Source organism: Colwellia sp. MB02u-9 (assembly GCF_014077085.1).
Taxonomy (GTDB): Bacteria; Pseudomonadota; Gammaproteobacteria; order Enterobacterales; family Alteromonadaceae; genus Cognaticolwellia.
The window spans coordinates 230687-288357 of sequence record NZ_JACGVF010000095.1 but is presented as its reverse complement, the minus strand read 5'-3'; the positions used below and the strand labels follow the sequence as shown (position 1 = coordinate 288357).

Here is a 57671-nt window from a genome sequence, read left to right as displayed (position 1 = left end):
TTTCAACGAAATTACTGAAAACGCCATTCAACAAGCGTTTTCTGCACCAGGCGAATTAAGCATGCCTGGGGTTAATGCCCAACAAGCACGACGTTTTCTCGATCGTGTGGTTGGCTTTATGGTCAGCCCATTATTGTGGAAAAAAGTAGCTCGAGGTTTATCAGCTGGTCGTGTGCAATCGGTTGCCGTTAAACTTGTCGTGGAAAAAGAGCGTGAAATTAAAGCTTTTGATCCAAAAGAATATTGGGAAGTTAGTGCCGATACGCAAACCTCTACAGGTAGCGACTTTGCATTAGATGTTACTCATGACCATGGCAAAGCTTTTAAGCCAACCAACGAAGCCGATACGAACAAAGCGTTAACTGTCTTAAAATCATCGGCTTATACAGTAAGTAAACGTGAAGACAAACCGTCAAAAAGTACGCCGTCAGCACCCTTTATTACTTCAACATTGCAACAGGCGGCTAGTACTAAATTAGGCTTTGGTGTTAAACGTACTATGGGGCTTGCGCAACGTTTATACGAAGCGGGTCATATTACTTATATGCGTACCGACTCGACCAATTTAAGTAAAGATGCGGTTGAAACTTGTCGAGGTTATATTACTGATAATTTTGGTGAAAATTATTTACCAGAAAATGCGAAAGTTTATACCAGTAAAGGTAATGCTCAAGAAGCGCATGAGGCTATTCGTCCATCAAACGTTAAGCTTGAAGCGGCTTTTATCACTGATGTTGATGCGGACGCGAAAAAGTTATACGAATTAATTTGGCGCCAATTTGTGGCTTGTCAAATGACGGCAGCACGTTACACGGTAAGTACCATTACCGTTGATGCTTCTGGCTTTGATTTAAAAGCGAAAGGGCGTGTAATGCAATTTGACGGTTGGACACGTGTTCACCCGCAACTATCAAAAGGTGATGACACCCATTTACCTGATTTAGCCGTAGGTGAAGTATTAACACTTCAACAGTTAAATCCATCGCAAAACTTTACTAAGCCACCAGCGCGTTTTGGTGAAGCATCGTTAGTTAAAGAGTTAGAAAAACGTTCAATTGGTCGTCCTTCGACTTATGCGTCAATTATTTCTACCATTCAAGATCGTGGTTATGTGCGCTTAGATAAAAAACGCTTTTATGCCGAAAAAATGGGTGAAATTGTTACCGATAGCTTATCGGGTAGCTTTAAAAAATTAATGAATTATGACTTCACTGCCAATATGGAGCAGGAGTTAGATGAAGTTGCTGAAGGTAAAAGTAACTGGAAAGATGTATTAAACGGCTTCTATAAAAGCTTTACCGAGCAGCTAGAACTTGCCGACACGCCTTCTGAGGAAGGTGGCATGCGTAATAACGAACCAATTGTAACCGATATTGATTGCCCAACCTGTGGTCGTAAAATGGGTATTAGAACTGGCTCAACGGGTGTGTTTTTAGGCTGTTCTGGCTATGCATTACCACCGAAAGAGCGTTGTACTACTACCATGAACTTAACGCCTGGTGAAGAAGCGGTTAGTGTCTTAGCTGAAGACCAAGAAACTGAAGCGTTACGTGCTATGCACCGTTGTGAGAAATGTGGCACGGCGATGGACAGTTACCTGATTGACGAAACACGCAAATTGCATGTTTGTGGTAATAATCCAGTTTGTGACGGCCTAGAATTAGAAACCGGTGAGTTTAAACTTAAAGGTTACGACGGACCTATTTTAGCATGTGACCGTTGTGATGCTGAAATGGAGTTAAAATCAGGCCGTTTTGGTAAGTATTTTGATTGTACTAACAGCGAGTGTAAAAACACCCGTAAGTTATTAGCCAGTGGCGAAGCTGCGCCACCCAAAGAAGACCCAGTACAATTACCTGAATTAGCATGTGAAAAGTCTGAAGCACACTTTGTGTTACGTGATGGCGCAGCCGGTATCTTTTTAGCGGCCAATACCTTCCCTAAATCACGGGAAACACGAGCACCTAAAGTTGCTGAGCTAGCGCGTTTTCGCGATAGAATTTCAGAAAAATTCTATTACCTAGCCGATGCACCAGCGCAAGATCCAGAAGGCAACTTAGCGGTTGTTCGTTATAGTCGAAAAACTAAGTCACAATATGTTATGACTGAAGTTGAAGGCAAAGCAACGGGTTGGAATGCTAAGTATGTTGATGATAAGTGGGTTGAAGAACTCGCTAAGAAAAAAGTAGTAAAAGCCAAAGCAAAACCTAAAGCTAAAGCTAAGCCTAAGGCGAAAAAAACAGCCTAAATAGATAACTGCTCTACTTCAAAATGCTGAAACGGTATCTTGAAGTAGAATAGAGCAGTAATGTTACAAAAAAAAGCGCTCTAAGAGCGCTTTTTTTATGTTCACGACAAACACTCAGTTTGAGCTTGTAAGCGTTTTTTTGTGCTAGAAAAAACTAAGTTCCAAAATCCTTGCCGGCAATGCCGTGTTCATATGGCGGTTCATCGCCATCTCAGTAATTGCTCCTGCATTACTTTAATGATTTTCATCCCGATAAAAAATAGCTGCACGGCATCCGTACATTCATGTGCGTTAATGTGAAAAAAACGGCGATGTCAAAAACAATGTCGAGTTTCAACAGCTTTTCATTATTATCAGTGATAAAATCTGTTTTATTTTATCAAAGATTTATTATGGCGATTAATTGGTTCCCGGGGCATATGCATAAAGCCCAAAGAGAAATTAAAGAAATTTTACCGCAAATTGATGTGGTGATTGAAGTTTGTGATGCGCGTTTACCTTTTAGTAGCGAAAACCCCATGATCACTGAAATTCGTGGTGATAAACCATTAATTAAAATTTTAAATAAATCAGACTTAGCTGATCCTAAAGTCACCGAGTTATGGCTGAACTATTTAGAGTCTCAGCATAACGTAAAAGCGATTGCATTAACCACAGAGTCGCCATCGGTTGCTAAGACACTTCCTAACTTAATTCGAAAATTAGCCGCTAATAAAGATGAAGCCGGTAAGCAAATTAATGCCGTTATCATGGGGATCCCTAATGTGGGAAAATCTACCTTGATTAACACCCTAGTCGGTAAAGCTAAGGCTAAAGTCGGTAATGAACCTGCGGTAACCAAAGGTCAGCAAAGAATACGTTTAGATGAGGGTTTATATTTATATGACACCCCAGGTATGCTTTGGCCGAAAATAGTCAATGAAAATAGTGGTTATCGTTTAGCGATCACCAGCGCAGTGAAAGACACCGCATTTGATCATGAAGAAATTGCTTGTTTTGCTGCTGAATATTTATTGGCTGCTTACCCTGAACGTTTAAAAGAGCGTTACGCCATTGAGGAGCTGCCAGCACAAGAAGTTGAGTTAATTGAAGCGATTGGTAAACGTCGTGGTTGTGTTAAAAGCGGCGGACACATTGACTTTCACAAAGCGTCTGAAATATTAATTAATGAAATTCGCGATAAAACCTTAGGCGGCATATCCTTTGAAACGCCAGAAATGGTGATAGCAGAGGTGGTGCATTTTGATAAGGTTGAAGCAGACAAAGTTGCTGCCAGAGAAGCCAAAAAACTCGCCAGAGGCCGAGGTCGCCGCAATAAACGTTAGTATTAACTAAGCTCATTACTAAACTTAGCATTAAAAATTTAGTGATAAGTTTAATCAGTAAGTTTAGTTATAAGATTAAGATAAGGTAGCAATATGAGTGAGCAATTTAAATTACATCCACAATTAGCCAATGACTGCTTTGTTATGGCGGATTTTCCACTTTCTCGTTTATTACTGTGTAATGACAGTGCTTACCCTTGGTTCATTTTAGTGCCAAAAGTCGATGGTATTCAGGATATATATCAACTGGATTGGCAACAACAGCAACAGCTATTAAATGAATCAAGCATGCTAAGTGAAGTGCTGATGCAGGAATTTAAAGGTGACAAAATGAATGTGGCAGCCTTAGGCAATGTAGTATCACAATTGCATTTACACCACATAGTGCGTTATGAAAAAGATGCCTGTTGGCCAAAGCCTATTTGGGGGCAGCAAGCGCTAACACCTTATACAGATATCGAACTAGACGTTATCAAAAGTCGCATAATACCTAAATTATCAGCCATATTGTTATCTGATAACTAAGTTTCAATATAGCTTAGCTTTAATATAACTAAGCTTTAATATAGCGAAGCCTTAATACTCAGTGTATTAAGGCTTCTTGTATTTACCCGCTATATTTCAAGAGACAAACCAGTATTTGAAGTGCAGCAGGTATAATCGTGCAAGCCTAAATCAGCTTAACTAAGCTATACAGGTTTTTTTTGCAACAGACGATTGCTTCATCATGGCAAGAGACTGGCTCAAATCTTCAATTAAATCATCAACATTTTCAAGACCAACCGATATTCTAATTAAACTATCGCTGATGCCGGCGGCTAAACGCTCTTCTTGCGTATAAGGTGAATGTGTCATCGAGGCAGGATGTTGAATAAGAGACTCTGCATCGCCTAAACTAACGGCAATTGAAAATAACTGCATACGGTTAATAAAATCACTACCACCGGCTAAATCACTATCAATTTCAAAAGCAATAACACCGCCAGCTGCTTTCATTTGCGAGCCGATAAATTTATGTCCTGGGTGGCTTTTTAGGCCTGGATAATAAACGTGCGTGACTTGCTGATTACTTTCTAGAAATTTCGCTATTTTTTCAGCGTTACTGCAATGGCGTTCCATACGAATAGGTAAGGTTTTAAGGCCTCGCATGATCAACCATGCATCATGTGGACTCATGGTTGCGCCAATATCTTTGAGTACCGTCATTTTTATCATCATGATCATTTCACTAGTACCACAAATAATACCAGCAACCACATCACCATGACCGTTTAAATATTTTGTTGCGCTATGCACTACTATATCTATGCCATACTTTCCCGGTTGCTGTAATACTGGCGTTAAAAAGGTGTTATCGACGATAGAAATAATATTGTGTTTTTGCGCTATTTCACCAATCATGGCTAAGTCGTATACCGCTAAGTTTGGATTTACCGGTGTTTCTAAAAAGATGACTTTTGTATTGGATTTTATAGCTGCTTCAATCTCTGCAGGGTTTGCCATATCAACAAAGCTAACTTCAATACCCCATCGGGTAAGTTGATGATTCATTAAAGCAAATGAACAACCATAAACCGCTTTTGATGAAATTAAATGATCGCCACAAGATAAATTACTCAGTAAAGCGCCAGAGACAGCGCCCATACCAGTAGCCGTGGCCGCGGCGTCTTCCATGCCTTCCATTGCGGCTACTCGCATTTCTAATTGTCGAGTTGTTGGATTACCTAAACGGCTATATATATAGCCTTCAGCTTTGCCTGCAAACCTATCAGCACCTTGTTGTGCGTTGTCGAAGATAAAAGTAGAGGTTTGATAAAGTGGCGTAGCTAATGAACCAAATTGTTCGTCATTAATACGGCCTGAATGAATCGCTTGAGTTTCAATATGTTTACTTTCTGACATGGGATACCTTTATCTTTGGGAGAATTATTATTGTTGTTAGCTGTAAGTCAGTCACTTATTAATAGTTCTGAAGCAATTATATTGCCATCTTTTTATATTCTTATTTATCAGTGGCTTATGTTTTTTTAATTAGATTTAACAAGGAGTTTGTAATATATTTATTACAAACTCCTTGTAGCTAATAAAGATAATAAGTTAAAATATACAAGAAAGCCTTGTTGGCTATAGCTTTGCTTGAGGTTTGTTTGTTGTAATAATTACATTACGATGTAATATATTTATTACAACACTAGATGTGTATGGTATTGATGAGGAGTTTAGGTGCGAATAGAAATAAAATCTGAAGACCGAATGGGTATTAGCCAAGAAATATTGGCAACTTTTACTGGTTTGGCGCTAGACATTCAAGCAATGGAAGTAAGCTCACAATTTATATTTGTGCATTTGGCCAAAAGTGCCATTAGTTTTAATAAAGTAAAAAAAGCATTAATGAGCGTTGCCGGAGTTGATCACTGTCGGGCAGTGGATTTATTACCCTCAGAAAGTCGAGAACGGCATTTAAGAGCATTAGTGAATCGTCTGCCTGATGCTATTATCGATATTGATGAAAACGCTTGTGTGATGGCATTAAATCAAGCGAGTGAAAAGCTATTGGTGAATCATCAACGCCACAAAGGGGGGTCGCCATTACTCGGTGAGCAACTCAAAGGAGCTAAAGTTAATCGCTTACTTGATATAGAAATCACCTTGCCGTTATTGGATGAAATTAGCTCGCAAAATGTTGATATTGCCGGACAAAGTTACTTAGCAGAAATTAGCCCGATCAGTGAACAAGAAAACAGCTCTGGTGCCGTTATATCCTTAAAATCAATCACCAGTTTAGGTCGACAAATTTCGATACTGCAAACGAGAGATGCTCAGGGACTTGATAATATTATTGGTCAATCTGCTAGCATCCAATTACTTAAAGAACAAACAGCTCGCTTTGCTGAATTGGAATTGCCGGTATTAATTAATGGTGAAACAGGCACGGGTAAAGAGCTTGTTGCCAGAGCTTTACATAATGCGAGCAAACGTCAACAAGCGCCATTTTTAGCGGTAAATTGTGCAACGTTACCTGAACATTTACTTGAAAGTGAGCTGTTTGGCTACGCAAATGGTGCTTTTACGGGCGCGCAAAAGGGTGGTAAACCGGGTTTACTTGAGTTGGCGGAAGGCGGCACTTTATTCTTAGATGAAATTGCTGAAATGTCACCTTATTTACAAGCTAAACTATTAAGGTTTTTACAAGACTTTAAATTTCGTCGTTTGGGTGGTACCAAAGAATTACAGGCCAACGTTAGAGTACTGAGTGCGACTCATCAAGATTTATTAGCCATGATAAGTCAGCACAAGTTTAGGGAGGATTTGTTTTATCGCTTAAATGTGCTGAATTTAAATTCGCCGCCATTACGTGAACGTGCCGAAGATATTGCCTTAATAGCGCGCCATTTTGTGCTGCTTGCGGCAACACAAATGAACTTGCAGCAACCGAAAATTGATGAAAGTGCCATACAATTACTCTCATCGTATCCTTGGCCCGGCAATATTCGAGAATTACAAAATGTGTTGTTTAGGGCGGTAGCACTGAATGAATATGGTGATATCTCTGCACAAAATATCAGCGTCGCTTTAGCGCAATTTAAACAAACTGAAGTCACTGGTGTGGTTAAATTTAAAGTAGAAAACGAGCTTGAGGATTGGGCAAGTGCGCAAGCAAAATTTGAACAGCAGCTTATTAGCGCTTTATATCCTTATTATCCGACAACGCGCAAATTGGCAGAGCGATTAAAGGTATCACATAACAAAATTGCCATGAAATTGAGGCAGTTTGGCATTAATAACTAAATAACTAAATAACTAAATAACTAATAAATAATGCCAAATACCGAATCACTAATAACTGTGGGTAACCGTTGTGAAGATGATTTAATCTTCTAGTATTTTGTAGAGGATTTGTTTAACGTTTTTAGGCTCAAATGGTTTATCGCACATAGCTGTAACGCCCTCAGTGAGTATATTCGCTAAGTGGGTTTGACTACTTTCACTCGTTACCATAAGTATGGGAATATGTGATTGTTGGCTCTCACTGCGAATATATCGGGTTAGCTCTTGTCCATTGACTTCTGGCATATTGTAGTCAGTAACGACGAGGTCATACATATTTTCTTTTAATAAGGCAATGGCTTCATTACCATCAACGGCTTCGGTTATTTTAAGTAAACCCAAGTTGTTCAATACGCGTTTAATATGATTTCTGGCTAGGCGACTATCATCAACGAGCAAAACGCGCACTTGATGAACATCAAAGTAGTCAAGTTCTAGCTCATCGGTTGATAATAAATCAATGGTCGTGTTTATTGCTGTTGCTAAGTGATCAGAAGTAAAAGGTTTTGGTAATAAAGCAATAACACCAGATTGCTTAAACTCTTCTAATTTTTTCAGGCGACTCTCACTGGTAACTAGCATAAAAGGTGTGTCAGCAATAGCAGGGTTATTTCTTATTTTATGCAGCAATTCTATCGCACTACCGTCATCAAAATACATCGCGCTGGTAATTAAATCACGTGGATATTTTTCGGCACTGTCATAAGCTTCAGCAATGTTTTTAGCTTCTGATACTTGGGTGATACCCAGCTGTTTTAACTCTTTAATTATAATTTTTCTTTGTAAGTCAGAAGGCTCAACAACCAGTAAAGATAATTCATTTGGATTCATAATATTACTCTATAGTTTTTAATTGATTACTTAGCCACCAATAAATTTGACCTTAAAGCCACTTTTTTCGAGCACTAATTTTATTTCTTCGCGCTTATCACCTTGAACTTCTATTACGTCACCCACTACGCTGCCGCCAGTGCCACAGGTTTTTTTAAGTTTTTTGGCAAGTTCTTTTAAGGCTTTATTATCTAAACCTAAACCGGTAATGGTGATAACACCTTTTCCCTTTCTGCCTTTAGTTTCTCGACGTACTTTTGCAAAACCGTCTGACGGTGTAACTGTCGTACTTTTAGCCGGTGATATTCTTCCGTCAGCCGTTGAATAGACCAAAGCTTGATCGTTACTATTTTGCTTAGGGGCTGTATCGTCGATACTTTTACCAAAGGCACTAGCTAAGTCACTTAGGCTAGAAAATTTTTTTGTCATAGTTGTACCAATCTCACTAATTTCTGATCATTTCTATTGGTTAAAACAAGCCACTACTAGCTTGTTTATTTAATCATTATCGCTTTACCAATGCCGCTTATTAAGCAATGCAGTAGCCTATTGCCCTAAACAAGTCGTTATTAAATAAATGCTTTGTATTTGGTGATGTTACCTGCATATAAAGTAGAGCAGACAATTAATGGAACTGGCCCTACTGCTAAAATTTGGATAAAATAAAACCACTGCTCGAGTGGTTTTATTATACAGAGAATAAAGTGAGCTTAAAGCTTACTTTCTAATTCAGGTAAAGCGTCAAATAAATCAGCCACTAAACCGTAATCAGCTACTTGGAATATTGGTGCTTCAGCATCTTTGTTAATCGCAACAATGACTTTAGAGTCTTTCATACCGGCTAAATGTTGAATAGCACCTGAAATACCTACGGCGATATATAAGTCAGGAGCAACAATTTTACCTGTTTGACCCACTTGCATATCGTTTGGTACAAAGCCAGCATCAACCGCGGCACGAGAAGCGCCAATGGCTGCGCCTAACTTATCAGCTATACCATCAAGTAATTTGAAGTTTTCGCCGTTTTGCATACCACGACCACCAGAGATGATCACACTTGCCGCACCGAGTTCAGGTCTTTCTGAAACCGAAAGTTGTTCACTTACGTAGCTAGAAATGCCGGCATCAGTGACCTTGTCTAGAGCAATAATTTCAGCATTACCATCAGTTGCAACGGCGTCAAAACCAGTAGAGCGAACAGTAATTACTTTTTTGCTGTCTAAACTTTGCACTGTGGCAATGGCATTACCAGCGTATATAGGACGGACAAAGGTGTCACTACTTTCTACGGCAATAATATCTGAAATTTGCGTAACATCTAATAACGCAGCAACACGTGGCATAAAGTTTTTGCCCGTTGTCAGTGCTGTCGCCATGATGTGGCTATAATCTGCGGCAAGTTCAGTCACTAATAATGAAACATTCTCAGCCAGTTGGTGTTCATAAGCGGCGTTATCAGCGACCAACACTTTTGAAACACCATTAACCTTGCTTGCTGCTTCAGCAATGGCTTGACAGTTGTGACCAGCCACTAAAAGATGAATATCTCCACCAATAGCTTGCGCTGCTGCAACAGTTTTTAGTGTATCGGCTTTTAATTCGCTATTATCGTGTTCGGCAAATACTAAAATGCTCATGAGATCACCTTCGCTTCATTTTTTAATTTTTCTACTAATTCATCAATGCTTTCAACAATAATACCGGCTTTGCGTTCAGCAGGTGGTGTAACTTTAATTAAATTAGTACGTGCGGTTAAATCAATACCAAAATCAGCGGCCGCTTTTACCACTAGTGGCTTGCGTTTGGCCTTCATTATATTCGGTAATGAGGCATAACGAGGTTCATTTAAGCGTAAGTCAGTGGTGACAATAGCTGGTAGAGTTAAGGCTATAGTTTGCAAACCGCTATCAACTTCACGAGTGACATTAACTTTATCGCCATCAATGCTTACAGCCGAGGCGAATGTACCTTGTGACATGCCAGTAAGTGCCGCTAACATTTGGCCTGTTTGGTTGTTGTCGCTGTCAATTGACTGCTTACCAAGAATAACCAGTTGTGGCTGCTCTTCTTCCACTATTTTTTGTAATAGTTTAGCAACGTTAATTGAATCTAAGCTTTCATCTGTCTCAATTTGAATAGCACGGTCAGCACCTAAGGCTAGGGCTGTACGCAACTGTTCTTGGCAAGATTTATTACCAATAGATACGGCGATAACTTCAGTGGCTATGCCCGCTTCTTTTAAACGAACGGCTTCTTCAACAGCAATTTCACAAAAAGGGTTAATTGCCATTTTTACATTAGCAAGATCGACATTTGAATTGTCTGCTTTAACACGTACTTTTACGTTATAGTCAATAACGCGTTTGATGGGTACTAATACTTTCATCGTTGCCTCTGATTATGTTGGTTGTAGGTAATCTTGGTTAAACTAAAGTTAATTCAACTTAACGCTATAATTATGGCTTGAAAGACTACTTGCAGATGACGTTTACGTCAACGTCTTCTGTCGATATGGTCAGTCAAATCGTGTTTAAATAAATATTATCGTTAATTAATGCAATACAAGATAGTATTTAACACGAATATATCTATAATGTTTGATATTATCAAACAGGTGTTTGAAAATCAAACGTGTGTTTGAATATTTCATATAATAATTAAATGATGGGAGATGTTATGGAACGCGAATCAATGGAGTTTGATGTTGTAATTGTTGGAGCGGGTCCTGCAGGCCTGTCGACTGCTTGTCAACTAATGAAACTTGCACAAGAAAAAGAACAAGAACTTATGGTCTGCGTAGTTGAGAAGGGCTCTGAAGTTGGCGCTCATATTCTTTCTGGTGCAGTTTTTGAACCACGAGCATTAAATGAATTATTTCCTGATTGGAAAGAAAAGGGTGCGCCTTTAAATACCGCTGTTACCGGCGATGATATTTATTTATTTAATGGCGAAAAGAGTGCGATAAAATTACCTAGTTTTAGTGTCCCTAAAACTATGCACAATGACGGTAACTACATTGTTAGTATGGGCAATGTTTGTCGTTGGTTAGCCGAACAGGCTGAAGAGTTGGGCGTGGAGATTTTTCCAGGCTTCCCTGCACATAGCATTATTTATAATGACGATGGCAGTGTTGGTGGTGTTACTACCGGTGATATGGGATTAGATGCAGAAGGTAAGCCTAAAGATTCGTTTATGCCGGGTATGGAGCTAAAAGCAAAATACACGGTTTTTGCTGAAGGCTGTCGTGGCCATTTAGGCAAAGAACTTATCGCTAAATTTGGCCTGGATGCTGATAAATCACCACAACATTACGGTTTAGGTTTTAAAGAAATTTGGGATATTGCCCCTGAAAAGCACCAAGAAGGTTTAGTGGTGCATTCTGCTGGCTGGCCGCTTGAGAAAGACACTAACGGTGGCGGTTATTTATATCATGCGGAAAACAACCAAGTTTTTGTTGGTTTAATTGTTGATTTAAGTTATAGCAATCCGCATTTAAGTCCGTTTGATGAGTTTCAACGTTACAAGCATCATCCTAAAATTGCCCAATATCTTGAAGGTGGCAAGCGTGTATCATATGGCGCAAGAGCAATGGCTAAAGGTGGCTTTAATTCACTACCTAAAATGACTATGCCAGGTGCGGTATTAGTAGGTTGTGACGCGGGTACCATTAATTTTGCTAAAATCAAAGGTAACCATACCGCGATGAAGTCTGGCATGTTGGCGGCTGAGTCTATTTTTGATGCCTTACTAACCGGTGATGAAGGTGGTAAGGATTTAACCAGTTTTACAGAGAAGTATCAAAATTCTTGGTTATATGACGAATTATATAAGACACGTAATTTTGGCCCAGCTATGCACAAGTTCGGCACCTTTTTAGGTGGCGCTTATAACACAGTCGACCAAAACTTCTTTGGTGGTAAGTTACCGTTCAACTTTAAAGATGACAGCTTAGATCATGAACAACTAAAACTAGCCGCAGATGTGCCGGTGATTAATTATCCCAAACCTGATAATAAATTGAGTTTTGATAAACTGTCATCAGTATTCTTATCAAATACTAATCATGCAGAAGAGCAGCCATGCCACTTGAAGTTAGCAGATAGCAGTATTCCTATTGGTGTTAACTTAGTCAAATATGGTGAGCCAGCGCGACTTTATTGTCCTGCAGGGGTATATGAAGTTGAAAGTACAACAGACGGCGATAAATTTGTTATTAACTCGCAAAACTGTGTGCACTGTAAAACTTGTGATATAAAAGATCCGAGCCAAAATATTACTTGGGTAACACCAGAAGGCACCGGTGGCCCTAATTATCCTAATATGTAGTAATATAAAACGGATGATTAGCCACTCGTTCAGATTGATGTGATTGTGTATATCGCTATTTTTGAACAAAAAAACCTGCAATTGCAGGTTTTTTTATGTTTATAAAATGGGGCTTTACAATTATAAAGTTTACTTTAGTGCTTTTTCAATGCCGTAGCGAGGAGCGCTGTCAATGCAGTTGATTAATGAGTTATTATCAAATTGAATTCTGCTAAGGCTGGTATTTCTAATTGCAGCTTGTTTTCTATCTGATCAAGTTTTAGTAAGCTTGCACAAATTATTGCCGCTTTATTTTCTAACGTATTAGCTTGGTTACTTATATCGATTTTTATATCATTACCCATTGACTCAATGCGTTGGTCAAAAGTTTCAACACGTTGTTCGGTACTTTGTTTTTCTTTATGGGTTATGGCTTCACCCACAGCGACTAAAATGTTACCGACAGAGTTAGTCACAATAGTTTCGATTTCTTTTTTAAATTCACCAGCAAAAATCTCATCAAAATCGTCGAAATCTTGTGGCGCAATATAGTAGCTTTCATCGCTATGGTTAAAGCGAGTACGTAGTCGCGATTTCATCTCATCAAACTTTTCTTGAAACTGTTGATGTGTAGCACTGTTTTCGCCAGTTAAGCTGCTGATCACTTTATTGACCGCTTTTAACCCGAGCTCAACACCTTCTATAGCGATTGAAACTATCGCAGGCACTTGTGATCTAATGCCGCGGGTATATTCGCTCAATTGACTTTTTTGTGCCTGGTTAAGCGCAACTTCACGGCCATAAACAAAAAGCTGATGTTGGCCATTTATTTGTACATAAGTTTGCCCCTGATTGACAATACGCAGGTGAGCTGGATCGATAATAACACCATAATTAAAATTAATATCGCATTGTTGGGCGTTTGCTGCGCTGATAAATAAACAGCTAACTAGTAAGCTGCGGGCGATAAATGCCATAGCAAAACTCCATATTATATCGGATTTGTAGCGGAAATTATTATATTGAAACAAGTGGTTCTATATGAACTTTTTGGTCTTTGTAAATGAAACGACTAGGGCCGTATTCACGGCGAGTTTTATCGTGATATTCACCGATGATAACTTGTACACCAGGATACACTTTTTCGCTTGCTTCAACACAACCACTGGTCATATATTCTTGCAGCTTCTCTTTATCTGACTCTTTTTCAGCGCTAAACTCAGCCATTTTTTTCATATGATAGCGGTAAGTGGAGATAACTTTCGCCAATATTTCTGGTTTTGCTTTATTTTTGGGGCGTTTTTTTAGTTTAATCACTGTATCTTTTAGCGCGAAAAGCGTATCAGACTCAGCTTTTATAGCTAGATCAATTTCTACAATTTTAGCTAAGCACTCGTGCATTCTATGGGCAAAAGTTATAATGGTCATACTGCCGGCTGTTGCACCTATTGTTCCTGCGTGCACTGACTTACCTGCACTAATATAGCCAGCAATAAGTTTACCGTTGGCTTTTTCTTCGCGACCAACCCACACCGTTTTATTAACCTTTACTATGCTATGCATTATTTGATTTTCAATTCGTAATGAGTCACAGGTGATATCGGCGTATTGGCAATATTTGGCAAAAACCTTACCATTGGCTTTAATATGAGCACTTAAGTGGATTTTAGAAATATCGACTGATTCAACTTCTTGTTTTTTACCAATAATACCTTTGCCAATAGTTATATCTCCACCAGCATCTAGCGTAGCAGATTCAACGAAACCGCCAATTGAAATGTCACCTGTAGCAACTACTTTCATGCCTTCACCAATGTCACCATCTATAATGACACTACCTTTAAATTTAACATGGCCAGTACCGACATCAACATTTTTAAGATGGTAAACACTGTCAACCTCCATACCGTTTTCAATAATACGAGGTAGGCCAACCAAGGTAGAAACTAAAATGCTGCTGTTTTTTGGGCTTAAAGCGGTTCCTTCACCAACTAATATGTCAATATCTGTACCAGGTGTAGAGTCTAATATATCGCCGGTGACGGTATAGCCTGGAATACCATTAGTCAGTGGGATTTTTTTAGCGAGAGGATCGCCTATTTTTACACAGATAATATCACCAAGATCGCGCATATCTACACTACCATCATCACGTTTTTTGGGTTTTAATATTCTATCTTGTGCACTCTCTACTAAGAGTTTTACATAGGCATTTTTACCCTCTATCGGTAATTTTCCGTGCGCTATTTCACACTTTACCATCGAACCGGCGGGCTCTTTAGCTGCCCGTTTGGCAAGTGATATTAATTGTTCTTTACTAAAACCTTTATAAACCTTAGCGGCTTGAGCCGCATCGAGTATTGCTTTTGCGCTCATGTGTTGGCCACCAAGCGCTGTTGTAACTTCTGCTGAAGCTGACATTTTGTCGTCAGCAATTTCAATTAAAAACGTAGCATCGCGCCGCTCAAGTATTTGGTATTTTATTTCACGACCAGTATGATTTTCTTTTAACGGTTTTAAAACACTTTCTAGTTCAGCGATGGCATTTTTAATATTAGCCTCAACAACATATAAATGACTGTATTGAGAGTTATTAATTAGCTCATGTATATCAGCTTCCGTTAGGGGGGTCTTCGTTTTTATCGGAGACAACACTAGGTCGATGTTATTGACTTCGTTACTTACTAAACTTACCTTGCTCACAAGCCTATAACTCCATTATTTTATAAAATTTACTATTCCCTGAATATAATTCTCTTGATGAACTTACCTTGCTCACAAGCCTGTAACTCCATTATTTTATAAAACTTATTATCCCTAAATATAATTCTCTTGATGAACTTTAATAAAATTTTCGGTGTTTATTTTTGAATAATCTAATTTATATTCTTTATTGTCTAATGCCTCGATAAACACTAAAGTTTTTTCTTGGCCAAACACGTCAGGTTTACACAAATCAATAAGTTCTTGATGGGCTCTTTTTGCATCTATGCGTTTTTCTGGTAAAACACCTTTATATAAATCAATACCTGTATGGCTTACTATTATCACTGGATGATCACCGTTAACCAAAAGTAGATCAATTTTTCTGTTTTTATGAATAATAGTGTTACGGCCACTGACTCTAAAGTTTTTATCGTTCAAAGTACTCTCCCTATGATAATGAGTGACTTGTCACTTTAACTTGTTGTCAAAGCAAATTTTGCTGCTAATGTTTAAATATATTATTTTATATTAATATCAGCTTGCAATAAGATTAAAATTTAATGGCTCTAAATATATAAAGATTTGAATCACTAAGCAATATAAAACCGCTCGCTTAGCTCAATTTGCCTTATAGATTAACTTATACGGTCCTAGTATGGTTCATCTTAACTATTTATTAACATCCTTCGGATTAAGTCTAAACTGCGAGCAGCAACCACCTGCTGAAAATGTTGTCTAGCGACAGGGATACAATAATACTTCGCCTGTAACGCTTGTTTGTTACCCCAAGCTATCCAGACCGAGCCGACAGGTTTATCTTCTGTAGCGCCATCTGGCCCTGCTATACCGGAAACAGCGATGACATAATCGGCATTCGACTTCGCTAAAGCTCCTTTGGCCATGGCTAACACGGTTGCCTTACTAACCGCGCCGTGGCTAATTAAAGTTGCCGCCGGCACATCAAGCATTTCACTTTTCATCTTATTGGAGTAAGTGACAAAGCCGGCTTCAAAAACTGCTGAAGCGCCAGCTATAGCGGTTATCTGACTGGCAATTAGTCCGCCAGTACAAGATTCTGCAAGAGTGATTTTTTGTTGTGATTTAATGAGTAAGGGGACAAGGTAATCAGCGATTGTTACATGGTTACTTTTACCTGTTGTGAGTATATGACTACCTAACAAGTTACTCAGCTTATGCTGCCATTGCGCTAATAGCTCTTTACCTTTTGGGCATTGAACGCTTAATTTCACTTCCAACAATGGCATCGCAGCGCGAAAACCAATCGCTATTTCATTAGGCCAGTCAGGCAACTTGTCATTGATCAGTGCCTGTAATGTTGACTCCCCCATACCAAAAGTCTGCAAACGGATGAGATTTTGTTTGTTTGTTATTGGAAATAATTGCTGCAAGCTAGGAATAATTTCATCTTTTAGCATGTGGCTTAATTCACTTGGCACCCCAGGGGTACAAATAATCAGACACTGGCCTAATTGAATACGAATACCGACAGCGCTGCCAGTGGCATTATCAACAATTTCACTGCCTAAGGGTAAGTAAGCTTGTTTTAAATTAGGTTGATTGAGTTGAGTGTTTCTGCCCTTGGCCCATTTTTTTAAGTGTGAATGTGCTTGTGGATCAAGGTGTAAGTCAACACAGCAAGCTTGTGCTAGTGCTTGTGATGTAAGATCATCAATCGTTGGGCCAAGGCCACCATTAATGAGCAATACATCTGCTGTTTGACTAAGTTGAACTATTTCGGCACATAAAAGTGCTAGATCATCAGCAATGGTTACTTTTTTATTGATAGTTAAGCCAATGTCATTGAGCTGTTGTGCAAACATTACTGAGTTTGTATCAATAACATCGCCGTTCATCAATTCGTTACCGGTTAACAGTATATTCACCTGAGTAGTCATATAGCGCCAAAATTCAATTGTAATATGGCTTTCATGTTAGCGAAAAAGTGGCTTGATTGCGCTGTAAATTTAGCTGATTGCTTTATTGTTTTTCACCTGATTGCCGTATTGTCATTATAGATAATAAATATAATGCAAAATGAGCGATTAATAGCAAAAAACAAAAGTAGAGGGGTTATTAAGTGTGTTTTTTTACCTTGTGGTTCTTTCATCTGTCACTATCACTCTGACTAACATAGAGGCTAAAGCCTGTATTATATGGTAATCTTGATGATAGCAATGCTTAAGTGAAAATAGTCAAGCCGTACTAAAATAAAGCAGAAATATACTATTGTTGAAATACGAACAAAAATTGTTGAAATACGAGCGAAATTTTTGAAACACTAGCCAATTTTTAGTCCAATACCCAAGCCTTTAGCTTGAAGTGGTTTGGCTACATCACTATGAATTAATAAGACTTTTTATAAAATGACCAAGAAAATACAGTCGTACCATCGCACACTTTTGTTTGGTAAATGGTATCGCAGCGAACGAGATGACGAAGGTTACATGTTTACCGAGTTTGCAGAAATCTCAGCTGATGGCCGCTATGAATTTACTTTTATGCAGCATGACGACCATGGTACGGTTTCAGAACAATCGGTAGAATCAGGTGATTGGGGTTTAGTAGGCGATATTCACTTTACCATTAGTAAGAGTGAATTTGTCAATGATGAACATTATGCGGCGGACTTAGAGCATGATGATAATTATCATGCTTATCGCGTACTGACCTTAAATAGCCAAATTTTTGAATATCAACACATCTTAAGTAATGAAGTGTTTATCCTGCGCCGAGTTATTGATAATATTGCCTTAAGTTAAACTTATTTAAACTAATACAAGGGCAAAAGTATCGTCTTCTTGTTATCAGTTTCCATTTATCATTTTTATGAGAGTTCGGATGAAGCAATTTAAAGCAGCCAGTTTAATGACGGCAATCAAAACACCATTTAATGTCAAAGGCGAGATAGATTTTAATACTTATGATCAATTGGTCGCTAAACAAATTAAAGCCGGTGTTGATGGCATTGTTGTTGGCGGTACTACAGGTGAAGGACACTTGCTTACTTGGGAAGAACATTTAATCCTTATTGCTCATAGTGTTCACAAACATGGTAAAGATTTACTTATTATCGGTAATACCGGTAGTAACAACACTCGAGAAGCTATTAAAGCGACACAATATGGTTTTGCTGCCGGTATGGATGCAACACTGCAAATTAATCCCTATTATGGTCGCAGCTCATCTGAAGGTGTCATAGCGCATTTTGAAAAATTGCTTGATATTGGCCCCACTTTTATTTACAACGTGCCAAGCCGCACAGGTCAGGATTTAACGCCCGCCTTAATTAAGCCATTATCAAAACATAAAAACTTTATCGGTGTTAAAGAATGTACCGGTAATGAGCGCATCGCCTATTATGAAGAGCGAGGCATTGCTTGCTGGTCAGGTAATGATGATGAAAGTGCCGCTGGGCGCCATCAGTATGGCTCTCATGGTGTTATTTCGGTAACTTCTAATATTGTTCCTAACTTAATGAGACAATTAATCGATGCGCCAAACGACAGTTTACAGCAAAGTATGCAACCGTTAATGCAATGGCTTTTTTGTGAACCGAACCCCATTGGTATTAATACCGCACTCATGATGACAGGTGCTGTAGCGCCTATTTTCAGAATGCCTTATAAAGCATTAACTAAAGTTCAGCGTGAACAAGGTCTAGCCCTACTTGCCAATATTGCTAAAGATGAACTTGTAGGTGATAAACTGATGTTAATGGCAGATGATGATTTTCAATATTGTTGTTAAAAAACCTAACACCTAAAGCGTTAAGTTCATAACCTAACCAGGTCTTAAAAATTAAAAAAACAGTGAGCTTATGCTCGCTGTTTTTGTTTCTAAGGCTATAACTAATCTAAAAGTAAATTAAAAGTAAGTTAAAAGTAAGTTAAATTTACTTGAACTTGCTGCTAATCGAGCAATTTTGCTAATTGCGGGTGAAGTTCAATCGGCAGAGAAAAGTGCTGCTCAGTTTTGTTTGTTGGACAGAAAAATTTGAGCTGTACGGCGCAAAGTTGTAAATCTACTTGCTCATCAGCGTTGTTGAGTTGATTTAGCTCTGCTGCCTTGCCATGCAGTCGGTCGCCAACCACGGGCAAGCCAATGCTAGCAGCGTGAATGCGTATTTGATGCTTGCGACCAGACTCAATGTTAACTTGCAGTAAAGATAAATTGCTTGCTTGGTGATGTTCAAGACAAAGAAAATGACTGCGCGCGCTTTTATCATCAATAGCCAAGTCAATAGTTTCAGGTTGCGGACGCTGCTGGTGATCGCCATGAACAATAATATGATAGGTTTTTTCTACTTGGTTTTGCTCAAAAATCATACTTAATGCCCGTGCGGCACTTTTACTGTGAGCAACTAAAATTAAGCCAGTGGCGGCACGGTCAAGACGATGTACGGGGAAAACTGGCCGTTCAGGAAGCAAGTTTTTTTGTGCCCAGCGCGTTACGGTGCAATGGTCACTCCACTTTGAGCCCTGAGACAACATGCCGTAAGGTTTATACCAAACACTGTAATCACTTAAGTCGGCGATTAATATTGCCGGTGTTGGGGTTTGAGATAAAACATTCACGTCATAATAAAAATGCAGTTTATCGTCGATATGTAATTTTTTTTTCAGGCGACGGCAGCGTTGTGTCGTTTTACCGCGGCTATGCCATAATGCGCCTTTATCAATCGCTTTTTTTATTTCACCGACGCTTAAGTCACATTGAATTTGCAGCGCTTCAACGATATTTATCGCGCGATCAATATTGATATGGCATTCAAATTTTTTCAAAATAAATCTACTCAATTAATAATTAATGCTTAGTTTAACAAATTTCTTCCAATAATTGGCATGGCTAAAAGCAACTTATTATTGCTGCAAGGGAATATTGACGATAAATATGTTTAATTAAGTGTAATTGCCCTTGGTTTTTAACTTCAGAGAAAGATAAAATACCCGCAACAGTAAAACTAATATGAGCACAAGCTATGCAACGTAACGAAAAATTATTTCCACTCGATAACGTCGGTAACGCACTATGGGAGATGTTAAATAGTGGTGATGATTTAACTATTGAACGCGAGTTTGAATTTTCCACCATTTTCTCAAGTCAAGACCAAGCCTTAAAATTTGGTCAGTTACTGTTAGAAAACAATCAGAAATTATCTTTTTGTCCTTATGAAGGCGATGACAATCTTCCTTGGGAAATTACTGCTTATCCTTTTATGTCAGCGAGTTATGAAAATATCGCCGCTTATCAAGAGCTACTAATGACTAGCGCAACACCCTTTTCTGGCCAGTATGACGGCTGGTATTGTGTTGATACGAGCAAAACCTAAAGGTTGAGAATTTTTTATGGATGAACAACAGTTTGATCGTCTAAAAAGTGTCAGCGCTAAATCATTTAATGATCAAAAAGCCTTGATAAAAAAAGTGCTAGCGGGACGAGACATGGCATGTAAGCAATGTGGAACATTTATCAGAGTTACTTTGCCTGAAGATAAAAAAACCACAGGTTTATTCTGTGCTAAAGGTTGCACGAATATCGCTTTAGATTTTGTCATATAACGAGTTAAGTGATTTTTCTTAGCTCGTACGTTTGGCCTAGCTCGTTATGTTTTATTTGCTATAAAAATGTTGCGATATCTGCAAGCGTTTTTTTTGTTGTTGCGTGATCTGGAATGGTCGCGTTTTCACTTGGATAACCAACAATAAGCAGCATATAAGGGCGGCTATTATCATCACGACCACAAATTTTACTTAAAAATGACATGGGTTTTGGGGTATGGGTTAAGGTGACTAAGCCGCTTGAGTGTAAGGCATTAATTAAAAAACCAGTGGCGATACCCACCGACTCATGCACATAATAATTGGTATTCTTATCTGCTGTAGCAACCCCGCCTTTTTTCTCACTGAAAACCGCAATTAACCAAGGCGCATGCTCTAGGTAAGGCTTTTTAGCATCTGTGCCTAAAGGCTTTAAAGCGTCTAACCATTCTTCACTTGCTCGGCCCTGATAGAAATTACTTTCGTGGATCTCAGCTTGCTGGCGTATTTGTTTTTTAACGTCAATATCGTTGATTGCAACAAAATGCCATGGCTGATGATTAGCACCACTTGGCGCTGTTCCTGCTGCTTTTATACAGTTTTCAATGATCTGTTTTGCCACCAAGCGATCACTAAAACTGCGAACACTGTGGCGACGTTTAATATTTTCATAAAATTCAGCCGAGCGCTGTAACATTTCTTCAGGGGGGTATTCAATATAATCGCTTAAAGGCGATGAGTTATGGGCCTTCATAAACTAACTTCTCTTATCAATATTTTTTATAGCTTATCGATAAAACTCATCAAAAGGCAAGTTTATGTCAGCAAACTATATTTTAAAGGAGCGAGAAGTTGCTAGATATATCAGGGGGAGGGTAGTGATTTAAAAATCGTGGTGTTTTTGATGAGATAACTTAATCAAATAGCTATTGAGCCCAGTATAGCGACGGGTAACTTCAGCGTTATACACGCCAATGAAAAGGAATAGGGTCATAATTAAGCTGATGGCGGGTAAACTCACCGTTTGAATATAGGCAGACAACAGTGTGGTGATAACCGCACCCACAACGCAATAGCTTAAGGTTATGCGCAACCATACGTATGTTGCCATTAATGCTTTCTCTAGATAGAGCGGCTTTATCGATGTGACTTTTTTCAATGGCTGATTTTCTTACTATACAAAGTTAATTATTCATTAATAAGTATAATTAACTAAATAGGAATATATAAGTTAATTTATATTCAAAAATAATATATGAAAGAAGTGAAGTTTATAATCTCATAGCTTTTTTTCAGTGCGAGGTTTAAATTTTTTATTTCAATAGCTTATGAGGTTTTATTTTTTAATGCTCGCAAGCGTAGTGAAATCAATAAAAAACCACTTGTGTTTGACAGCATAATTATCAACGCAGAAATTTAAATGGACTAAAGTTATTCATTAACTCCTTAGGGATAAATAAGGTTTTAAAATGAAAAGCTTTAAGAATATTTTAGTGGTTGCTGAAAATATTGGCCAAAATCAAACATTACTGCACAAAGCGCTAACGCTTGCGCAACGTGCCAAGGCAAGTTTAACGATTATGGCCAATAATCAAGGTAATGAAATAGCGCCGCATCTTGAGTTGATTTATCAACAAAAAATAGCAGATTTAGCCATGCTAAATGGCTATCAAGCATCAAGACTTAACATGGATATCAATATAAAATATTGTGCAGCGCCGTTTTCTCACCAAGCGATACTAGCTGAAATTACTGAACATGCTTATGATTTACTGATTAAAGACATTCATTCAGCACATTTTCAGTGGGGTTTATCTTGGTCTGATAATTATTATTTATTGCGCGAAGGTGAGACAAATCTCTTGCTCGTTGGTGAAACACAATGGCCAAACAGAGGCAAGATTCTAGCGGCGCTAGAAACAGAAGAGTTAACTGAAAAACATCAACAACTAAACCATTTTATGATAGATAAAAGTCAGTACTTGGCTACACTATTAAATAGTGAAGTGCATTTGCTCAACTGTTATCAAGAACAGCCAAGCATTTCATTGGCTGACCAGCTATTTGCCGGAGGATTTGAAGAGCCATTACAACAGCATTGGCGTCACTTACAAGACTCAGCATTACGCTATGGTTTACAACCAGAGTCTATACACGTTGAACCGGGATTACCCGAGTACGTTATTCCACATGTAGCTAAAAAATATCATGCGAATATTGTTACCCTTGGGGCTGGTGAGCATCATGGTTTAATCGATTTACTTAAAGGCCACTCTTGCGAGTATGTTGTTGATGGCTTAGCTTGTGATGCCCTCATTTTAAAAGCTAAAAGCTAAAAGGTCTAATGCACAATAGTACTTATTAGGAGGCATAAAAAAGTTAGGAGGCATAAAAAAAAGCGCCATCAAGGCGCTTTTTTAATGCTGATATTTTTTATACTGAGATTGACGACTTAAGCAATGAACCTCGACCTAAGCAATAAACCTCGACCTAAGCAATGAACCTACGCGCGTTACGGAACATACGTACCCAAGGCGAATCTTCTTGCCATTCGTCAGGGTGCCATGAGTTAGCTACGGTGCGAAAAACGCGTTCAGGGTGCGGCATCATAATCGTTACGCGACCATCAGTGGTGGTTAATGCCGTAATACCGTCTGGCGAACCGTTAGGGTTTGCCGGATAAGTTTCAGTGATCTGACCATAGTTATCGACATAACGCATAGCCACTGTGCCAGATGTATTTGCGCTATCAATCGCGTCATCAGAACTAAACTCTGCTCGACCTTCACCGTGTGATACGGCGATAGGCATACGAGAGCCAGCCATACCATCAAAGAAGATAGATGGCGTTGGTTGTATTTCAACTAAACTAAAGCGCGCTTCAAAGCGCTCCGACTGGTTTTGTACAAAGCGAGGCCATGCGGCTGCACCCGGAATAATTTCTTTCAGGTTTGACAACATTTGACAGCCGTTACACACACCTAATGAGAAAGTATTTTCACGTTCAAAGAATGTTTTGAACATGGCTTTGGCATCTTTGTTGAACAAGATTGATTTTGCCCAACCTTCACCAGCGCCTAATACATCACCGTAAGAGAAACCACCACAAGCCACTAAACCATTAAAGTCAGCTAAATCAGTACGGCCAGATAAAATGTCTGACATATGCACATCAATAGCAATAAAACCTGCACGATCAAAGGCCGCTGCCATTTCTACATGAGAGTTAACGCCTTGCTCACGTAAAATGGCAATACGCGGATTGGTACCCTGTTGTGCATCTTGTGCAATTAAATGTGCAACAATATCTTCATTGATATCAAAGCTTAAGTCAGCACTTAGGCCTGGGTCTTCGGTATCAAATTTAACAAAGTGCTCTTGTTGTGCACATTCTGGATTATCACGCAGTGACTGCATTTTATAGGTGGTTTGTGCCCACGTAGTACGGTAATAAGTACGAGAGTTTTCTAACACCACTTCGCCATCACGGCTAAAGCGGAGTGTATCTTCGTTATTGATACGACCAATATCAGTACAACAATCAGCAATACCGTACTCAGCAAAAACAGCCTGAATAGCATTAGCATCACTGGCGAGAATTTGAATGACTGCGCCAAGCTCTTCATTAAATAATACATCAACGTCGTTGCCTGATATGGATGTTAACTGAGATAAGTCGATATCAACACCGGTATGGCCAGCAAAAGCCATTTCAACCACAGTGGTGAATAAGCCGCCATCAGAAATATCATGGTAAGCGATCAGTTTCTCATCACGCACTAAGGTTTGCATGGCATTGAAGAAAGCTTTTAAGGTTTCAGGACTATCAACATCAGGCGTTTCATTGCCTAACTGTTTATAAACCTGAGCTAAACATGAACCCCCTAAACGCTGTTTACCTTTTGATAAGTCAATGGCAATAAGTTGCGTCTCGCCTAAATCTATACGTAATTCCGGCGTTACCGTTTTACGAATATCTTCAACAACACCAAAAGCGGTAATAATTAATGACATTGGCGAGGTAACAGATTTTTGCTCACCGTTTTCATCCCATTGGGTTTTCATCGACATCGAGTCTTTACCCACGGGGATAGTCAAGCCAAGCGCTGGACAAAGCTCTTCACCAATGGCTTTAACTGCTTCATATAAACCCGCATCTTCACCCGGATGGCCTGCTGGTGACATCCAGTTAGCTGAAAGCTTAATGCGATTTAAATCGCCAATATCAGTACCGGCAATATTAGTTAACGACTCAGCAACCGCTAAACGCGCTGAAGCGCCAAAGTTTAATAACGCTACTGGGGTACGCTCACCTAATGACATAGCTTCGCCGTGGTAAGAGTCAAGTGCTGAAGCGGTAACACCACAATCAGCCACAGGTACTTGCCATGGGCCAACCATTTGGTCGCGATTAACCATGCCAGTTACTGAGCGATCGCCTATGGTAATGAGGAAAGTTTTTTCTGCAACCGTGGGGAGTGATAAAATACGTTCTGCCGCATCAGCTAAAGTGATGTCAGCAACAGAGAAGTTATCGCCAGCGGCTTTTGCTGTTTCCACGTCCTTGAATATTTTAGGGGTTTTGCCTAATAACACTTCAAGCGGTAAATCAATCGGTGTATCGAGTTTATCATTACCGGCAAAGTGGGCATCAGTCACGGTTAAATGTAGCTCTTCGGTCGCACGACCAACGACAGAAAACGGTGCACGTTCACGATGGCATATTTGTTCAAAAGTCGCTAAATTTTTGTCTGATACGGCAATAACATAACGTTCTTGAGACTCGTTACACCAGATTTCATGTGGCGCCATGCTGCGTTCATCATTAGGGACGTTACGCAGTTCAAAAACACCACCACGACCGCCATCAGCGACTAACTCAGGGAAAGCATTAGATAAACCACCTGCACCCACATCATGAATAAAAGCAATAGGATTTTCCTCTCCTAGCTGCCAACACTTATCAATAACTTCTTGGCAACGACGTTCCATCTCAGGATTTTCACGTTGAACAGAAGCAAAATCTAAACTTTCAGCGGATTGACCTGATGCCATTGAAGAAGCGGCACCGCCACCTAAACCAATGTTCATTGCAGGGCCGCCAAGGGCAATTAAGTTAGCACCGACAACAATTTCACGTTTTTGTACGTGTTCATCACGAATATTGCCTAAGCCACCGGCCAGCATGATAGGTTTGTGGTAACCACGCACTTCACTGCCATTGAATGAATTAACTTGTTCTTCATAGGTACGAAAGTAGCCTAAAATAGCTGGACGACCAAATTCGTTGTTAAATGCGGCGCCACCTAATGGGCCTTCAGTCATGATATCTAAGGCTGAAACGATACGATTAGGTTTGCCAAAGTCGGTTTCCCAAGGTTGTTCAAAACCAGGTATACGTAAGTTTGAAACTGAAAATCCGACTAAACCTGCTTTGGGTTTTGAGCCGATACCGGTTGCGCCTTCGTCACGAATTTCACCACCTGAGCCAGTTGCTGCACCTGGATAAGGAGAAATAGCGGTAGGGTGGTTATGCGTTTCAACCTTCATTAATATTTGAATGTCTTCATGGTGATAACCATAAATATTAGTGTCTGGATTTGGAAAGAAACGACCACCTTTATTGCCGACCATAACCGCAGCGTTATCTTTGTAGGCACTTAAGACAAAATCAGGATTGAGTTCATGCGTGTTGCGGATCATCTTAAACAATGATTTCGGCTGTTTTACACCGTCAATAGTCCAATCGGCGTTAAATATTTTATGACGACAATGTTCTGAATTCGCTTGGGCAAACATGTACAGTTCTATATCGTGGGGATTACGGCCAAGTTTAGTAAAGTTTTCGAATAAATAATTAACTTCGTCATCGGCTAAGGCAAGGCCGAGTTCACTATTGGCTCGAACTAAAGCGTTTTTACCGCCGTGTTCAATATCAATGCTGGTAAGTTCACCTGGCTCTGCACTAGCAAAAAGTGCGGTAGCGTCATTGAGATCAGTGAAAATGGCTTCCATCATGCGATCATGAATTAAATTATTCAATGTCGATTGTTGCTCTGTCGTCAATGGCACTGAATTTTCGGTACTGACATAATAAGCTAAACCACGTTCAAGGCGAATAACCTTAGTTAAACCACAGTTGTTGGCAATGTCGGTAGATTTTGATGACCAAGGAGAAATAGTGCCAGGTCGTGGGGTTACTAAGATAAATTGCCCGACAGGCTCATGTTCTTCAATGGTCGGACCGTACTTAAGCAGTTGCTGTAAAACCTGAGACTCTTCAACGTTTAGTGCTGCTGAAATATGAGCAAAGTGGCTAAATTCAGCATAGATATCCGTGATGGGCAGTTGCAGCTCAGTACACTGATTTAATAGCTTGTTTACTCTAAAATCAGAAAGTGCTGGCGCACCGCGAAAGGTTTTCATCAACATCGACATAGACTATTTCACCGGGTTATATTAATTAAGGAAATTAAGCATAAAAAACGCGCGTATTATAGATGAAACAGGGCGATTAGAGAAATGATTTGTCTCATTTCAAACTAATTTTATGAGGGTAAAACTGGTTAAGCAGTAAAAAAATAGCTTTTTAAATAACTCAATTCACGTGACAATGGCTACTATGATAAAAAAACAAATAAAATTATTTGCTCATAAAGTGAATGTACATAAGCTGTTAACCTTATTGTTACTGCCCTGTATCTTTATTTTGTCTGCTTGTGAAACACAAAAAACCTCGGCAAATTTGCAGCGTATTATTGATCGCGGCTATGTAACCGTAGGCACACTTTATGGTAACACTAGTTACTATCTTGATGCCGAAGGGCCGGCAGGTTTTGAATACGAACTTGCGCAAGAATATGCTGAATATTTAGGTGTCGAATTAAAAATGATGCCGAGTTACAACTTAAAAGAGTTATTTCAGCAACTCGATAATGGCAGCGTCGATTTACTCGCTGCGGGGCTAGCGGTAACAGATGAACGTCTGAAAAATTATCACTTTTCGCCAAGTTATGATGAAGTCAGCCAAAAGTTGGTTTTCAAGCAAGGTAATATTCGCCCACGTACATTGGCTGATTTAACCGGCACGTTAGAAGTGCTAGAGCAATCTAGTCACGTGGAAAGTTTAGGGCAATTAAAATTATCTAACCCTGAATTGTCATGGTCGACCACTAACGAGTTAGATAGCGAAGAACTTTTGTTACGTGTACTAATGGATGAAATTGACTATACCATCGCAGACAGTAATGCTTTGGCCATTAGTCGCCGATATTATCCAGAGATCAGTATAGGATTTACTATCAATGAAGCAGAGTCTTTAGCTTGGATGATCAATAAAAATAGCGATGATTCCATTTTTGCTAGTTTAATTGAGTTTTTTGGTCAAGTGCATCATAACGGTGTTTTGTTAGCCTTGAATGATAAACATTATGGCCACATTGAAGAGTTCAATTATGTCGATACCCGTATGTATATCAAAGCAATTGAAAAAAAGCTGCCTAAATACCAGCCGCTATTTGAAAAATATGGTCAAGGAGTTGACTGGCGCTTATTGGCGGCAATAAGTTACCAAGAGTCGCATTGGGAGCCTCATGCTCGTTCTTATACCGGTGTGCGTGGCATGATGATGTTGACCTTGCCGACAGCAAAACAAATGGGTATAAAAAGTCGCTTAGATGCAGAGCAAAGTATTCGTGGTGGTGCTAAATATATTAAACAACTTATTCAACGTATGCCTGCACGAGTGCCAGAGCCGGATCGACTTTGGTTTGCGTTAGCGTCTTATAATGTTGGCTTAGGGCATTTAAACGATGCGCGTAAAATCACCCGACAACAAGGTGGAGATCATGACCGCTGGGTCGACGTAAAAGAACGTTTACCGCTCCTAAAGCAAAAGAAGTTTTATAAAAAAACCCGTTATGGTTATGCTCGTGGTGATGAACCTGTTCATTACGTAGAGAATATTCGTCGTTACTATGATACGTTAACTTGGATAGACAATCAGACTAAGCAACAGCCGGCGAAAAGTGAGTTAACGGTGAATGCGGCTGAAGAATAATGGTTAAGGCATACTAGAATATTATCTGTTATGTCACTAAGTTGTCACAAAAGTGGGTAATACTAAGTCCAGTAACCAGTAACCAGTAACCAAGGGATTAAATAAAGGATTAAAAATTCAACAAGGATAAATAGTTAAATTCAGATGTTTTTGTTCCAGACTAAACATAAGTAGCTACAGCTATGTCACAACACGGCTGTACGTTATTAGCAAAGCCTTGTAGCTTGAGGTAAGTCAGTAGAACAAGGCAAAACAAGTGTTGAGCAATAGTGAGTTTCACAATTGCGCACAGTGAAGAAATTTATTATTTAGACAATTTGAAGGTGATCCATTTGCTAATCTGTTTGGTATAACACTAGTATTAGTAGTCTATATATTATTAGTTATACTCATGCCAAAGAGGTAAATATGAGAATTAAAAAAAGTTTATTAAGCAACCAAAGAAAAAGAACATTAAATCGTAATAAAACAAGATTAGTTAATCGCCGTCATACCCAATTTGCCTTGGATCTGTGTAGTAACGACCGCCCGTGGTTAAATAGTGAAAGCGAGCTGGATTTAAATTAATTTGCTAGCCTTTTAATCGTGCTTGTAGCGGTTCCAGTCGCTTTTTCAGTCATTTCGCTCCCACATTAATTGCACCAACTTCCATTGTAGTCGTCATAAAGTCACGCCATCGTTTTAAATAATCAACTATGTATTGCCAATACAATCGGCTTTTTCATTAATTAATCAAAGTGCATATTTCAGCTGTGCAACAAAGAGCGTCTAAGTAGGTGTAAAAAAATCCCATCTAAGTTAAGCTAAACCTAACTTAAGAAAATCAATGTTTAATGAGGTCTTTTACTTATGGATGAACATGGCATTTTTTCAGTTGTACTCGAGGGCAATTTGTTAAGCATTACTTTATTAGGTACGTTTAATGATATTGCAACACTTTCTGCTTGTCAGCAAATAGAAGCTAAAGTTGAAAGCTTGAATGGTCAAGCCTTTGGCATATTGCTTAATTGTATTGGCTATGAAGGTAGTACGCCTGATGCGCATAAAATATCCAACCAGTATTTACTATGGTTAAATAAAAGTAATTATATTGCCCTAGCCACTATTTATAGCCAGAATATTTATGCTGATATTGTAAAAAATGAGCAAGCGGCATTATCTGAACTCAAAAGCCGTCGAGAGTTTACTGACGTGCAAGAAGCAAAACTTTGGCTTATAAGCCAGTTGTAGTGTGCAAGATTTCTAGCACAATATTCCCAATGTCATATTTTTACAAATGGGATTGTGTTTCCTCGTTATAATCATTTGGCCATTTTAATTGGTGTTATTCAAATGGTGTTTATTCTGGGATTCTTAGCGCTTTTTTTGCCGCTTGTTTTTCAGCTTTTTTTGCTGCTCGTCGACGTTTAAAAAAAGTCGACAGCATAGTACTGCATTCATCGGCTAAAAGACCGGCTGTGACCGCCACTTGATGATTATGTTTTTCATGCTTTACTAATGAAAAAGCACTGCCTGCAGCCCCAGTTTTTAAATCGTGACTGGCAAAGACTAATCGCTTGATACGACTGTGTACCAATAAACCAGCACACATTGGGCAAGGCTCAAGGGTAACGTATAGCGTGCAATCTAGTAGACGATAATTTTGTAAATTTTTACCCGCATCACGAATGGCCATCATTTCTGCATGTGCTGAAGGGTCATTATTCATAATCGATTGATTAAAACCTTCGCCAACAATTTCCCCTGCAGAAACAACCACAGCGCCAACTGGAATTTCATCATGACTGTCGGCAATTTTGGCTAATTCAATAGCGCGGCGCATAAACTTACGATCGTCATCAGAAAAAGCGTCATCAGAAAAACTGTCATCATAAACACTGTGGTCAGAAACCCCGTCATCATTTACTTTACTAACGACAGGATCTTTGTGTTTATCTGCTAAGGTATTTTTTATCATAAGCTATAAAAACATTTCTAATAAATCATTAAGGTAGCGGTGGCCAAGTGTGCTGACTGACCAATGTGTGCCATTAAATTCCATTAGGTTTTTATCTTGGGCTTTTAATAATATCGGTAAAACACTGTTAATGCTTAAGCCGGTATACGCTTGATATTCATCGAGTGAGAAACCTGAAAACAAACGTAAACGATTCATCATGTATTCAAAGGGCAATTCTTCATCGCTTACGGTATGCAGTTTATCCAGTGCTTTTCTACTGATATCTAAATAACCTTTTGGATGTTTTACTTTTACCGTACGATAAATAGTTTGTTCTTCAACATCAGTAATTTTGCCATGTGCGCCACAACCAATGCCAAGATAATCGCCAAACTTCCAGTAATTAAGGTTATGCTGACATTGAAATTCAGGCTTACTGTAAGCTGAAATTTCATATTGCTGATAACCGGCTTGGTTTAATAACGCAATGCCTTGGTCTTGGATATTCCAAAGTACTTCATCTTGCGGTAATTTCGGTGGCCGCGAATGAAAGGCAGTATTAGGTTCAATGGTTAATTGATACCAAGAAATATGGCTTGGATTTAAGCTAATAGCTGTTTTTAAATCATCAAGTGCATGGGCTACCGTTTGTTCTGGTAAGCCGTGCATTAAGTCAAGATTAAAACTTTTCACCCCACACTCGTGCGCTAACTTTGCCGCTACTTTAGCTTGCTCGCTATCATGAATACGCCCTAGTTTAATTAATTTATCTGAAGCAAAACTTTGTACACCCACCGATAATCTTGAAACACCGCCATTAAAAAAACCGATGAACTTATCTGCTTCAACCGTGCCTGGGTTGGCTTCTAAGGTGATTTCGATATCAACTTTATGCTCAAAGCGTTGCAGAACTTGTGTTAGCAGTTGCTCAATAGCGGGTGCAGAAAACAAACTGGGTGTTCCGCCGCCAATAAAAATGGAATGTAAGGGCCTGTTGTTGAGCTTGAAACGGGTAATATCACTGTCTAAATCAAGCAACAGCTGCGAAATATAGTCTTGCTCAGGAATAGCATGCTTTAATGCGTGCGAATTAAAATCACAATAGGGACATTTTTCTACACACCAAGGTATGTGGATATAAAGTGAAAGTGGCGGTGCAATTAACATCTAAGCGAGTTCTTCTAAAAGCAGTGGCACCAATTTCTGTAGTGCTTCGCCACGATGGCTGAGTTGGTTTTTTAGCTCTCTTGGTAATTGTGCCGATGTCATTTGATGTTCAGCTTGCCAAAATACGGGATCATAGCCAAATCCTTGCTGACCTATTTTTTCTCTGCAAATGCTACCTTGCCATACACCATGACAAATAAGCGGCGTTGGATCGTTTTCATGGCGCATATAAACCAGCACACAATGAAAACGCGCACTGCGTTGCTCATCAGCAATGTTTTCTAGGGCGCTTAGCAGCTTAGTGGTATTGTCATCATCATTGGCATTTTCGCCGGCATAACGAGCTGAATAAACACCAGGTGCGCCGTTTAAGGCGTCAACTTCTAGACCTGAATCATCAGCAATAGCAGGTAAACCGGTGATTTTCGCTGCGTGACGAGCTTTAATAATCGCGTTTTCGACAAAGGTTGTGCCGGTTTCTGCAACATCACTTACATTGAATTCGCTTTGTGGCTTAATTTCAATGTTGTGCGTTGCTAGCAAACTGGCAAGTTCGTTAACTTTACCTTTGTTACCTGTGGCTAATACGATAGTGGTCATGGAAAATACCTTTTATATTTCTAGCTAAAAGCCTAGCTAATGTCTGATTAGCGGCCTAGCTTAAACAAGCCGTGAACAACCTATGATAGTGATAAGTAAACGACTAGATAAATTAATTAAAACAATGGCGCGCATAATACCTTAATCTGCATCAAAGAGGGAGCGTCAAAGACACAATTACCCAGAACTGAGCACAAGAAGGCGATAATGTAATGAGATTGCTATCAGGGCCAAAACGCTAGTTTATGTTAACAGCAGGCAATAAAAAACGGCAAATTAATTGCCGTTTTTTTGGGGGCAGTATTATTAGTAGCTTAGCTAGTCAACATAAAGCTAGGCAAGATAAAACTAATCAACATAAAATTTTTGAGAAAACTTTAAGTTATGTTGCTTGCCTTTATCTGTGATATTAATATCAAAATAGATGGTTTCTTTATTGGTATAACTCACTTGTGCGAGATAATAAACCGCATCACCTTCTTTTACTTCGGTAAATTCTAATGATTTAATTTGCCCAACATCGTTTCGAGCTTTACCGTTAATAAATACCGCTTTTGACGGATTGCCCGTTTGGGTATTATCCAGCACTGAGATATTGACTAAACCTTTATAGCGGCTACGTTCAATACCGTATGCTTTAGCAATTTCAGGTGTTAAAAATGCCGAACCTAAGGCAATGTAATGTACATTAAGACCATCCATTTTTTTCATGTTTTCAGCGCTACTGGTGGTAATAACAGACAGTGCTAATAAAGTAATTAATACAAATTTGTTGATGATACTTTTCATGTTGATGACCTTATTATTTAAGTCGTTGATGTTTAGTATATATGACAATCTCAAATTAGATAACCGCTTACAACATCCCCCAATACGGTATCCAACCTCTAAAGAGAATATTAAGTACGTTCAATAATAAAAAGGCGATCAGCACAGATAAATCAAGTCCACCAATGCTGGGGATAATGCGTCTAATCGGTTCTAAAACCGGTGTAGTCAGTTGATGAAAAATCATTTGCGTTGGATTGTAACCTTGAACTACCCAGCTCATTAACGCCATAACCAACATAATGATAAACAGTAAAATTCCGGTTTGTTTAATAAGATATATTAAGCCCAAATACAAAGCAGAAACGATATCAATAGGGCCACTATTGATTAATGGAATAATGATAAAAGTTAACGTGGCGAAAACATAAGCTAAAACAATGGTGGCTAAATCAACACCAGCAATACTGGGGATGATACGGCGCAATGGAATAACTAATGGGTTACTCACTTTAACAATAAATTGACTAAAAGGATTATAAAAATCAGCGCGCACTAATTGTAACCACACTCGCAATACTAAAATCATGAGTACAGTGTCAAAGGCAAATTTAAGCAAGTAATTAATTGCTTCCATCTAAAACTCCAAAATTATGAGAAGGGATTTGATCATCATGTAATAGTTACTCAAGTTACTCAAGTTACTCAAGTTACTCAAGTGACTATTGGAGATGTAAAAGACTAAAATATCAGCATGTTACTAATTTTTTATACAGTTAAAATCTCAAACATCATGATAATAATACTATTAACCATTTTTCGCCATTTCTTTAGCACGATCTACAGCACAATTCATGGCATTTGATACCAGTGACTCTAATCCACCTTCAATCAAAGAACTCAGAGCCGCTTGGGTTGTGCCACCTTTAGAGGTGACGTTTTCACGTAATTTGCTGATCGGTAACTGATTTTCTATCACCATCTTAGCTGCGCCTAAGGCGGTTTGCTGAACAAGATCTCGACTATCTTGTTCGCTAAATCCATAAGCTATTGCCTGTTTTTGCATAGCTTCCATAAATAAGAAGAAGTAGGCAGGGGCAGAGCCTGACACGGCAATGATATGATCAATCTGTTGTTCTGATTCTAACCATTTAACAATACCGACTGATTCCATAAGCGATGTGGTGAATGCTCTTTCTTCGTCATTAGCGTGATCGTTGGCATATATTCCAGACACGCCAAAACCTAGTTGTGAAGGCGTATTTGGCATAGTTCTGATCACAGTACATGGTTTATTTAGCGCCTGCTCTATTTGCTTTATGGTGCATCCTGCCGCAACAGAGATAAAACATTTACCGGTAATATCCACATGCTCACTTAAGTGTTGGCAAACATCGCTAATAAGGTAAGGCTTAACGCCAAGCACGATAACGTCAGCAAATGTTGTTGCTTCAATATTATCTGGTGTTTGCTTAATGCCATGTGTTGCTTGCAATGCTAAGCGTTTTTCGGGCGATGGATTCGACACCATGATATTTTCAGGGTTGAAACCGCCATTGATAAGGCCAGAAATAATAGCGCCGTTCATGTTGCCTGCGCCGATAAAAGCTATTTTTTTCATAATTATCCTTCAAGAATTACTGATTCGATATTTAGTCGTCGCTCAAATACCGGAATATTTTGTAGTAAACCGTCACTATTGTTAGCGGCAGATACCTTTTATATTAACATTATTATATTATTTTTTTTGCACTGATTTACTTAGCTTCTAGCGCCAAATATTGCTGAGCCAATACGCACTAACGTAGAGCCGGCATTAATCGCAAGTTGTAGGTCAGCAGACATGCCCATTGATAACGTATCCATGGTGGGATATTGCTGTTTAAGTTCGATGAACAGATTCTGCATCTTAACAAAACTTGCCTGAGCCGCATTTTTTTCTGGAATGGCCATCAAACCACGCAAGCATAAATTGTCACAAGTTTCGATAACAGCCAGCAGTTCAGGAAGCGCTTCGGGTAATACGCCAGCTTTACTTAATTCGCCACTAATATTCACTTGTAAACAAATGTTTAGCGGAGTATCTTGACCAGACCTATGCTCGTTAAGACGTTTAGCCACTTTAATTCTGTCTATGCTATGTACCCACGAAAAATGGCTAGCGATTAACTTGGTTTTATTGGTTTGAATTGGACCAATAAAATGCCAAGTTATATCTGGCTTATTTTGCAAAGCGATAATTTTTTCCACCGCTTCTTGTACATAGTTCTCGCCAAAATTTCGTTGTCCTGCGTGGTAAGCTTGTTCGAGCATTTCAATAGGTTTAGTTTTACTTACCGCCAGCAAAGTGACTTCATCAGGGTTGCGGTGAGCAAGTTGACAAGCAGAAGCAATTTGCAGTTCAACCGCAGCAATATTATCTTTAATAGCAATCATATTGTTTATTTCAGTTCTCAATGACTTATTAAGTTGTTAGTTCAATTATAAATTAGACTAAGAGGTTTGTATGGATATTACCGAATTATTAGCATTTAGTGTCGAAAATAATGCTTCAGATTTACATTTATCAGCGGGAAATCCCCCGTCTATTCGCGTCGATGGTGATGTGCGAAAGTTAAATATACCAGCATTTGACGAAAAAGATGTTAACGCTTTGGTCTATGATATTATGAATGATAGACAACGCAAAGAATATGAAGAAAATTTAGAGGTCGATTTTTCTTTTGAAGTGCCAAATTTAGCGCGTTTCAGGGTCAATGCCTTTAATCAAAATCGTGGCCCTGCCGCGGTATTTCGTACTATCCCGAGCAAAATTCTCTCATTGGATGATTTAGGTTGCCCTGATATTTTCCGAGATATAGCCGATCTTCCTCGTGGCTTAGTCTTGGTTACTGGGCCGACAGGCTCAGGTAAATCAACAACGCTGGCCGCGATGGTTGATTATATAAATAAAAATAAGCACGATCATATTTTAACTATTGAAGACCCGATCGAATTTGTGCATCAAAGCCAGTCTTGCTTGATTAATCAACGCGAAGTTCATCGCGATACCTTAAGTTTTAGCGCCGCATTACGCTCGGCATTACGTGAAGACCCTGACGTTATTTTGGTGGGTGAAATGCGTGATTTAGAAACCATACGTTTAGCGATGACTGCAGCTGAAACTGGCCATTTAGTTTTTGGCACCTTACATACAACTTCAGCGCCAAAAACGATTGACCGTATTATTGATGTATTTCCGGGCGAAGAAAAAGCTATGGTGCGTTCAATGCTTTCTGAGTCATTGCGTGCGGTAATCTCGCAAACCTTGGTTAAAAAAGTGGGTGGCGGCCGTGTTGCTTCGCACGAAATTATGATGGGTGTGCCGGCAATTCGTAATCTTATTCGTGAAGATAAAATTGCACAAATGTATTCAGCTATCCAAACGGGTATGTCTCATGGCATGCAAACGATGGATCAATGTTTACAAAACTTGGTCAACCGCGGCATGATAACTAGGCAAGATGCTATGGACACAGCGTACGATAAAAACCAATTTAATGGTTACTAGTCTTGCTGGTGTGAAATAAAGCGAAAGGTAATTAAATGAATTTTCATGATTTATTACAGAAAATGGTGCAGCACGAAGCATCAGATATGTTTGTTACGGCTAAATTGCCCGTTAGTGCAAAAATTAATGGTGAACTTATCGCTATTGATGAGCAAGTTTTGTCGGCGACTGAGGCTTTAGGCTTAGTGCATGACGCTATGTCAGAAAAACAAAAAATTGAGTTTGAAGCAAGCAAAGAATGTAACTTTGCGATTTCGATAGACGGCATTGGCAGATTTCGTGTGTCGGCATTTTGGCAGCGAGATATGGCAGGTATGGTTGTTCGCCGTATTGTTACCGAAATACCCGAAGCGGATGATTTGGGTTTACCCTCAGTACTAAAAGATGTGGTGATGTCAAAGCGCGGTTTATTGTTATTTGTTGGCGGTACGGGTACCGGTAAGTCAACGTCAATGGCCGCGTTAATTGGCTATCGTAACAAAAACTCTCGTGGCCATATCCTGACGATAGAAGACCCCGTTGAGTTTGTTCATGAGCACGGTAAATGTATGGTAACGCAACGTGAAGTGGGTTTAGACACTGAGAGCTTTGATGCCGCCTTAAAAAGTTCTTTGCGCCAAGCCCCTGATGTTATACTTATCGGCGAAATTCGTAGCCAAGAAACCATGGAGCATGCGTTGAGCTTTGCAGAAACGGGTCACTTATGTATTGCGACCTTGCATGCTAACAATGCAAACCAAGCTATTGATCGTATTATGCATTTAGTACCCGCAGATCAACATGGCAAACTACTGTTTGATCTTGCATTAAATTTACGCGGTATTGTCGCGCAACAATTAATTCCAACGCGTGATGGTAATAGCCGAGTGGCAGCGATTGAAATATTACTTAACTCGCCGTATATCGCTGAGCTAATTAAAAAAGGTGATATCGGTAGTATTAAAGAAGTCATGGAAAAATCTACCGATCAAGGTATGCAAACATTTGACCAAGCATTATTTCATTTGTATCAACAAGGACTTATTAATTACGCTGACGCTTTGCATCATGCTGACTCACCTAATGACTTACGCTTAATGATCAAGTTGCGTAGCAATGATCAAGGAGGAACGGGTTCATTGTCGGGTGTAACGATTGATGGTTTAGCGCCGAAAGAGCAATGATAATTATCGGATAAGTCGCCCGTTCTAAACATAAAAGCATGCCTATATCGGCATGCTTTTATGTTTAGAAAGAGTGGTGGTTTTTTAAACGCTATAATAAAATATAATAAAGTAAAATAAAGTTTAGATGCAAAATAAAAGGATCAGCCAATGTTATTTACAATACGTGTGTTAATGCTTGTTTTAGCCTTCACTACAGTTAATTTCGCCATAGCTGGGACTGATGAATTTATGGCGGGGCCAGTGATTAAAAACTATGGCAAGCATGCCAAGGTTCAGCAGGATTTTAATTTTGATAAAAACAGTGTCTTTAAAGTCGCTTTTGACATCAGTGAGCAAGGAAAAATAGGCGAGGTTAATCGAAAGATCGAGACTCTGGCGCGTTTTATTAACATGCATGTGGCAAATGGTATGCCGGCAAAGAATATTCATTTAGCTTTGGTGGTACATGGTAAAGCGGGTTTTGATTTACTAAAAGGGCTGTTGTACCAAGAAAAGTTTCAGCAAAAAAATGCGAATAGCGCACTGTTGCAAGACTTGATGAAAAACCAAGTAAGGGTTTATTTATGTGGTCAATCGGCCGCTTATTACGAGATTAGCAATGACATGTTAGCACCAGGCGTTGAAATGGCCTTGTCTGCAATGACCGCTCATGCGGTATTACAAAGCAAAGGTTATAAGGTTAATCCATTCTAAGGCTTTCAATAAGGCTTTTATAGTCTGTCATAAAGTTTTTATAAAGGAAAGAGACTCGACAAACCCCATATCCATAAGGGGATAGAAACGATAGACATTAAGGTGGTAATCACTACTATTCCGGCTATAGTCTCTTGATGTTTTGCATGTTGCTTGGCAATTAAATAAGCATTTACGCCCGTTGGACTTGCACTTAAAATCACTAACGTCATTGTGGTGAGCGCCGAAAACTGAAATATAAAATGACTGGTTAATAGGATTAAAGTTGGTAACAATACTAGCTTTAGTAGACTGGCAGTAACAATAAATTTAACTTCATTGCGAATTTTATAAAAGGCTAGCGAAGCGCCGAGTAAAAAAAGTGCTAAGGTAATAGCAGGTTTACCTAACAATAACAGACTGTTGTTAACGATTACGGGTAACTTTATCGTCATTAAATTAACGATAAAACCACCGGTAATAGCAATGAGTAATGGGTTGTAAAATGTCTGCTTGAGAAATATCCACCCATTAAACTGTTTAATATTAACCGCCAACACACTGGTAATGCCAATTAGCAGTGCACTGTGTAAACTGATCACTAAAAATATTGTTGGCAATACTTGCTCACCTAGCACCATTAAAGCGATAGGCATGCCAACAATAACATTATTTGAATAACCCGCGCCGAAAGCGTAAACCGCGGATGCAGGAAGATCACGTTTTAAATGCTGGTGAAAATAGTAATTTATCGCCCAAGCTAGGCCATAAACTAACAATAAGGGTAAATAAAAGGCACTATAAATATTCAAATTTATTGTGCTCATATCCGCATTGGCCAACTGTTGAAATAAAAATGCCGGAATAGCGATATTAAAGGTAAATTTACTTAGGGCATCGACTTGGGCTTTGTTAAACCAGTTACTTTTAGCCAGTATAAAACCGAGCAAGCCGACCATAATTAATGGACTAATAAGGGTGAAAATAGCCATTAAACGCTTATGACTCTAACGACAAAGTAAAACTCGCTAAACAAGTACTTGTTAATACTCATCAGGCTAGATTGTAATCACGGTTAATCGGCTTAATATTGATTTTCAAAATAACTTTCTATAATTAATTTTGCTGATGCGGCGTCGATATTATCTTTTTTAAGATTACGGTAACCGCCTTCAGCAAACAGTGCTTCTTTGGCAGTGGCGGTGGTTAGGCGTTCATCTTGAAATTCAACTTTGACGCCAAATCTTCCGGATACTCGGTTACCGAACTTTTTCGCATCATGGGTCAAGGGTTGCTCGCTGCCATCCATATTGAGTGGCAAACCCACCACAACAAAGTCAGGTTGCCATTCCTGCATAAATTTGGTCATTTTGTCCCAATCAGGAATACCATCACGCGCTTTTACTGAACCCAAAGGGGAAGCTAAACCGGTTATTTCTTGACCGACAGCAACCCCAATATATTTTTTGCCAAAATCAAAGCCAAGTATTGTTCGTTCGCCAATGGCGGTTTTACTCGCCATTATGCATGTCCTACTTCACTGGATAAATGAGCCATATCAATACCCAATTTATCAGTGGCTTTTTTCCACCTTTGCTCAATAGGGGTATTAAAAATAATATCGCCATCAGCGGGGGTAAGTAGCCAAGAGTTAGCTTTAATTTCTTCCTCTAATTGGCCCGGTCCCCAGCCAGCATAGCCTAAGGTTACCATATATTTTTCAGGTGCTTGTGCTGTACCCAGGGCCAATAAAATATCTTTTGAGGTCGTGATCATTACCTCAGCAGTTAAGGCTAAAGAACTATTCCAGCCCGCTTGTGTGCTGTGTAAAACAAAGCCTCGGTCTTGTGAAACGGGGCCACCGGTTAAGACTTGTTGGTCTAACTCGGGTGCGGCAACTTTATCTTGATCTATTTGGGTTAATAATTCGTTCAAGGTGACATTGATAGGAAGGTTTATGATCAAACCCATTGCCCCTTCAGCATTATGCTCACAGATATAAGTCACTGTTTTATTAAAATAAGAGTCGTCTAAACTGGGCATAGCAATCAAAAGTTGATTTTCAAAACTATCCATAAATATACCTTAATAATCAGAGAGAAATACGCTAAAGGTCACTTTGCCTTTAGCAATCTTATTGCGATTGGTATTAACTAGCGTTTTCTGATGTTTTGCTCAATAGCATCCATGAGTTTACCGCTAATATTTATTGGGTATGCTGCTTCAATTTCGCGAATACAGGTTGGGCTTGTTACATTGATTTCAGTGACTTTGTTGCCAATAACGTCTAAACCAACAAAAAATAAGCCACGTTTTTTCAATTCTGGTGCAATAGTTTCAGCAATAAATTTGTCGCTAGCACTTAATGGACGCGCTTCACCACGACCACCAGCGGCTAAATTACCGCGGGTTTCTCCTTGTGCAGGAATGCGGGCTAAACAGTAAGGCATAGGTTCACCATTAACGATTAATATGCGTTTATCACCGTCAACGATTTCTGGTAGGTACTCTTGTACCATAGCATACTGTGTTGAATGTGCTGTTAATGTTTCAAGAATTACGCCAACATTGGGATCATTCTCACCAATACGAAATATAGATGAACCACCCATACCGTCTAAGGGTTTGATGATAATATCTTTGTTCTCTTTATGAAATTCTCTAATTTTTTGATTATTACGTGTAACTAATGTTTTTGGTGTTAACTCTGGAAACCAAGCGGTAAATAATTTTTCGTTACAATCACGTAAACTTTGTGGCTTATTAACAATCAAAGTGCCCGCAACTTCTGCGCGTTCTAACATGTAGGTGGCATAAATAAACTCAGTGTCAAACGGCGGATCTTTTCGCATTAATACCGCATCTAAGTCAGCTACATTGATGTCTTCTCGTTCATCTAATTCATACCAATGCTCAGTGTCGTCAAATACTTTCACTTTGGCTGCGGTTGCTCGACAAACGCCTTGCTCTAAATAGAGATCTTGCATTTCCATATAATAAATTTCATAACCACGGGCTTGCGCTTCAAGCATCATCGCCATTGAAGAATCTTTTTTTACCTTGACCTGGGCAATAGGGTCCATAACAACGCCAATTTTTATGCTCATGTGTTTTCCTAAAGGTTATATGTTGATAAATGCCATGGCATTATTTATATGCTGCAAGCGATTAAATTCTGTTAGCTGGTCTTTCTACTAGTTGCTCTATGGTGCACGAAACTTAACACTGAGTTAATTTAAATCACCGTAACGACATTGTAATGCCGTTATTGCGGTCAGGGCTGCGGTTTCTGTTCTTAGTACCCGCGGCCCGAGTAAAACATCGTGAAAGCCTGCTGTATTGGCACGAGCAATTTCATCATCACTTAAACCACCTTCTGGCCCAATTAACAGGCGAACCCGTTGGTTTTCGATTGGCAAACTCATAATAGAGTGCTGGGCTTTAGGATGTAAATTTAGCTTTAATGCTGAACTGTCTTGTTGTAACCACTCATCCAAATAAATGGGTAGGGCAACAATAGGGACAGTGCAACGGCCACTTTGCTCACAAGCGCTGATCACTATTTTTTGCCATTGCTGGTGTTTTTTCTCTAAACGCTCGCCGCTAAGTTTTACATTGCAACGTTCACTAAAAATAGGCGTAATGGTATTAACACCTAACTCTACCGATTTTTGCAGCGTAAAGTCCATGCGTTCACCGCGTGAAACACCTTGTGCTAAATGAATATTGAGTGGCGACTCGTTTTCAACAATTTTTTTAGTAATAATCTCTACATCAGCAGACTTTTTATTTACATTACAAAGTCTTGCTTGATACTCAAAATAACCTTCTTGCTCTGCGATGCCATTAAATAGTGTAATGTCATCGCCGTCTTTAAGTCGTAATACGCGCACAATATGGCCAAAAGCGTCAGCATTTAATACTTGTGTTTGACCTATTTCAAATGCTTGTGCTTGGTAAATACGAGGGTTACGCATATAAGGTTATCCATGGTTATTGTCGCAGCTATAGATGAGTGATATTACAGTAGCCGTTCAGGTTAAAGTTAATAGCGATTAAAGACCAAAGCTTTGTTGCTAGAAATTATGAGTAATAATTATTTCTAATATAGCCTGTTAATAAGGGCAACTCATCGTAAATTCAATTGTTTATATTAAAAAAATGATATTATTTTTTTGTTAGCACTTGTTCAAAATAAAGCAGAAAAACTCGCAGGCTATTAAAACACTTGAAATTGAGATACTGCTGTTCTTGATTGAATTTTTATTAAGATAAGTCACTTGCCAGACGATTTATTATTTGTATCTATCTTATTATATAACTCGTGTTATTTTTCTCTCTTTGTCTGAGTATATCACTGTAATCATTGAGGTTGGTGAAGTACCGTCTAAATAAGTGGCAGCGGATGATGATATTTCGCTAATAGTGACAAGCAATAGCATATTAGGAGTATTTTTATACGTTATGACTGATAAGCCTATTGCAAATAAAAGCATGAAAATTCAAGCATGAAAATAAAAAAACCGCTCAATGAGCGGTTTTTTTTAAACAGAAGCTTTAATCAAAGTACGAATTAAATACCGGCTGACAAGCGCAGTGCTTCAGCTTTATCTGTTTTTTCCCAGCTAAATGCGGTGAAGGTATCATCGCCAACAGTCATTTCAAATGGTTCGCGACCAAAGTGACCATAAGCCGCCGTTTGCTTATACATAGGGTGTAGCAAGTCTAACATTTTAGTTATACCGTAAGGGCGTAAGTCAAAGTGTTCACGTACTATTTCAACCAAACGCTCTTCAGACACTTTACCGGTACCAAAAGTATCAATCGAGATTGAGGTCGGCTCAGCAACACCAATAGCGTACGATATTTGAATTTCACAACGCTCAGCTAAACCTGCTGCGACAATGTTTTTGGCAACATAGCGACCAGCATAAGCCGCACTGCGATCGACTTTTGATGGATCTTTACCCGAAAAAGCACCACCGCCATGACGAGCCATACCGCCATAAGTATCAACAATAATTTTACGACCAGTTAAACCACAATCGCCGACAGGACCACCAATAACAAAGCGACCTGTTGGGTTGATATGATATTTAGTGTCTTTGGTTAATAACTCGGCAGGTAAAACATGTTTAATAATGTTTTCCATTACGGCACTGTGCAAGTCTTCTTGTTTAATATCTGGGTTATGCTGAGTTGACAACACAACGGTATCAATAGCTACAGGCTTGTTATCTTTATAAATAAAGGTTACTTGGCTTTTTGCATCAGGACGTAACCAAGGTAAAATTCCTGATTTACGTGCTTCAGCCTGACGCTCAACTAAACGGTGTGAATAATATAATGGCGCAGGCATCAGGGTTTCGGTTTCATTGGTCGCATAACCAAACATTAAACCTTGATCACCAGCACCTTGGTCTTCTGGATTTTCTCGGTCAACACCTTGGGCAATTTCGGGTGATTGTTGGCCAATTAAGTTCATAATGCCGCAAGTTGCGCCATCAAAACCAACATCTGAAGAGGTGTAGCCAATCTCAGAAATAACGTCACGGGTAATTTGTTCTAAATCTACCCAAGCAGAGGTTGAAACCTCACCTGAAATAATAGCAACACCCGTTTTTACCATAGTTTCACAAGCAACGCGTGCATTTTTATCTTTGGCAATAATAGCATCTAAAACCGCATCAGAAATTTGATCGGCAATTTTATCTGGATGTCCTTCTGACACTGACTCAGAAGTAAAAAGGTGTGTAGACATAAAACCTCGGTAAAAATTAACTGAAAAACAATAATCGTCTTTAATAACGATATTCTAACTGTTTAGTTAAGCTTTTTCTAGATTTATTTACGCCTAGATGGCTAAACGTCTTTAAGACGGGAAATTTTCAATATAAATTATGTAGCCATTTATTGACAAAATTAAGTTTGAGCGAGATGTAACCTGAAGTTACGCTATTAAGGATACATATTTAAGCGCAGTGGCCGTTGTAAAATGTGACTAAAAAGCGCTTGTTGTTTTAGGCAATACTTCGAACTGTAAAAGGTCGTTGTGCCTATATTATTCAGAGGATTAATGAGCTGATGTAAGGATAATTGCCGTTTTAATTGCTCAGTTACCGGCTGTGCTGTTTCCATAATGACTACGCTGTCGCCACATATTTCGTTAATCAAGTTTTTGATTAACGGGTAATGTGTACAACCTAATACGATAGTATCTACCCCTTTTTCGAGTAAAGGTTGTAAATAGCTCAACAGCATTAATTTGCACTCAGGCGAGTTTTTCTTGTCTTGTTCAATAAGTTCTACCAAGCCGGGACAAGGCTGAATAGTCACATCACTGTTATGACTATATTGCGCCACTAAGGCTAAAAAACGCTGATTTTCAGCCGTAGCTTTAGTGACTAATATGGCTATTTTTTTGTTTTTACTAATGCGGGTTGCCGGCTTTATGGCGGGTTCAACACCAATAACTGGAATTGAAATATTTTTCCGTAGCTGATCTATAGCATTAACCGTGGCGGTATTGCAGGCAACAACAATAGCTTTGGCGTTACGGGCAATAAACCACTGGGCAATCTCATTAACCCGTTGTTGAATAAATTCAGTAGATTTTTCACCGTAGGGTGCATACAGGGTATCGGCGACATAGAGCAAATTTTCATGGGGTAATTGTTGTTCAATGCACTGCGTGATAGACAAACCACCAACGCCGGAGTCAAATATACCAATAGGATCGGCATTAGCCGTTTGGCGTTTACTTTTTAGGATTGAAGTAGCTGCTTTTATATCAGCTTGGTTTTGCATGGGCATTAATTAAGCACAGCTTAAGTTTGGTGTAGTTAGTTGGGCCAAGTATATTATCAACAAGCAAATGAGATCTATACATATTTTGAGATAGGTATTGATTGCCAAGCTGCCGCCGTTGAGATGAGTCCTGAAGACAGGGGATTTAGGAGCGTTTAAAGACCAGTTTTTAGCTGTCAGTAAGTTAAAGTTTGAAGCTCTGTTTGCCATGCTTTTACTCATGTAGTTCTCCTGCTTTTCTCTTTGTGAATTACTTTGTTATTTTATTCTTTTTTTACAGGGAGGAAACAATGAGAAGGGAAGGAGGGCTAATTAGCACAGCGATCTTAAGACAAATTGAACGTTACGATAAGATTTAGCTAAATAAAACTATTGAAAGTTTAGGGATTAACTATGAATGTGCGGGTTAATTTTTTAATGCGATTATTTTTGCTTTTCTAGGAGTGCGCAAAAATATTGTTGATATTTTAGGATGAGTTACAGAATTAGAAAGTAGAGGAAAGTGACTTCCAAGGTGCCGCAGTTTACATTTGTCCTGAACACCGGGTGTTCAGGGCGGACGTATCATGCTAACCGTAGGCTTCCCGATACGAGCCGGGCTTGCACAATAGTTAATAATCAACATCCTTAGGTAAAACTTATCGGCTCAGGGACATAGTTCACAACAAACACCCCAGAAGTCAAAAACATTATAGCGAATAATCTCAGCCAAATTAAGTCTTTTATTACTTGTAAGACCTGTTAGCTTAATGCTTGAACAAATTGAAGTTTCTTTAAACGAAAAGAGTATATTTAAAAATAGGTTAAACGATGAATAAGTGTATTAGGCAGATTTAGTGCGGTTTACTGCTTGTGCAATAGTGGTTTGTAGCAGTTCAATTTTGCTTTGCATTTTTTCGCGTTCTTGCTCTTGCTCATTTCGTGCTTGGATTAAATCATGGGCAAGGTTTAATGACATCATCACCAGCGACTGCTCAACAGTTTTTGTTGAGAATTTTTTCTTGGCGTCTTGTTCTAAACGTTTGTTTATTTCACTCGCCGCCTGCAACAACGCAGACTCATTTCCAGCTGGACAAGCGACTTTTAGTCGTTTGTTGGCAACATTTATGGTGACTGTGTGTTGGCTCATTGCGTGTATATTCTCAATGCATAATATTAGTTTATTGAGCTCTAAGCTCAAAAAATTGCGCTACTCGCTTGTAATACCAAGAAAAATACTGATAACTAAACTTAGTGCGCCATAAGATGAAACTATAACGGTGAGCGTTACACTATGCAAGTGATCTCTATGGTTTTTTCTGGAATCAAGGCTATGCCAATGTTAAGATAGCTAGCAATATCCCCCTGATTGAATTTATATTTTTATGTCTGATAACACCGCTTTAGATTTTTCCGCCGCACAAGCGATATTAACCAGTGAAGGTATTGAGGCACATGCTGCTGAAATTCACGGTGTGCTAACAGGTTTGATTTCTGCAGGCTTTGAATTTGAAAGTAATGATTATATCGCTATGGTTAATGACATGCTTAATAATGCTGAAGGTTTACCGGTAGCCATTAAAAGCTTAGTTAAAGACATTTATAGTGATATTTGGCAAAAAATCCTTGATGACTCCTACGGCTTCCAATTAATGCTACCTGATGATGACGACTCAATTATTGAACGTGGACACGCACTAGGTAAGTGGGTGCAAGGCTTCAACTTAGGCTTTGGTTTACAACAAACAAAAAATGCCGCTTTGTCTGAAGATGTTAAAGAAGTATTGGTCGACTTTGGCGAAATTGCTAACTTGTCAGACGAAATGGAAGAAAATGAAGCGACCGAGCAAGCGTATTTTGAAATTGCTGAATATGTTAGAATCTCTGCACTACTGTGTTTTACTGAATTAGGTGCGCCACCTGCGCAACAAGACACAAGCGCGACCTTGCACTAGCGCTTCGCGGTTAAATTTCTTTAGTAATAAAACGCTTAACGCTGACCTTTTAACGCTGAAATTTTAATACTAATAACTTAAAAATCAGCTTAAAACACTCAAGGTTGAAAACCTAACTGTCAAAATTTAATTATAAAAATAAGCTGGTATCCATGATCAAAAACACCTTATTGCCCGTTGCTGAATTTTGTCAGCGTAGAAATGATTTTATGGCGCAAATGCCGGTAAATAGCATTGCATTAATTTCTGCTGGTCAGGAAGTTACCCGCAGTAATGACACCGAATATCCATTTTGCCAAAATAAGCACTTTTATTATCTTACCGGTTTTAATGAACCCGATGCCATTTTAGCCCTAATTAAAGGTGATGACGCAAGGTCAGCAGAAAGTGTTTTATTTTCTCGTGAAAAAGATCCTCAGCAAGAAATTTGGCATGGCCGACGTGTTGGTCAAGTGCAAGCGGTTGACGTTTATCAGTTTAATAAGTGTTTTAGCTTAGCAGAAATTGATGAGCAATTATTGGCGTTAATGGCAGGTAAAACCGCCGTATTAATTTGCCAGCATGAACAAAAGGCATTCCAGCAACAAGTACTTTCATGGTTAGCCGAGATTAAAAAGGCAGGTCGCACGGGTGTTAAAGCACCAACGACCTTAATTGATTGCAGTAACTTACTAGATGAAATGCGCTTACATAAATCAAATGCTGAACTTGATATTATGCGCCAGGTTAATGTCATCAGTGGCGGCGCTCATCAAAGAGCAATGCAACAAACTAAAGCCGGTAAGTTTGAATATCAAATAGAAGCAGAGTTATTGCACGAATTTGCCACTAATGGTGCGCGTTACCCGGCTTATGGCTCAATTGTGGCTGGCGGCGATAACGCCAATATTTTACATTACACTGACAATGATGACGTGCTAAACGACGGCGACTTATTACTTATTGATGCCGGTGGTGAGTTAGCGGGTTATGCCGCTGACATTACACGTACATTTCCGGTGAATGGTAAATTTACTGCGGCACAACAAGTGATTTATCAATTAGTGCTAGATAGCCAAAACCTTGCCATTGCCGCGATAAAGCCAGAACAAAACCTTGCTGAATTAAACCGCATAGTGTGTGATTTTCTGACCAGAGGTTTACATGATTTAGGCATTCTCAAAGGCAATTTAAACATATTATTAGTTCAACGAGCCTGCAAAAAATACTTTATTCATGGCCTTGGACACTGGTTAGGTCTTGATGTTCATGATGTGGGTGATTACCATGCGAGTCAACAGCGAGAGCAATTACGCCCTTTTGTCGCCGGTATGGTGATGACGATTGAGCCGGGTATTTATATTCCAAAAAATGATCAAACTGTGGACGAAAAATGGCGTGGTATTGGCGTACGTATTGAAGACAATGTGCTAGTAACCCAAACAGGTTATGAAAACCTAACGGTCAATGCACCAAAAACCATTGCTGAAATTGAAGCTTTGATGGCTTAGTTTTTAGGGAGTCAATCAATGTTGACTTGCCGGTGATTTAAGCCTTAAAGCTGGCTTGCTGCTCCAAGTGCATAGGCAGGAAAATAATCAGCTACCTACAACTTTGCGGGCTTGTGAATGTGAATAACATAAATGTGAAAAACAATGCAAAAATTTGATCTATTAATTGTCGGTGGCGGTACGGTGGGTTTAACACTGGCACTTGCTATTCGCCAACAAAGTCAGTTAAGTGTCGCTATTGTTGATAACGCACCTATTGAAGCGTTAAGCGTTGAACCTGAGGTGCGTGTTAGTGCTATTAATGCCGCCAGCCAGCAAATATTTAGCCAGCTTAATGTTTGGCAAGATATTATCGCGCAACGTGCCCAGCCTTATTACGATATGCACATTTGGGACAAGGCCGGTTATGGACAGCTAAACTTTGCTTTAAAAGATGTTAGCCGCTCAGCTTTGGGTAATGGCCCAGAGCAATTAGGTTTTATAATTGAAAATAAAGCCATTCGTAATGCCTTGTGGCAAAAAGCGGCGCAAGACAGCGGTATTGAGTTTTTTACTGACAGCAAACTCCAACAATTAAATCCTAGCGATAACGAAGTTTTTGCTACCTTCGAACATAACAGCCATACCAACAGCCAACCTATGCCGATAGTGGCGAAATTGGTGGTTGGTGCTGACGGGGCAAACTCTTTTGTACGTCAACAAATGAACGTGCCATTAACCTTTCGAGATTACGATCACCACGCGATTGTCGCTACAGTTAAATGTCAACAAGGCCATCAAAGCACGGCTTGGCAAGTATTTTTAGATACCGGCCCATTAGCACTATTACCTTTATATCAAGCTGACTTATGTTCCATTGTTTGGTCAACAAGCCCTGAAGAGGCGATTCGATTAACTGCCTTGTCAGCAGAAGACTTTGGCAAAGAACTTACCGCCGCTAGCGACGGTAAGTTAGGGCAAGTATCGCTAGTAGGTGAGCGATTTACCTACCCGTTAACCATGCGTTTTGCTCAAGAGTTTGTTAAAGGCAGAATGGTATTGGTGGGTGACGCGGCACATACTATTCACCCGTTAGCTGGGCAGGGTGCTAACTTAGGCTTGCTTGATGCTGCCGCTTTGTCACAAACCATTAGCGAGCAACTTCAGAAAGTACAAGCTAAAGGCACGCTTGATGATAACGCATGGTATAGCAACAAATCTTTACAACAATTTGCCCGCTGGCGCAAAAGTGAAGCAGTAGAAATGATTGCCTCGATGGAAGCGATAAAACAAGCCTTTACGCCTCAGCAAAGCGCGATTAAATTACTTCGTGGCTTGGGTATGTCGTTACTCAATAATATTAAACCGGCAAAAGCGTTAATGATTAATCAAGCCTTGGGTTTCAAAGATGATTTACCCAAATTAGCTACCGCACTTTCACAGCAAGTGCCGCAAAAATTATCAGAACAAGTCTCACCACAAGTTTCACAAAAAATTCTACAACAATCATCGCACTCACCAAAACCAGTGTCACAACAAGTGCCACAACAAAAAAATAGCTCATAGCGTCACACTTACCGCGTTATTTTGTTGACTACTTAGTCAACAAAAGCGTTTTTTTGCTCAGTCAGCCAATAACAAATGGGTAGGTTGAGTAAAATAGTACTTTTATTCTTTTCAGCAATATAAAATTTAAGTTTGCTACAAGCTAAATTTCCATACGCTCAAGGAATTATATTTTCAAAAGAGGTCGTTTTGAAAATATAATTTTAAATAGTTTCTTTAGTCGGTTTTAAATTTCAAATATGCTTTCTTATCTGTTGAATCAACAGTTACTCAGGGCTATAATCCTTAACACTTTTTGTAAATCTTCCGTCTTTATCCTGGGTTTAATCGTGATGCTTATTTTAAGCACTGACAAACTTAGATAAAACAACTAACGTGAGTGAAACGTACGATGACAAATAAAACAGTATTACATGCTAAGCACTTAGAAGCTGGCGCTAAAATGGTTGATTTTTATGGTTGGGAAATGCCGATCAACTACGGTTCTCAAATTGAAGAACATCATGCGGTGCGTAAAGACGCTGGTATGTTCGATGTTTCACACATGACTATTGTTGATGTTCAAGGTGTTGATGCACAGGCATTTTTACGCCGCTTAGTGATTAACGACGTAGCTAAGTTAGATGTTGTGGGTAAAGCACTTTACACAGGAATGTGTAACCTTGAAGGTGGCGTTATTGATGACTTAATTGTTTATTTTTTCAGTAACACCGATTACCGCTTAGTGGTTAACTCAGCGACTCGCGTAAAAGACTTAGCTTGGATCAACGAGCAAGCATCAGCATTTGACGTAGCAATAACTGAACGTCCAGAATTTGCCATGATCGCCGTGCAAGGCCCACAAGCTAAAGCTAAAGTAGCCACTCTATTAGACGCTGAGCAAACGGCTGCTGTTGAAGGCATGAAGCCATTTTTCTCGGCACAAGCCGGCGACTTATTTATTGCCACAACTGGTTACACCGGTGAAAACGGTTATGAAATAGCCTTACCTGCTGACCAAGCTGCCGACCTATGGCAACAATTGCTTGATGTTGGTGTTAAACCTTGCGGCTTAGGTGCTCGCGATACTTTACGTTTAGAAGCCGGTATGAACCTTTATGGTTTAGACATGGATGAAAGCGTTTCGCCATTAGCCGCTAATATGGCCTGGACGATTAGCTGGGAACCTGAAGATCGTAACTTTAACGGTCGTGAAGTATTAGCGGCGCAACGTGCTGCAGGCGACCAACCTAAACTTGTTGGTTTAGTGCTTGAAGAAAAAGGCGTATTACGCAGTGGCCTCAAAGTGATCACTGAAGCAGGCGAAGGCGTTATTACCTCAGGTACTTTTTCTCCAACTTTAGGTTACAGTATCGCAATGGCTCGTTTACCACGTAGTGTAGCGCTAGGTAGCACAGTAGAAGTTGAAATGCGTAAAAAGCTAGTTAAGGTTAAAGTCATTAAGCCAAGCTTTGTGCGTAATGGCAAAAAAGTTCTTTAACTACTTAAGGCTAGGTCAACGCTCATTAGTGAGCCGTAAAACCTAGTTAAAAAATGCTAAAAATTTAAGCTATAGTATGGGATGATTAGCGCAGGCAAGCTTCATACTATAGTCGTTAGTACCAATTAGTTAATCTGCTTGGTATATCCAATTTAAAAATAAAGATTAGGACAAAATCAATGAGCAACATTCCTTCAGAATTAAAATATGTAACATCACACGAATGGGTACGCAACGATGGCAACGGTGTTGTTACTGTTGGTATTACTGAGCACGCACAAGACCTTTTAGGTGACATGGTATTTGTTGAATTACCTGAAGTGGGCGACACAGTGAGTGCGGGCGACGATGTTGCTGTAGCAGAATCGGTAAAAGCTGCATCAGACATTTATGCACCAATGAGCGGTGAAGTAATTGAAGTGAATGAAAACCTTGAAGACTCACCTGAGTTAGTTAACTCAGAGGCCTTCGTTGGCGGTTGGTTATTTAAATTAAAAATTGCAGATGAAAGTGAGTTCGACAACTTACTTGATGCTGAAGGTTATGCAAACTCAATCGACGAAGATTAAATTTTAGGTACATTATGCTGCGACACACCTTGTTTCTGTTATTTTTTGTGATCATTTAGTCTACTAAATTCGTAAAACTCATAACATCAATCGTGTTGCTTATATTGTAGTAACTACTGAGCTCAAAAACTTAACCTAAGTAGCTAGTTTAAGTGCCAAGTTTAAGTACTAGGTTTAAGTTTGCAGCCATTTATTTGTGCCTAAAAGCCGATTGTTATCAAAAACGATATTTAAGCCCTTAACTCGATCTAATAGTTCAGGGCTTTCTTTTTATTAAATATTATTAACTTTATAGTGAAGCTGTTTTATGACTACTCAATATAATGACTCTTTATCTTTGACTGAATTAGAGCAAAGACAAAATTTTATTCGACGTCACATTGGTCCAAGTGATGAGCAAACACAAGCCATGTTGAAAGATATCGGTGCAGAATCTGTCGATGCCCTTATCGATGAAATCGTACCTAGTGATATTCGTTTAGCTGATTTACCTGCTATCGAAGAAAGCAAAACTGAAGTACAAGCTTTAGCCGACTTGAAAGCGGTCGCAAGTTTGAACAAAGTAAACGAGACATATATTGGTTTAGGTTACTACGGCACACTAACGCCTAACGTTATTTTACGTAACGTGTTAGAAAATCCAGGCTGGTACACAGCATACACGCCATACCAACCAGAAATTGCTCAAGGTCGTTTAGAGTCATTATTAAACTTCCAACAAATGTGTATTGACCTGACGGGTTTAGAACTAGCATCAGCGTCATTACTTGATGAAGGCACTGCAGCAGCTGAAGCCATGGCATTAGCTAAGCGGGTATCAAAAAACAAGAAATCAAACTTGTTCTTTATCTCAAGTGACGTTTATCCACAAACTATCGACTTAGTTAAACAACGTGCTGAAATGTTTGGTTTCGACATCCTTGTAGCACCGGCCGCAGAAGTTGTTGAACATGACGTATTTGGCGCCTTATTACAGTACCCAAGTGCTACAGGTGAAATCACTGACATCAGCGATTTAATTGCCAAAGTACATGAGAAAAAAGGCATTGTTGCCGTTGCTGCCGACATCATGAGCTTAGTGCTATTAAAATCACCAGGCGAATTAGGGGCTGATGCCGTTATTGGTTCAACTCAACGCTTTGGTGTGCCTATGGGCTACGGCGGACCACACGCCGCTTTTTTCACTACCTCTGAAAAATACAAACGTTCATTACCAGGTCGTATTATTGGTGTCTCAAAAGATACACGCGATAACCCAGCACTGCGTATGGCAATGCAAACACGCGAGCAACACATTCGCCGCGAAAAAGCCAACTCAAATATTTGTACCGCACAAGTATTATTAGCGAACATGGCGGCGTTTTACGCGGTTTACCATGGTCCTAAAGGTTTAAAAACTATCGCACAACGTATTCACCGTTTTGCTGATATTTTATCTTTAGGTACGGCAACAAATGGCTTGCCAGCACTTCATCAGCACTACTTTGACACCTTAACCTTTAACGTTAGCAATAAAGATGAAATTGTTACCCGTGCATTAGCTAATGGCGCTAACCTTCGCACTGATGTTGACGGTCAAATTAGTATTTCATTAGATGAAACAACTACCCGTGAAAACGTGCAAACCTTGTTTGATATTTTATTAGGTGCAGATCACGGCTTAGACGTAGCAGTACTTGATCAGCAAATTATCGCTGCAGGGCATTCGTCAATTCCAGCGGCCTTACAACGTGAGTCTGCGATTCTAACGCACCCAGTATTTAACTCGTATCACAGTGAAACTGAGATGCTACGTTACATCAAAAAATTAGAAAACAAAGATTTAGCGCTTAATCATTCCATGATTTCATTGGGCTCTTGTACCATGAAATTAAATGCGACAGCGCAAATGATCCCAGTATCATGGCCTGAATTTGCCAACATGCATCCTTTTGCCCCTGTTGACCAAGCGCAAGGTTATAAGCACATGATTGACGAACTAGCCAAATGGTTAGTTGAGTTAACCGGTTACGACAAAATGTCAATGCAACCTAACTCCGGCGCACAAGGTGAATATGCTGGCTTAATTGCCATTCACAAGTACCACGAAAGCCGTGGTGATGCGCATCGTAACATTTGTTTAATTCCATCTTCAGCACATGGTACTAACCCTGCGTCAGCGCAAATGGTCGGTATGAAAGTGGTAGTGGTTGCTTGTGATAAAGCCGGTAACGTTGATATGGCCGACTTAAAAGCGAAAGCAAGCGAGTTAGCTGACAACCTGTCTTGTATCATGATCACTTACCCGTCTACGCACGGTGTATATGAAACCACCATTGCAGAAATTTGTAACATAGTGCATGAGCACGGCGGTCAGGTTTACCTTGATGGCGCAAACATGAATGCCCAAGTTGGTTTAACATCACCGGGTTTCATCGGTGCTGACGTTTCACACTTAAACTTACATAAAACCTTTTCTATTCCACACGGTGGTGGCGGTCCAGGTATGGGTCCTATCGGCGTTAAAGCGCACTTAGCACCATTTTTACCTGACCATGCATTAATTAATGTTGATGAAGAAACTAAAGGTAACGGCGCGGTATCAGCAGCACCTTATGGTAGTGCCGGTATTTTATGTATCTCATACCTTTACTGTGCCTTACTGGGTAAAAAAGGTGTTACCGATGCCACTAAATACGCAATTACCAATGCTAACTATGTAGCGACAAAGCTTAGCAAACATTTTCCACTGTTATATGCTGGGAAAAATGGCCGTGTTGCCCACGAATGTATTATTGACTTGCGTCCACTTAAGGCAGAATCAGGTGTTACTGAAGTCGATATCGCCAAGCGCTTAATAGATTACGGTTTTCATGCGCCAACCATGTCGTTTCCAGTAGCGGGTACGTTTATGATTGAGCCTACTGAATCTGAGTCAAAAGTGGAACTTGATCGCTTCATCGAAGCTATGATTTCTATTCACGGCGAAGTGCGTAAAGTAACCTCTGGTGAGTGGACAAGTGAAGACAACCCACTACATAATGCACCACATACACTAGCGGATATTACCTCACCTTGGGATCGTGCTTACACGATTCAAGAAGCGGTATTCCCAGTGCCTGCGGCCGCAGCGAATAAATTCTGGCCAACGGTTAACCGTATAGATGACGTTTACGGCGACAGAAATTTGATTTGTAGTTGTCCTCCGGTTTCTAGTTATCAAGACTAACTAATTGATCTGAAATAATAAAAAGCGAGCTACGGCTCGCTTTTTTGTTATGTAGCACTATAATAGGACAACGAACTCTCAAAATTTAATGGATACGGAATGTTTGAAAATAAGGATATTTATAGCCCAATAATATACTCTTCAAGTGGTGATGATATTGAAGTTTTTATAAAGGGTGAAACTGTTTGGGCTACTCAAATGGCGATTGCTGATATATTTGAAACAGATATAAAGAGCATTTCACTTCAAATTGAAAATATTTTTAAAGAAAAAGAACTTAATGAGCATGAGCACTTTCAAACAGCTCCATCGGCTACCTCAACAAATATGGTCGATTATTATAGTTTTGATTTAATTACTTCAGTTGGTTATAGAGTTGATTCAAAAAAAGCTACACAGTTTAGGATGTGGGCAACACAAGTTACAACACAATTTGTTAAAGATGGATTTGTCATTAATGAAGAGCTTCTCCGTTCTGATCCAAAAAAATTAAACGCACTTGCTGCAAAGATAAGAGAACTTAGAGCGAACGAAAAAAATGTATATGCATCTGTTAGGGAATGTTTCAAATTAGCGGCATCAGATTACGAACCATCATCTGATGAAGTAAGAAAATTCTATTCTTTACTTCAAGATAAGTTTCACCATGCGATAACAAAAATGACGTCATCCAAGTTAATTATAGATCGAGCAAACCATGTAGAAGAGCAGATGGGAGTGAATTCGTTTAAAGGAGCTTTACCAAGTAAGAGTGAGGTTTTAGTTGGAAAAAACTACCTTAGTGAGACCGAAGTATATCGTATGCATCTATTATCAGAGCAGTTCCTTTTATATGCTGAATCCACTTCTTTATCGGGTAAAGTAATGACTATGCTGGGGCTTCATGAGCAACTTGATAATCTATTAAGATTGAATGGTTATCCGATCTTTAGTGGGTATAGTGATTTTTTAAAAGATAAAGCAGTCGAACATGCAACTAGAGAATATGAAGATTTTATAGAAATTAAAAAATTGAAGTACATCGGGTTAAGTGTTGATCTTGAAGGTTTTTATCTTGGAGAGTATAACGAATATAAAGCTAAAACATCTTCGGTTTCTATAAGAGAATTAAATAAAGCTTTATTAACTTTAAATTAGCTTGTAACTTAATTGATCTTTTAAAAGTGGCCACGACACTCAGATGGAGCCTATCGCCGAAATCAAAAATCAAACGGGCAGAGTCGTTGATTATATAAATTAGCCTTCTATACCTAAATTTATTTGTTCTTTCATAGCAAGATTAAAGGTGGATAGTTTACCCGGATTTAATTTATCTCAAAATATTGTTCAGCGAGGGGCTAATCGCTAACGAATCACGGATCAAATAGAACAGCAAACGGGTAGGCGTTCATCTGCTATATATTAAGAAAAACCCTTCATCAATAGATCTATTTTTCATTCCTTTGATTTTTTGTTTGCTAAAACAAGTTTTCGATCAAAGAATCACGCAAGTACAGCGTATAAAATTAGCTTGAAGATTCAAAGCTAATAAGGCGAATAAGTTTGGAACTCAAAATTTTCACCTTGATGACTTTATACTAAGTTTGATAAAGAAATTTAAATTTCTTATGAAATAACGAAACGAATAAAGCCTCTGTTTTACATTTTGTAGAAAAGGTATTATCCACATGAAAAATATCAAATTAATCTACTTTATCATTCTGCTGTCTCTGACATTACTTTGGTTACTTGCAGACCCAATACTCTTTTCATCATATAAATTTTATCCACTGAGAAAATCTATGCTCAGTTACACCGGTATTATGGCCATTGCTGTGATGAGTATTGGTATGATATTGGCAATTCGTCCTGTTATTATTGAACCTATTTTTGGTGGGCTTGATAAAAACTATCGTTTACATAAATGGTTGGGTGTC

At 39.2% G+C, this 57671-nt stretch carries 52 protein-coding genes and 1 other RNA gene (2 of these 53 running past the window's edge); 24 read left to right on the top strand and 29 right to left on the bottom strand.

Features of this window, described 5'->3' with window-relative positions; translation table 11 throughout:
- The 3 genes from topA to H4J65_RS12305 all read left to right on the top strand — a co-directional run.
- On the top strand, positions 1–2248 hold the 3' portion of the coding sequence (gene topA / locus H4J65_RS12315; protein ID WP_182138036.1) for a type I DNA topoisomerase. Its footprint begins 434 nt before the window's first position; the window shows 2248 of its 2682 coding nt (coding positions 435–2682); the start codon falls outside the window, past its left edge; it ends in the stop codon at positions 2246–2248.
- A gap of 392 nt (positions 2249–2640) precedes the next feature.
- On the top strand, positions 2641–3573 hold the full coding sequence (gene ylqF / locus H4J65_RS12310) for a ribosome biogenesis GTPase YlqF (protein ID WP_182138037.1): 933 nt from the start codon (positions 2641–2643) through the stop codon (positions 3571–3573).
- Between the two features lie 93 nt (positions 3574–3666).
- On the top strand, positions 3667–4098 hold the full coding sequence (locus H4J65_RS12305) for an HIT domain-containing protein (RefSeq protein WP_182198374.1): 432 nt from the start codon (positions 3667–3669) through the stop codon (positions 4096–4098).
- A 159-nt stretch (positions 4099–4257) separates the two neighbouring features.
- Here the strand turns inward: H4J65_RS12305 and megL are convergent, their stop codons facing one another.
- Entirely contained in the window at positions 4258–5475 is a 1218-nt protein-coding gene (megL, locus tag H4J65_RS12300) for a methionine gamma-lyase (RefSeq protein ID WP_182198373.1), read from the bottom strand.
- A 321-nt stretch (positions 5476–5796) separates the two neighbouring features.
- Between megL and H4J65_RS12295 the strand changes: the two genes are divergently transcribed.
- A complete protein-coding gene (locus H4J65_RS12295; protein WP_182198372.1) occupies positions 5797–7362 on the top strand; it encodes a sigma 54-interacting transcriptional regulator in 1566 nt (521 codons plus the stop codon).
- Between the two features lie 81 nt (positions 7363–7443).
- On the opposite strand, the gene H4J65_RS12290 is transcribed toward H4J65_RS12295, so the two are convergent.
- From H4J65_RS12290 to H4J65_RS12275, 4 genes are all read right to left on the bottom strand, one after another.
- Positions 7444–8232 carry a response regulator gene (locus tag H4J65_RS12290; RefSeq protein WP_182138041.1) on the bottom strand — a complete coding sequence of 263 codons (789 nt, stop codon included), beginning with the start codon at positions 8230–8232 and terminating at the stop codon, positions 7444–7446.
- Between the two features lie 30 nt (positions 8233–8262).
- The gene (locus H4J65_RS12285; protein ID WP_182198371.1) at positions 8263–8661 is read right to left on the bottom strand and encodes a stress response translation initiation inhibitor YciH; all 399 of its coding nucleotides are present in this window, start codon (positions 8659–8661) and stop codon (positions 8263–8265) included.
- Positions 8662–8942: 281 nt separating this feature from the next.
- Complete coding sequence (locus H4J65_RS12280) at positions 8943–9869, bottom strand: electron transfer flavoprotein subunit alpha/FixB family protein (protein ID WP_182138043.1); 927 nt, start codon at positions 9867–9869, stop codon at positions 8943–8945.
- Complete coding sequence (locus tag H4J65_RS12275; RefSeq protein ID WP_182198370.1) at positions 9866–10618, bottom strand: electron transfer flavoprotein subunit beta/FixA family protein; 753 nt, start codon at positions 10616–10618, stop codon at positions 9866–9868. Before H4J65_RS12275 ends, H4J65_RS12280 begins: the two co-directional genes overlap by 4 nt.
- A 290-nt stretch (positions 10619–10908) precedes the next feature.
- Here H4J65_RS12275 and H4J65_RS12270 point away from each other — a divergent pair, with 290 nt between their 5' ends.
- A complete protein-coding gene (locus H4J65_RS12270) occupies positions 10909–12558 on the top strand; it encodes an electron transfer flavoprotein-ubiquinone oxidoreductase (protein ID WP_182198369.1) in 1650 nt (549 codons plus the stop codon).
- 182 nt (positions 12559–12740) lie between these two features.
- Here the strand turns inward: H4J65_RS12270 and H4J65_RS12265 are convergent, their stop codons facing one another.
- The 4 genes from H4J65_RS12265 to H4J65_RS12250 all read right to left on the bottom strand — a co-directional run bounded on the left by H4J65_RS12265 (position 12741) and on the right by H4J65_RS12250 (position 17159).
- Positions 12741–13514 (bottom strand): DUF2884 family protein, encoded by a 774-nt coding sequence (locus H4J65_RS12265; protein ID WP_182198368.1) that lies wholly within the window; start codon positions 13512–13514, stop codon positions 12741–12743.
- A gap of 40 nt (positions 13515–13554) precedes the next feature.
- Positions 13555–15240 carry a DUF342 domain-containing protein gene (locus H4J65_RS12260; protein WP_182198367.1) on the bottom strand — a complete coding sequence of 562 codons (1686 nt, stop codon included), beginning with the start codon at positions 15238–15240 and terminating at the stop codon, positions 13555–13557.
- A 114-nt stretch (positions 15241–15354) separates the two neighbouring features.
- Entirely contained in the window at positions 15355–15681 is a 327-nt protein-coding gene (locus H4J65_RS12255) for a hypothetical protein (protein ID WP_182138048.1), read from the bottom strand.
- 227 nt (positions 15682–15908) lie between these two features.
- On the bottom strand, positions 15909–17159 hold the full coding sequence (locus tag H4J65_RS12250) for a CinA family nicotinamide mononucleotide deamidase-related protein (RefSeq protein ID WP_182198366.1): 1251 nt from the start codon (positions 17157–17159) through the stop codon (positions 15909–15911).
- Positions 17160–17627: 468 nt separating this feature from the next.
- On the opposite strand from H4J65_RS12250, the gene H4J65_RS12245 reads away from it, so the two are divergent.
- Positions 17628–18023, top strand: coding sequence for a hypothetical protein (locus H4J65_RS12245; protein ID WP_146879118.1), 396 nt, complete (start codon positions 17628–17630; stop codon positions 18021–18023).
- A gap of 79 nt (positions 18024–18102) precedes the next feature.
- The gene (gene dapA, locus H4J65_RS12240; RefSeq protein WP_404851949.1) at positions 18103–19011 is read left to right on the top strand and encodes a 4-hydroxy-tetrahydrodipicolinate synthase; all 909 of its coding nucleotides are present in this window, start codon (positions 18103–18105) and stop codon (positions 19009–19011) included.
- Positions 19012–19172: 161 nt separating this feature from the next.
- Here the strand turns inward: dapA and H4J65_RS12235 are convergent, their stop codons facing one another.
- Entirely contained in the window at positions 19173–20045 is an 873-nt protein-coding gene (locus tag H4J65_RS12235) for an RluA family pseudouridine synthase (protein WP_182198364.1), read from the bottom strand.
- A gap of 197 nt (positions 20046–20242) precedes the next feature.
- On the opposite strand from H4J65_RS12235, the gene H4J65_RS12230 reads away from it, so the two are divergent.
- Positions 20243–20593 carry a ribonuclease E inhibitor RraB gene (locus H4J65_RS12230; RefSeq protein ID WP_182198363.1) on the top strand — a complete coding sequence of 117 codons (351 nt, stop codon included), beginning with the start codon at positions 20243–20245 and terminating at the stop codon, positions 20591–20593.
- Between the two features lie 16 nt (positions 20594–20609).
- Entirely contained in the window at positions 20610–20822 is a 213-nt protein-coding gene (locus tag H4J65_RS12225; protein ID WP_182138053.1) for a hypothetical protein, read from the top strand.
- Positions 20823–20880: 58 nt separating this feature from the next.
- Here H4J65_RS12225 and H4J65_RS12220 read toward each other — a convergent pair whose 3' ends face one another.
- Together H4J65_RS12220 and H4J65_RS12215 are read right to left on the bottom strand one after the other, a co-directional pair.
- Positions 20881–21555: a nitroreductase family protein gene (locus H4J65_RS12220; protein ID WP_182198362.1), complete on the bottom strand. Its 675-nt coding sequence runs from the start codon at positions 21553–21555 to the stop codon at positions 20881–20883.
- Positions 21556–21684: 129 nt separating this feature from the next.
- Positions 21685–21912, bottom strand: coding sequence for a hypothetical protein (locus H4J65_RS12215; RefSeq protein WP_182198361.1), 228 nt, complete (start codon positions 21910–21912; stop codon positions 21685–21687).
- A 358-nt stretch (positions 21913–22270) separates the two neighbouring features.
- On the opposite strand from H4J65_RS12215, the gene H4J65_RS12210 reads away from it, so the two are divergent.
- On the top strand, positions 22271–23137 hold the full coding sequence (locus H4J65_RS12210; protein WP_182198360.1) for a universal stress protein: 867 nt from the start codon (positions 22271–22273) through the stop codon (positions 23135–23137).
- Between the two features lie 154 nt (positions 23138–23291).
- Here H4J65_RS12210 and purL read toward each other — a convergent pair whose 3' ends face one another.
- On the bottom strand, positions 23292–27227 hold the full coding sequence (gene purL, locus H4J65_RS12205; RefSeq protein ID WP_182198359.1) for a phosphoribosylformylglycinamidine synthase: 3936 nt from the start codon (positions 27225–27227) through the stop codon (positions 23292–23294).
- A gap of 196 nt (positions 27228–27423) precedes the next feature.
- Here purL and mltF point away from each other — a divergent pair, with 196 nt between their 5' ends.
- The 3 genes from mltF to H4J65_RS12190 all read left to right on the top strand — a co-directional run bounded on the left by mltF (position 27424) and on the right by H4J65_RS12190 (position 30090).
- Entirely contained in the window at positions 27424–28860 is a 1437-nt protein-coding gene (mltF, locus tag H4J65_RS12200) for a membrane-bound lytic murein transglycosylase MltF (RefSeq protein WP_182138058.1), read from the top strand.
- A gap of 408 nt (positions 28861–29268) precedes the next feature.
- On the top strand, positions 29269–29427 hold the full coding sequence (locus H4J65_RS12195) for a hypothetical protein (protein ID WP_182138059.1): 159 nt from the start codon (positions 29269–29271) through the stop codon (positions 29425–29427).
- Positions 29428–29709: 282 nt separating this feature from the next.
- The gene (locus tag H4J65_RS12190; RefSeq protein ID WP_182198358.1) at positions 29710–30090 is read left to right on the top strand and encodes a hypothetical protein; all 381 of its coding nucleotides are present in this window, start codon (positions 29710–29712) and stop codon (positions 30088–30090) included.
- Between the two features lie 109 nt (positions 30091–30199).
- On the opposite strand, the gene tadA is transcribed toward H4J65_RS12190, so the two are convergent.
- The 7 genes from tadA to H4J65_RS12155 all read right to left on the bottom strand — a co-directional run bounded on the left by tadA (position 30200) and on the right by H4J65_RS12155 (position 35770).
- On the bottom strand, positions 30200–30817 hold the full coding sequence (tadA, locus tag H4J65_RS12185) for a tRNA adenosine(34) deaminase TadA (RefSeq protein ID WP_182198357.1): 618 nt from the start codon (positions 30815–30817) through the stop codon (positions 30200–30202).
- Between the two features lie 3 nt (positions 30818–30820).
- On the bottom strand, positions 30821–31966 hold the full coding sequence (hemW, locus tag H4J65_RS12180; protein ID WP_182198356.1) for a radical SAM family heme chaperone HemW: 1146 nt from the start codon (positions 31964–31966) through the stop codon (positions 30821–30823).
- Positions 31967–32566, bottom strand: a complete 600-nt coding sequence (locus H4J65_RS12175) for an XTP/dITP diphosphatase (RefSeq protein WP_182198355.1) — start codon at positions 32564–32566, stop codon at positions 31967–31969.
- 348 nt (positions 32567–32914) lie between these two features.
- Positions 32915–33355: a DUF4426 domain-containing protein gene (locus H4J65_RS12170; protein WP_182198354.1), complete on the bottom strand. Its 441-nt coding sequence runs from the start codon at positions 33353–33355 to the stop codon at positions 32915–32917.
- Positions 33356–33422: 67 nt separating this feature from the next.
- Positions 33423–33971, bottom strand: a complete 549-nt coding sequence (locus tag H4J65_RS12165) for a YggT family protein (protein WP_182138065.1) — start codon at positions 33969–33971, stop codon at positions 33423–33425.
- 171 nt (positions 33972–34142) lie between these two features.
- The gene (proC, locus tag H4J65_RS12160; protein WP_182138066.1) at positions 34143–34955 is read right to left on the bottom strand and encodes a pyrroline-5-carboxylate reductase; all 813 of its coding nucleotides are present in this window, start codon (positions 34953–34955) and stop codon (positions 34143–34145) included.
- Positions 34956–35095: 140 nt separating this feature from the next.
- Positions 35096–35770, bottom strand: coding sequence for a YggS family pyridoxal phosphate-dependent enzyme (locus H4J65_RS12155; protein WP_182138067.1), 675 nt, complete (start codon positions 35768–35770; stop codon positions 35096–35098).
- Between the two features lie 70 nt (positions 35771–35840).
- Here H4J65_RS12155 and H4J65_RS12150 point away from each other — a divergent pair, with 70 nt between their 5' ends.
- From H4J65_RS12150 to H4J65_RS12140, 3 genes are all read left to right on the top strand, one after another.
- Positions 35841–36884 (top strand): type IV pilus twitching motility protein PilT, encoded by a 1044-nt coding sequence (locus H4J65_RS12150; protein WP_182138068.1) that lies wholly within the window; start codon positions 35841–35843, stop codon positions 36882–36884.
- Between the two features lie 35 nt (positions 36885–36919).
- The gene (locus H4J65_RS12145; protein ID WP_182138069.1) at positions 36920–38047 is read left to right on the top strand and encodes a PilT/PilU family type 4a pilus ATPase; all 1128 of its coding nucleotides are present in this window, start codon (positions 36920–36922) and stop codon (positions 38045–38047) included.
- Between the two features lie 150 nt (positions 38048–38197).
- Positions 38198–38743, top strand: a complete 546-nt coding sequence (locus H4J65_RS12140) for a DsrE family protein (protein WP_259363263.1) — start codon at positions 38198–38200, stop codon at positions 38741–38743.
- Positions 38744–38781: 38 nt separating this feature from the next.
- Here H4J65_RS12140 and H4J65_RS12135 read toward each other — a convergent pair whose 3' ends face one another.
- From H4J65_RS12135 to H4J65_RS12095, 9 genes are all read right to left on the bottom strand, one after another.
- Positions 38782–39714, bottom strand: a complete 933-nt coding sequence (locus tag H4J65_RS12135; protein WP_182138070.1) for an AEC family transporter — start codon at positions 39712–39714, stop codon at positions 38782–38784.
- A gap of 92 nt (positions 39715–39806) precedes the next feature.
- Positions 39807–40244 carry a Holliday junction resolvase RuvX gene (gene ruvX, locus H4J65_RS12130; RefSeq protein ID WP_182185091.1) on the bottom strand — a complete coding sequence of 146 codons (438 nt, stop codon included), beginning with the start codon at positions 40242–40244 and terminating at the stop codon, positions 39807–39809.
- Positions 40244–40798, bottom strand: coding sequence for a YqgE/AlgH family protein (locus tag H4J65_RS12125; RefSeq protein ID WP_182138072.1), 555 nt, complete (start codon positions 40796–40798; stop codon positions 40244–40246). The genes ruvX and H4J65_RS12125 overlap by 1 nt, the downstream gene beginning before the upstream one ends.
- Before the next feature lie 77 nt (positions 40799–40875).
- Positions 40876–41829 (bottom strand): glutathione synthase, encoded by a 954-nt coding sequence (gshB, locus tag H4J65_RS12120; protein WP_182138073.1) that lies wholly within the window; start codon positions 41827–41829, stop codon positions 40876–40878.
- A gap of 123 nt (positions 41830–41952) precedes the next feature.
- The gene (gene rsmE / locus H4J65_RS12115; protein WP_182185093.1) at positions 41953–42699 is read right to left on the bottom strand and encodes a 16S rRNA (uracil(1498)-N(3))-methyltransferase; all 747 of its coding nucleotides are present in this window, start codon (positions 42697–42699) and stop codon (positions 41953–41955) included.
- A 596-nt stretch (positions 42700–43295) separates the two neighbouring features.
- Entirely contained in the window at positions 43296–44483 is a 1188-nt protein-coding gene (metK, locus tag H4J65_RS12110; RefSeq protein WP_182138075.1) for a methionine adenosyltransferase, read from the bottom strand.
- Between the two features lie 197 nt (positions 44484–44680).
- Complete coding sequence (murI, locus tag H4J65_RS12105) at positions 44681–45535, bottom strand: glutamate racemase (protein WP_259363264.1); 855 nt, start codon at positions 45533–45535, stop codon at positions 44681–44683.
- A gap of 496 nt (positions 45536–46031) precedes the next feature.
- Positions 46032–46212: non-coding RNA, 6S RNA (ssrS, locus tag H4J65_RS12100), on the bottom strand.
- A 140-nt stretch (positions 46213–46352) separates the two neighbouring features.
- A complete protein-coding gene (locus tag H4J65_RS12095; RefSeq protein WP_182138076.1) occupies positions 46353–46658 on the bottom strand; it encodes a cell division protein ZapA in 306 nt (101 codons plus the stop codon).
- A gap of 235 nt (positions 46659–46893) precedes the next feature.
- Between H4J65_RS12095 and H4J65_RS12090 the strand changes: the two genes are divergently transcribed.
- From H4J65_RS12090 to H4J65_RS12055, 8 genes are all read left to right on the top strand, one after another.
- The gene (locus tag H4J65_RS12090; protein ID WP_182138077.1) at positions 46894–47463 is read left to right on the top strand and encodes a UPF0149 family protein; all 570 of its coding nucleotides are present in this window, start codon (positions 46894–46896) and stop codon (positions 47461–47463) included.
- Between the two features lie 152 nt (positions 47464–47615).
- Complete coding sequence (gene pepP / locus H4J65_RS12085) at positions 47616–48953, top strand: Xaa-Pro aminopeptidase (RefSeq protein WP_182198353.1); 1338 nt, start codon at positions 47616–47618, stop codon at positions 48951–48953.
- Between the two features lie 144 nt (positions 48954–49097).
- Positions 49098–50498, top strand: a complete 1401-nt coding sequence (locus tag H4J65_RS12080; protein ID WP_182198352.1) for a UbiH/UbiF/VisC/COQ6 family ubiquinone biosynthesis hydroxylase — start codon at positions 49098–49100, stop codon at positions 50496–50498.
- Positions 50499–50889: 391 nt separating this feature from the next.
- The gene (gene gcvT / locus H4J65_RS12075) at positions 50890–51978 is read left to right on the top strand and encodes a glycine cleavage system aminomethyltransferase GcvT (protein WP_182198351.1); all 1089 of its coding nucleotides are present in this window, start codon (positions 50890–50892) and stop codon (positions 51976–51978) included.
- Between the two features lie 179 nt (positions 51979–52157).
- The gene (gene gcvH, locus H4J65_RS12070) at positions 52158–52547 is read left to right on the top strand and encodes a glycine cleavage system protein GcvH (RefSeq protein WP_182138081.1); all 390 of its coding nucleotides are present in this window, start codon (positions 52158–52160) and stop codon (positions 52545–52547) included.
- 307 nt (positions 52548–52854) lie between these two features.
- Entirely contained in the window at positions 52855–55755 is a 2901-nt protein-coding gene (gcvP, locus tag H4J65_RS12065; RefSeq protein ID WP_182198350.1) for an aminomethyl-transferring glycine dehydrogenase, read from the top strand.
- A gap of 99 nt (positions 55756–55854) precedes the next feature.
- Entirely contained in the window at positions 55855–56892 is a 1038-nt protein-coding gene (rhuM, locus tag H4J65_RS12060; protein WP_182198349.1) for a RhuM family protein, read from the top strand.
- 530 nt (positions 56893–57422) lie between these two features.
- On the top strand, positions 57423–57671 hold the 5' portion of the coding sequence (locus tag H4J65_RS12055; protein WP_182198348.1) for a ferric reductase-like transmembrane domain-containing protein. The gene runs 1092 nt beyond the window's last position; the window shows 249 of its 1341 coding nt (coding positions 1–249); it begins with the start codon at positions 57423–57425; its stop codon lies off the right edge, out of view.

What these genes read in the sequence shown, in the direction of transcription:
- ylqF (WP_182138037.1), top strand. Translation starts at nt 2,641, where the DNA reads ATGGCGATTAATTGGTTCCCGGGGCATATGCATAAAGCCCAAAGAGAA.
- H4J65_RS12305 (WP_182198374.1), top strand. Translation starts at nt 3,667, where the DNA reads ATGAGTGAGCAATTTAAATTACATCCACAATTAGCCAATGACTGCTTT.
- megL (WP_182198373.1), bottom strand. Translation starts at nt 5,475, where the DNA reads ATGTCAGAAAGTAAACATATTGAAACTCAAGCGATTCATTCAGGCCGT.
- H4J65_RS12290 (WP_182138041.1), bottom strand. Translation starts at nt 8,232, where the DNA reads ATGAATCCAAATGAATTATCTTTACTGGTTGTTGAGCCTTCTGACTTA.
- H4J65_RS12285 (WP_182198371.1), bottom strand. Translation starts at nt 8,661, where the DNA reads ATGACAAAAAAATTTTCTAGCCTAAGTGACTTAGCTAGTGCCTTTGGT.
- H4J65_RS12280 (WP_182138043.1), bottom strand. Translation starts at nt 9,869, where the DNA reads ATGAGCATTTTAGTATTTGCCGAACACGATAATAGCGAATTAAAAGCC.
- H4J65_RS12275 (WP_182198370.1), bottom strand. Translation starts at nt 10,618, where the DNA reads ATGAAAGTATTAGTACCCATCAAACGCGTTATTGACTATAACGTAAAA.
- H4J65_RS12270 (WP_182198369.1), top strand. Translation starts at nt 10,909, where the DNA reads ATGGAACGCGAATCAATGGAGTTTGATGTTGTAATTGTTGGAGCGGGT.
- H4J65_RS12265 (WP_182198368.1), bottom strand. Translation starts at nt 13,514, where the DNA reads ATGGCATTTATCGCCCGCAGCTTACTAGTTAGCTGTTTATTTATCAGC.
- H4J65_RS12250 (WP_182198366.1), bottom strand. Translation starts at nt 17,159, where the DNA reads ATGACTACTCAGGTGAATATACTGTTAACCGGTAACGAATTGATGAAC.
- H4J65_RS12245 (WP_146879118.1), top strand. Translation starts at nt 17,628, where the DNA reads ATGACCAAGAAAATACAGTCGTACCATCGCACACTTTTGTTTGGTAAA.
- dapA (WP_404851949.1), top strand. Translation starts at nt 18,103, where the DNA reads ATGAAGCAATTTAAAGCAGCCAGTTTAATGACGGCAATCAAAACACCA.
- H4J65_RS12230 (WP_182198363.1), top strand. Translation starts at nt 20,243, where the DNA reads ATGCAACGTAACGAAAAATTATTTCCACTCGATAACGTCGGTAACGCA.
- H4J65_RS12225 (WP_182138053.1), top strand. Translation starts at nt 20,610, where the DNA reads ATGGATGAACAACAGTTTGATCGTCTAAAAAGTGTCAGCGCTAAATCA.
- H4J65_RS12220 (WP_182198362.1), bottom strand. Translation starts at nt 21,555, where the DNA reads ATGAAGGCCCATAACTCATCGCCTTTAAGCGATTATATTGAATACCCC.
- H4J65_RS12215 (WP_182198361.1), bottom strand. Translation starts at nt 21,912, where the DNA reads ATGGCAACATACGTATGGTTGCGCATAACCTTAAGCTATTGCGTTGTG.
- H4J65_RS12210 (WP_182198360.1), top strand. Translation starts at nt 22,271, where the DNA reads ATGAAAAGCTTTAAGAATATTTTAGTGGTTGCTGAAAATATTGGCCAA.
- purL (WP_182198359.1), bottom strand. Translation starts at nt 27,227, where the DNA reads ATGAAAACCTTTCGCGGTGCGCCAGCACTTTCTGATTTTAGAGTAAAC.
- mltF (WP_182138058.1), top strand. Translation starts at nt 27,424, where the DNA reads ATGATAAAAAAACAAATAAAATTATTTGCTCATAAAGTGAATGTACAT.
- H4J65_RS12195 (WP_182138059.1), top strand. Translation starts at nt 29,269, where the DNA reads ATGAGAATTAAAAAAAGTTTATTAAGCAACCAAAGAAAAAGAACATTA.
- H4J65_RS12190 (WP_182198358.1), top strand. Translation starts at nt 29,710, where the DNA reads ATGGATGAACATGGCATTTTTTCAGTTGTACTCGAGGGCAATTTGTTA.
- tadA (WP_182198357.1), bottom strand. Translation starts at nt 30,817, where the DNA reads ATGATAAAAAATACCTTAGCAGATAAACACAAAGATCCTGTCGTTAGT.
- hemW (WP_182198356.1), bottom strand. Translation starts at nt 31,966, where the DNA reads ATGTTAATTGCACCGCCACTTTCACTTTATATCCACATACCTTGGTGT.
- H4J65_RS12175 (WP_182198355.1), bottom strand. Translation starts at nt 32,566, where the DNA reads ATGACCACTATCGTATTAGCCACAGGTAACAAAGGTAAAGTTAACGAA.
- H4J65_RS12170 (WP_182198354.1), bottom strand. Translation starts at nt 33,355, where the DNA reads ATGAAAAGTATCATCAACAAATTTGTATTAATTACTTTATTAGCACTG.
- H4J65_RS12165 (WP_182138065.1), bottom strand. Translation starts at nt 33,971, where the DNA reads ATGGAAGCAATTAATTACTTGCTTAAATTTGCCTTTGACACTGTACTC.
- proC (WP_182138066.1), bottom strand. Translation starts at nt 34,955, where the DNA reads ATGAAAAAAATAGCTTTTATCGGCGCAGGCAACATGAACGGCGCTATT.
- H4J65_RS12155 (WP_182138067.1), bottom strand. Translation starts at nt 35,770, where the DNA reads ATGATTGCTATTAAAGATAATATTGCTGCGGTTGAACTGCAAATTGCT.
- H4J65_RS12150 (WP_182138068.1), top strand. Translation starts at nt 35,841, where the DNA reads ATGGATATTACCGAATTATTAGCATTTAGTGTCGAAAATAATGCTTCA.
- H4J65_RS12145 (WP_182138069.1), top strand. Translation starts at nt 36,920, where the DNA reads ATGAATTTTCATGATTTATTACAGAAAATGGTGCAGCACGAAGCATCA.
- H4J65_RS12140 (WP_259363263.1), top strand. Translation starts at nt 38,198, where the DNA reads ATGTTATTTACAATACGTGTGTTAATGCTTGTTTTAGCCTTCACTACA.
- H4J65_RS12135 (WP_182138070.1), bottom strand. Translation starts at nt 39,714, where the DNA reads ATGGCTATTTTCACCCTTATTAGTCCATTAATTATGGTCGGCTTGCTC.
- ruvX (WP_182185091.1), bottom strand. Translation starts at nt 40,244, where the DNA reads ATGGCGAGTAAAACCGCCATTGGCGAACGAACAATACTTGGCTTTGAT.
- H4J65_RS12125 (WP_182138072.1), bottom strand. Translation starts at nt 40,798, where the DNA reads ATGGATAGTTTTGAAAATCAACTTTTGATTGCTATGCCCAGTTTAGAC.
- gshB (WP_182138073.1), bottom strand. Translation starts at nt 41,829, where the DNA reads ATGAGCATAAAAATTGGCGTTGTTATGGACCCTATTGCCCAGGTCAAG.
- rsmE (WP_182185093.1), bottom strand. Translation starts at nt 42,699, where the DNA reads ATGCGTAACCCTCGTATTTACCAAGCACAAGCATTTGAAATAGGTCAA.
- metK (WP_182138075.1), bottom strand. Translation starts at nt 44,483, where the DNA reads ATGTCTACACACCTTTTTACTTCTGAGTCAGTGTCAGAAGGACATCCA.
- murI (WP_259363264.1), bottom strand. Translation starts at nt 45,535, where the DNA reads ATGCCCATGCAAAACCAAGCTGATATAAAAGCAGCTACTTCAATCCTA.
- H4J65_RS12095 (WP_182138076.1), bottom strand. Translation starts at nt 46,658, where the DNA reads ATGAGCCAACACACAGTCACCATAAATGTTGCCAACAAACGACTAAAA.
- H4J65_RS12090 (WP_182138077.1), top strand. Translation starts at nt 46,894, where the DNA reads ATGTCTGATAACACCGCTTTAGATTTTTCCGCCGCACAAGCGATATTA.
- pepP (WP_182198353.1), top strand. Translation starts at nt 47,616, where the DNA reads ATGATCAAAAACACCTTATTGCCCGTTGCTGAATTTTGTCAGCGTAGA.
- H4J65_RS12080 (WP_182198352.1), top strand. Translation starts at nt 49,098, where the DNA reads ATGCAAAAATTTGATCTATTAATTGTCGGTGGCGGTACGGTGGGTTTA.
- gcvT (WP_182198351.1), top strand. Translation starts at nt 50,890, where the DNA reads ATGACAAATAAAACAGTATTACATGCTAAGCACTTAGAAGCTGGCGCT.
- gcvH (WP_182138081.1), top strand. Translation starts at nt 52,158, where the DNA reads ATGAGCAACATTCCTTCAGAATTAAAATATGTAACATCACACGAATGG.
- gcvP (WP_182198350.1), top strand. Translation starts at nt 52,855, where the DNA reads ATGACTACTCAATATAATGACTCTTTATCTTTGACTGAATTAGAGCAA.
- rhuM (WP_182198349.1), top strand. Translation starts at nt 55,855, where the DNA reads ATGTTTGAAAATAAGGATATTTATAGCCCAATAATATACTCTTCAAGT.